Source organism: Bradyrhizobium sp. BR13661 (assembly GCF_029892425.1).
GTDB lineage: Bacteria > Pseudomonadota > Alphaproteobacteria > Rhizobiales > Xanthobacteraceae > Bradyrhizobium.
The window spans coordinates 1-55,931 of sequence record NZ_JARXWB010000019.1; the positions used below are offsets into that span (position 1 = coordinate 1).

Below are 55,931 nucleotides of genomic sequence, written 5' to 3' on the forward strand. Positions count from 1 at the left end.
GTCATTGACGATCGGACCCGACGACATCGGCCGACTGCAATGATTGGCGGCAACGGCCGCTCCCGACCTGTGCGTTTGCACACAACCAAGACCCACAGCCGACATTGTAGGCACCCGGACGAACATCTAATGGTGTTCGTGATAGCTCCCGCGCAGGGCGACTATCTCTGAGTTCCACGGGTGGAAACATATGCGATGCTAGTCGGCGAATACGTCAGCCCCGATGGTCAGCTGAAATTTCTTGTGACCTGCCCGGACGGCGATTGGACGCTGGGCTTCGACGGATGTCCCGCCCACACGCATGGGAGCATCCTTGCTGATCTGTCTGGTCTCGACGAGGTCACCGCAGTCGAACGCTATCTCGCTGACCTCATCGGTAATGTCAGCGTTATTGCGCTCAGGCGGTTTTCTGGTGTTCTGAGCGATGCTTGGATAACCGATGATCCGGCCGAAGAAGTGGTGAGCTGGCAGAAGTACGGCGCTCCGGACGAGACGGTTGAATTTCGGCGATGGGATGGGAGCGTCGTACGGCCCTGAGTTACGGCGTCCTACATAGATGACCGACCGTGCTCCGTCGCCTGTTGGCCCCTCAGCGGGCAAGCCGGGCGCGATCGTGTAACATCTGCTTTCGGTCCAACACCGGACTTCAAAGTCGACCCATTCATTCGTTTGATACGTCGGGCAAAACACCGGCATGATGCCATCATCGAAACGAGTTTGGTTCGCCCGCCCGGTGCATCCGCGGCGGGCTTTCATATGTCCGTAGTTTACGGGCTCTCACCTAATAGGGGCTGAGCACGCTATCGAGAAATTGCTCCTTTTCGCCGGGTGCGTAACCCTGACAAGCACCGAAATATGGTTCTGGCCTGTTACAGGGGTTGGCCGACCGATCATATTGCCGCGGCGCATGGGCAAAACCCGAAGTCCGGCCCGACGGGTACACGTGATAATGGGGACGAGCCGCTCCGTGGCGGTGGTGCCCATGATGTTCACTTGCCGCGTTCGCAACCCCGCTCAGGGTTATCAAAACGCTCAAGGCCAAGATCGAACGCATCGCCGTCTTCCTCCGAAGTGTTCGCTCATTTGATCAATCATTAGCACGAGGCAGCGTTCCAAAGACTTCCTTTTGCCCTGAGGCAGGTTCGGCCGATTGGGTTGAACCTGTGCCGCTTCCAGCGACACCAAGACATGCAGAGATATTGTCTTGGTCGCCGTTGCCCTTCGCCAGATGTCGCATGTAAATCCCGCTCTTGATCTGCTTTACCGGTTTGCCACGATCGGCTTCAGCATCTACCTGGCCCGCAAGGCCTGGTATGGCTATGTCGAGCGGAAGATCCTCTTCGTCAGTGACGACTGGCTCGACTGGTCGCGATGGTCGCGGCAGGAGTTTTACCGGGACACCATGCCGATCCGCTACTGGATGCAGATGGTCGGCACGGTGTTCGGCTCGCTGCTGTGCCTCGTCGGTGCCATCATCGGCTGGCAGCCGAACTGAACATCCGTCGCCGCGGCCTGCACTGGCGACGAAACAGCTTTGAAACAATCCTGAAACCAGATCTGTGTGAACGCCGTCACGCTTCGCCTCGACCAACGAAGCGAAAAGGAGACAACCATGATGCAGGTCATTCAGGTCGGTTCGAAGGAAGAAGTCGCGTTGCTGCTGATGTTGTTCGGCACGCACACCCAGCCCGTCAGGAAGCCCAAGCCGAAATCGCGACAGCGCTGAAGACGAACCCATGTCGGGACTGGCCGATAGCCTGAGCTTTCTGCGTTTGCTGATCGCGCGCGGAGATCCAAAGGGAATTCCGCTCGCGATGGGCGCCATCGACGATTATCTCGCGATGGCGCCGGTCAGCGCGCGCCATCGCGGCCTGCGCGTGCTGCAGCAGGACGCGCTCGATCTGCATGTCACCTCGGTCGGCGTGCAGCGCTCCTTCGCCGAGACGGTGGACGCCTATATCGAGCGGAAGCTGAAGGAAGAGTAGAGGCTCTGGCTCTGGTTCGTCCCGGAAGCTGGCATCGCTCTTGCTGCACGAGGTCTTAATCCCGGCCCGGCCCGTCGGGCCGTTTCAGATTGAGGCGATCACATGCAGTCCATGTCCCGTTTCGACACCACCGCGTCCCTGCAGCTCCACGCGCTGATCTCCGACCTCTCCTGGCGGATCCAGATGCTCGACGGCGATATCGCCGAGGAGGAGTGCAGTTCCGGCAATGCCGACCCTCGCAGTCCCACCTATTCCATGCTGGCCCAGGCCTTGCGCGCGCGCCGCGATAATCTGCGGACCTCGATCGCCGTGCTGGAAGCGCAGATCGAGCGGACAGCGGAGATGTCGCGCGCGGCGTAGACGAGCGGCCCGCAGGGTTCCAGGCGCACGGACTTGGCATATGTCAGGTTTGCTGCCGGATTGACCGGGGGGCATTTCGCGCCGTCCTTTAGGAACAAGTGTGCACTTTGACACTTAGGAACCCGCTGGCCAGGGAGGTTTCTGATCATGACCGAGACGAGGGAAGCCGAGCATCACGTGCCTGGCCGCGCGCCGCCGGGACCATCCTGCCCTGCCTGCAAGACGCCGTCGCGCTACATCAACTCGATGCTCGACGTGCGGCGCGAGCGGTCTGTCCTGATCTACCGGTGCGACGCCTGCCGCAAGGACATTTGGCAATGATGTCGAGGAGACGATGTCATGATGGATTACCAGACGCAGATCGAGAAGCTGCGCAAGGATGCCGCCGAATGCGCGCTGATCCGCGATCTCGCAACGGATAGCGCCAAGCGCGAGCTGTTCGAACGGCTCGCGAGCCATCTGACCGTTCTTGCGGACCAGGTCGAGCTGGCGATGCGGGACCGCACGTCCGGCGCCGGAGCCAGGGTCGCTTCCGAAAACGACGCTCCGTCATCGACCTGACGTGTCCGGTTGCGGCGGCTGTGGTCTCATCTCTGCTTTGAGGAACGCAGGGCGGCGCTCTGCATTCCCCAGACAGAGGAGGCTGGCCATGCCGCGCTATTATTTCGATCTGCTGGAAGGCGATCTGCTCGCCGTCGATGAAGAAGGGCAGGAACTCTCGAGCCTGCGCGAGGTGCAGGCGAGGCTGCAAGGTCACTCGCCGACATGGCGCGGGATGCGGTGGACGGCTTTCCGCCTGCGACGGGGCGTCAGGACATGGCGATCGAGGTTCGCGATGCATCTGGGCCCGTCATGCAGGTCAGGTTCACGTTCGAGGTCGAAAGCCTCAGGCACTAGCATGATCCGGACCCGAAGGGCCGCGTGAGCGCAAAGTGTGAAGCGGTTTTCCGAAAAGATCATGCTCAAACAAAGAGCGAAAGCGCGATGACGATTCAACCTGATCTCATCGCGCTTGAGCCGCAGGAGTTCACGCCTCCGGCGGCCAGGGGCCCTTCAGCTTGCCGATCTTGCGGCCAAGCTGCCACACCTCAACGTCACCGCGGCGCGTAAACCGCTGCGCAACGGCGAGGGCGGACGTGTCGGACGGGGCCTCGAACGCCTCGGCGCCGCGGAAGACACCGTTCTCACCGACCAGATAGGCGCGATACTGCCCGCTCATGTTGGCGCCCTCAGGCCCGGCGAATACAGCCAGGCCTCGATCTGGATCGCCGTCTCGTCCTGCCGCGCGCGGCGCAGCAGAATCTCGCGGCGCTGTCCCGGCGCGAGCGCGCGCGCTTCTTCGCGCAATCGCGCCGCTTGGTCGGCGAGCCTCTCGTGAAGTGATTTGGTCTGCTTGAAACGACGGCGCTTCAACATGGCGCTGCTCCCTTGTTCGAGGTGGGCGGGAGCGCGACGGGCGTTCTCATCACCGATATGTGCCACGGGCCTTGCGGTGTTGATTAACTGTACGACTCGTACTGCGGAGAGTCTCCAACATTTGAGGGGTCGGCGCGCCATCCCGCACACGTCTTTGCGATATGCTATTTGCGCCTTTTCAGCCGCTTACTCATCTTGCTTGCTGGCAAGCCGGCCCGTTCCGCCGTTAGGAACCACGCCTGGGGCCCCGGCTTGATGGCGTGGCCGGTCTCCCGCCGATTGACCGGCCTGGAATGGCGGCTCCGGCGCCAAAGCCCCCCCCGTCAGCGCCGGGGCCGTTTCGGTTTATCCTGAAAATGAGCTTGATGCGTCGGGCAAAACAGGGGCATAATGGCATCATCGGAATTTCTGGTTCAGCCCGCGCGGGAAACGTCCATCGCGGGATTTTTGCTTTCGAACAAGCGAGAACGCCCCGGGATTCCCGGAAAGGGCGACCGAAACCGGATAAAAAGTGTCAGGGCGCGCCGATCCTCCCGACACTCCTGCGTCCTTACACTCCTGTGTCGAAAGGTCCGTATCGGCCAAATTTAAGTGATTGATATTATGTCATTAAATGGCGCGAGAGATGGGGCTCGAACCCGCGACCTCCGGCGTGACAGACCACGGGGCCCCAATCGCATCAACGGTGGCTGACACTTCTGTCTCTCGCGGCGGCCGCGAATTCGATACAAAGTGTCAGGCCGTTTCATAATTGCTCTTTTCGGAACGTTTACCGGAATGTTGCAGGCTCTTCACTTGTCCTGCTAGGGTTCCACGCCTACCTGTCGCCACTTGCTCGCCTGCTCAATCAGAGGTTCTTGTTCGGATGCCCGACTGGCTGATCCATCTGGTGCGTCTGACTGTATTTTCGACAGAGGTGATCGCGCCGTCAGAAAAATTCTGGATGCTCGCCACCGGCGAGCATGAGGCCGAAAACCGTACGTCGGTTGGCGGGGGCAAGCAGTATTCCGGGCACGATTTTGGCGGCTTGGTCCAGGTGGGCATTGTCGGCAACCGGCTCGATCTACTGTTGTTTGTCGATCCAGAGGTGGCTCAGCCGGGTATCGCGCCGACGGTCGGGCCCGCCAACGTGCTTTTGCCTGAATTCGAGCGGTTGGCCAGACAACTGCTCTCCGGACTTGAATTCCCCGTCAATCGAATTGCCTTCGGTGGTCAATTCTTTCTCGTGGCCAATTCTCGGCAGGAAAGCTATGAGCAGATTGTCGGCCTTGCAAAGTCAATCAGTATCGATCCCAATAGGGCTCGCGAGATGATCTTCCGGATCAACTGGCCGCTCGACAGCCAGGTCGTGGCCGATCTGACGTTGAACCGGCTGACGACGCTTAGTTCGCTGATATTTGGACAGGTGATGCTTCAGCACCTTGTCCGGCAGGTGAGTGTTGTTCCGGCATCCAATGACATGGTCCACGTGACTAGCCTGGAGACCGATCACAATACGCCGGCCGAGCACACTGGTCCTTTTGAAAAAGAACAGCTGATTCCTATATTTGAAGAGCTGTTCCGATTGAATTCGGAAAATTTGATTTCAGGCGAAGTTCGATGAGAAGCGCAGTTCTGGCACGGGATGATATCGATGCTCGCACCACGCCGGTGCGTGCGATCGAGGCAGCTACGGATGGGCTCTTCAATTCGATGAACGGTAACGGTGTCACCGTTCGCTGCGTTGATGTCGAGGTGACGTCTTTCCAGCCAGTATATCGGTCGGATTTTGATACCTCTGCAACATTCATAGACCTGAATGTAGCTACCACGGTGCGCCGTCGGCACGTATCCGGGATGACGGCGATCTATCGATCGGATTTTGAAACCTCCGCGATATTCAACCTCCGCCCCGCGCAGCAATCCGGGATGACGGCTATTATTGGAGGAGGGAGTAATTTTCTGACGCCGACCTATGGAGTTTTCTCCACATCGTGGGGAGGCAACTCGTCCTCATTTGCCTACATGGGCACCGGAAATGGTTGCATGCAGAGTCCGCTCCCACCGTCGGGCAATCTCGAAGATCTTCCAGTCTTGATCTTTAATTCCCCCGATCTGACGGCAACTATCGAGCAAATCCGCGAGACGCTTGAGAGTGGCAAGGTCGACGCCGAAGATCTCGCCGCGGCGACGCGCGCTGTCGACGAGGCTATTATATTCCTTCGTCGGAATAGGCTTCCTGGCAGGCCGCGCGTCATGATGTCTGATGATGGCGTTCTCACGCTGCAATGGCGAAGCGAGACTATGGGAGCAGCGCTGATTTTTACCGGCGATGGTACCGTGTCAGTCGCGCTTAAGAACGCCGAGACAAGCTACTCAAAAAGCCTCGAAGGCATTGCGCTGGATGCATGGGTGCCAGCGGCATTCGTCTCCATCGTTGAGGATATCGTCGGATAGCTTCCATGTCGGAGTGCGACGAGGAGCAAAAGACGCAGCACCATCGCGGCCCTGGCAACGGCTTTGGGCCCGTGCAAGATGAAGAGATTATCTATTTTGCGGTCTTTGAGCAGACGCCCGTCGACGGAGGGAAGCTGGCGCTTGATTCTTTCGACAGCAAATCCATGAAGCGCGACGGACAGTCTGTCTCTCGTGCGTCGTTTACAACGCGGGCGGTGTTCGACCAGGATGTTGTGAAGGCAGGGGCCAACCCGAAAGGGGAGATCAAAGGCGTTTCTTCGGCTCTGGTCCAAAAAGTTCGCTCACTGCAATCCCCCATCAAGCTGAATGCTTCCGAGGTGTCGGTACGTTCATTTTGCGTGTTGGACCACGTCCTGCCAGGTGACTATGATTCTCACGCAACAATTTGTTTCGGAGAGCGGACCACCTCGCACGGCGCTGTCGTGCTTAGTCAAGGGCAAATCAAGTCAATTCGCCAAGCGGCTCGTCTCGAACTCGCCGATGCCTTCGGGCCCATTCGGCCGATCGATGATGTCGAGTTTGCCGAGGATAATATTTAATCGCACGTTCCGGAATTCTGAAACAACGCGAGCTGCAAACTACTCAAATAATCCCGACGTCTTCCTTGTCGCTCCCGCGGGCCACGATCGCGAGCGTGTCGTCTGGCAACGGTCGTTGCAGCGCCTTCGCTTCGTCCCACGGCGCCCGCAGCCACACGTCCCGCTCCTCATCCGTAGTCAGGATCACCGGCATCGCCTTCGGATGAATCGGCTCGACCACCGCATTCGGCCTGGTTGTGAGAAATCCATAAACCTGATGCGGCCCCGGCACCGGCTTTGACTTCGTGCCGCGATCACCGTTGAAGGTGGTCCAGATGCCGGCGAATGCAAACAGCGGTCGCGACTCCGCAAGCGCAAACCATACGATGTCTTTCTTCTTCGTCTCCGGGTTCGGCTCCGGCGCGTACTCGGCAAAGCTGTTGGCCGGCACGAGACACCGATGCTCCGGCCCGAGCCATTGCCGCCAGTGCTTGAAGGAAGGCATGCGGATGTTGGTCACTGGCGTGCCGCCCTTCTCCGGCGGCGGCGGCATGCCCCAGCGCATCATCGCGATCTCGCGCTCGCCGTCGTCGCCATTGCGAATGACGGGGGCGGGGTAGTCCGGAAACACGCCGGGCATCGGCGGCAGATTGCCCTCATAGCGCCTGATAACGCGGAAGAGATCCGCGATCGCAGCCTGGTTGGTCGTGATCGAGTAGAGATTGCACATCAGTACGCCTGACCTTCTGCTGACGACCCTGTCTCATCCGGGACCAACGCTTATGCGGCGGAATGGATAGAGGGCCAAGCCGGACTTGACTCTATGTTCTCTTTTTGTTCTTTTCGACCAAATCGCAGGTTTGGTCAATGCCGACACTCGAATACATCCGCTCGGAGATCGAGCACATGCGCACGCAGATAAGCCGTCAGCGCAAAGAAATCCTCCAACTCCAGCGGGCGGGGTTAGGCACAGCCTCGGCTGAAGCTCTGCTTTCCCGCATGCAGGCGAAGGTGGACGAACTCGTTTCGAAGCGAGACGAGATGAAGAAGGCAGAACCGCGAGGGGCTAAGAAGCGCGTGCTGGGAGGACGGAAATGGTAGCTGAGCGGCCAAGGTATTTTTCCGACATGGAGAGCCCGCCGGAGTTTCTGAGAGCACTCGACCAAGCCCGGCGCCTTTCAACGCGAGAAGGTTGGTGCCGAGCGCACATCGAGGCCATCCAGGTCTCGATCGATCAATACGCGGAAGCGGCATTTGGTAACCGGGAATTCTTCCTCAACAAGCCGCACAGCATCGGGCCTAGCCGGAGCAAGAGTGACGTTCCGTGAAGCGTCACACCACCGGAACAGATTCGGTTTTTCCTCAGAAAGAAGTTGACCCGTCGGGCAAAACACTGGCAGAGTGGCATCATCGAAAAGTTTGGTTCAGCCCGCGCGGAGTGATCGGTGACGGGCATTTTGTTATGGTGAAATTTGATGGGTTTCGCTTCGCTCAACCGATCCTACGAGCTGACGACTACTTGTCGAGCGTGAGAAAAACAATTAAAGGTAGATAATTATGTGAAGTACATTGGTCTCGGCGCCTAGCCAATATTTGGAGGCGGCAATGTTTCACCTTGAGCCTATATCTACGACTAACATCATTAGCTTAGTCCAGCTTTGTGCCGTTATCGCAGGCTTCTATTTCTCTTGGAAATCGCTCGAAGCCTCGAGGACGAGTATCGGATTGGCGACAAACAGCCTGGCTGTGGCGGGTAACAATCTTGAGCTAGCCACCAAGAGCCTCGGCGTGGCGGGCGACAATCTTGGGCTCGCAACGCGGAACGCGCAGGTACAGCTTTATAACAATCTGCTTACGCAGGGTCGTGACCTGCAACTCAGGTTTATGGGAGAGTTCATGAAGGGCGACGATGCCCAGACTGACAGAACGAAGTTCTTCATGGGCATTGTTATCGCGTATTACGCAAGCTGTTTCGAGTTGAGGAATATCCTCGACCTGCCTCCGAACGCAAAAAAGTTGTTGGAGAATGACGTCAAGGAATCGATGCGTCAGGCGCCTTTTAAGGAGCGATTTGAAGAATTGAGGGATTTGCATAGCAAGGAATTTGGACAGTTCGTTGATGGACTGAGAGGCGTTCAATGACCTTCTTTGCAAACGCGGGCGTTAAGTGGCCCAAAGTGCAAACGGAACTCCGGAAAGCGGGTACGAGTGCCATGTCCGGAGGTGCAGAACTCTGGCGGCTCTTCTCCGAGATAGAGGCCTGGGAGTCGGATCATCGTGCTGGCTCTGGAGAAGATGGGGAAACTAAGAGGAAATGCGTAAACGCGCTGCGAGAAGCGGCAGACAGATACGAGGAGAGCCTGAGATATATCGACCGCGAATTGACTGGCCCGTTAAGTTCGAGTGAGATTGACTTGGTCGCGCCGCCCTTTCCTTATTTCATTAATCAATTGGACCCCGATCCACTTCGTAGGACGAACTTCGAGGTGAGTGAGATCTATGTCCAACTCATTGGAAGACTTAGAGAGCTTGCGTCGGAGATCAATGCTCTTGACCTTGGTCGCGATCGGCGTGATCTCGCTTCTGAGGTGTTTGGAGCCATGCGCGCATGGGAGTTGATCTCGTGGCTTGCGCGACTGATCGCTGTACTAAATCTACGCAAAGAATCGGCGCGTTGACCCGGGCCGACATGGCGTTTGACACGTCGGGCAAAACACTGGCAAAATGGCATCATCGAAAGAGTTCAGTTCAGCCCGCGCGGAGCAATCCGCCGCGGGCTTTCCTTTTCCGGAGATGCAATTGTCTATCTGAGGAAGATTCTAGAATGACCAGGATTAGGAGACGGGCGCCTGTATATCAGCACGTCGCTCAGCCAATCACCAATGAAGACTACATGGCTCCAACGTTGGCGGACATCCAGGCGTTGGCGCGGAGCAGGACCGAGACGGCAATCCATGTGCTATCTTCTATCATGATAAGAGAGACCGCAAACCCGTTTGCGCGTGTGGCCGCTGCAAAGGAACTGCTCGATCGGGGTTGGGGAAAGCCGGCCCAACCGTTGGCTAACGACCAAGGCCCACTGCAATTGCTGACGCGGATCGAACGCGTGATCGTGCATCCGGATAATCCGTCGCCACTCGTCAATCGAATTGAGACGTCATTATCCCGAGAGGAACAGCGATGAGCGAGAGAACGCGAGGGATCCCTGTGGGGCCTACGAGCATTGCGCCGGCAAGCCAAACGTCTCAGTCAACCGGTTGGCCCAAGTGGATGCAAGACGCGTTTGCATATGAGCCGGGGGCGAAGAGCGTGGAGAAGGTCGGTCGAGTTGATCAGCCGACGCACGGCGCTTCCAAGGACGTTCGGATACTCACGCGAGTATCTCCGCGTCCCTGACTTCAGCAGCCGGTGTTCGTTTGACACGTCGGGCAAAACACCGGCATAATGGCATCATCGAAACGAGTATGTCGGGCCCGCGCGGAAACATCCGCTGCGGGCTTTTTCGTTTCGATTTCAGGAATCGGACGGCGTCCCGCGCATCGCGGCCTCGCCCTCGTTGAAACGCGTTCATGGAGCGCCGATCAGCGCGCCGCCGTCCGAACCAGCTTTATTGGCCGTGCACGCGCGAACGTGCCGGCCCGCGGCGCGAGCCTTTGCTTGCGCCGCCGCGGTCCCCGGAGGGGATAAGGTTCGCGCCGAAACGATCGCGTGTCATGCCGCGATCTGCCGCACTGTTATTTCTTTGGAGAAACGATGACGGTCTATCTGATATCGCTCGCGCTCGCGGGCCTGGTCGCAATTGTGGTGTGGGAGATTTTTGCATGAGTGATGGTTTTATCAAGATCGATATGTCGGACTTCGACCCGCCCGTTCCGAAGAGGACGTCGAAGGCGCGCACGTTGACCGAGATACGGTCGGTCGCGCGCGGCCATACCAGGACCGCCATCAATGTTCTCGTCGGCGTCATGCGCAGCAGCGAGGCGACGCCGGCCGCGCGCGTCTCGGCCGCCAATGCGATCCTCGATCGCGGCTGGGGCAGGGCGGCGCAACAGGCCGAGAACGGTGAAGACGAGGCGCTGGAATTGATCCACCGGATCGAACGCATCGTCGTGCATCCCGGAAAGTCCAGCGGCGGGGGATCCTAGCGTCCTCGCTGGAGAAGAGGCGCTTGCCATGTCGACCTTGAAAATTCCAACCGCAAAAATCTTCGAGCCGCTGCTGAAACCCGCCCGCTACAAGGGCGTTTACGGCGGACGCGGCTCGGGCAAATCGCATTTCTTCGGCGAGCTGCTGGTCGAGAGCTGCCAGGCCGAGCGCGGCACGCTCGCGGTCTGCATCCGCGAGGCGCAGCGGACGCTGGCGCAATCGTCGAAGCGGCTGATCGAAGGCAAGATCGCGAGCCTCAAGCTCGGGCACGGTTTTAAAATCTTCAGTGACAAGATCGAGACGCCCGGCGACGGGCTGATCATCTTTCGCGGACTTCAGGATCACACGGCCGACTCGATCAAATCACTGGAGGGATTCCGCATCGCCTGGATCGACGAAGCGCAGTCACTGAGCGCGCGCAGCCTCGCGCTGCTGCGGCCGACCATTCGCGCCAAGGACTCCGAGCTGTGGGCGAGCTGGAATCCGCGCCGCAAGAGCGATGCGATCGACGATTTTCTGCGCACGCGCCAGCCTGATGGCGCGCTGGTGGTGAAAGCCAACTGGCGCGACAATCCCTGGTTTCCCGATGTGCTCGAGGAGGAGCGGCTGCTCGACCAGAAGCTCTATCCGGAGCGCTACGACCACATCTGGGAAGGCGACTATGCGCGCGCCTTCGAGGGCGCCTATTTTGCTTCGCTGCTGTCGGAGGCGCGAGCTGCGGGGCGGATCGGGAAGGTGGCCGCCGATCCCTTGCTACGCTTGCGCGTCTTCATCGACATCGGCGGCGCCGGCGCTGCGGCGGATGCTTTCACCATGTGGGTGGTTCAGTGGGTGGGACACGAAATGAGGGCGGACTTTCAGCACCTGCGGCGCTGGCGAAAGAGCGTGGAGCAGGCGCAGAGCTACACCTTCAAGGCTGTGATTACGGTGATCGCCACCGGCCTGATGGGTGCTGTCTGGCTTGGCGTGAAGGTCGTGCTGGGCAAGTGAGTCTTTCCCGGCGGTGACATCGCCGAGAGGTCGATCGAGGTCATCGCATCGTTCCTAGGGGCATGCCATGTACAGAATTCGTATGGTCGACGCGTCAGATGATGAGATCGCCGATACCTTGGCCGATCTGCATCGGCTGACCTTCTGCGATGCTGCGGCCATGCCGCCGTTCGAGAAGGGAACGTGGTGGCTCGCTTACCGCGGCGACGATGCCGTTGCATTCGCGGGCGTCGTGCCGTCCACCCATTCGCGGAATTGCGGCTACTTCTCCAGGGTCGGCGTCTTGCAGCGCCATTGGGGCCACGGGCTTCAGCTCAGATTGATGCGGGCTGCCGAAGCGCAGGGACGTCGTGTCGGATGGACCGGCATCGTCTCCGATACGACGGATAATCTTGCCTCAGCGAATAACTTTATCAAGGCTGGCTATCAGCTCTTCAAGCCCGAGGTCCCCTGGGCCTGGTCGCACACGCTCTACTGGCGAAGGTCGCTTCGCTGAACAGGGTTTCCCGTGAAGCGGAACGTCCATTTGAGGCTTCACCCCTGCCGGGCTCATTTTACGTATTGAAGCGTTGCCGCTGAAGCACTTGCGAAGCAGGCCGAGCCGGGCTTTAAGTTCGCCTGCTGGAAATTCGGCGAGCACAAGCCGATGCAAGGGGAGCCCCAGGGATGTCCACCAAGCCTCAATTGCCGGAGCGTTCGTCGCGGGCGGCAGGAGGGCCAACCGCACTCGATGGGTTATTGGTCGTCGATTTCACCCGCGTGGTCGCGGGTCCGGCCTGTACACAGACGCTGGCTGATTTCGGTGCGCGCGTCATCAAGATCGAAAATCCCGATGGTGGCGACGACACGCGCGGGTACGAGCATGCCGAAATCGGCGGCGAAAGTGCGGCCTATCTGAGCTTGAACCGCAACAAGATCGGCATCGCGCTCGATCTTGCAGTTCCGGAGGCGCGCGAAATTGCGCTGGATCTGATCCGCAAGGCGGATGTGGTCGTCGAGAATTTTTCCAGCGGCGTGATGAAGAAATTTGGTCTGGACTATGAGGCCGTCGCTCCGCTCAACCCGCGGCTGGTCTATTGCTCGATCTCCGCCTACGGACGTACCGGACCGTTCGCCTCGCGTCCTGGCTTCGACCCGATCACGCAAGCCGAGAGTGGCTTCATGTCACTCAACGGGTTTGCCGACGGCCCCGCGGTTCGTACTGGCCCGCCGATCGTCGACATGGCGACGGGGATGTCGGCCTGCAATGCGATCCTTCTCGCGCTATTGGCGCGGGATCGGCTCGGCCGTGGCCAGCATGTCGAGGTCGCCCTGTTCGACGTCGCCATGGGAATGACCGGCTTCTATGGCATGGCCTATTTGATCAGCGGCCAGAATCCCGGGCGATTTGGCAACTCGCCGAGCGGGTCGCCCACCGTAGGTGTTTACGAGGCATCCGATGGCCCGCTTTACATGGCTTGCGCGAATGACCGACTGTATCGACGGCTGGTCGTCCAGGTGCTGAATCGTCCGGATCTCATCAACGCGCCCCAGTTCGCGACGCGAAAGGCGCGGTCCGAGAACAAGGAACTCCTGCGTGCGGCCATTGCGGAGGTGTTCGCGAGCGACACGCTCGAGAATTGGATGGCGAAGATGAAGTTGGCCAACATCCCGGTCGGCTATCTCCGGACGGTCGAGGAGGGGTTCAATGCACCCGAAGCGCGGGATCGGGCGCGCCTGAGCCGGATCCCGCATCGCACGGCGGAGTGGGTACCGAACATCGAGCCGCCGATCAGCATGAGCCTAACGGCGGCCATCGACCCGGTGGCGGCACCATTGCTGGGCGAGCATACGGAAGGCGTCCTGCGCGAGACGCTCGGTTACGATGAAAGCCGGATTGCGGCCTTGGCCGATAAAGGGGCGTTCGGGCTGCGCAAGGCCGCGACCTCGGACTGAGGGCGGCGGCAGCTTGATTTGGCAGGGTTCCCGCCGCATAAATATGTGAGAGCGAGGGACAGGAATGGCGCCTGGTCAAGAGCCGAGTATGGGGCAGTCGGCAGGCTCCGGCGAACGAGCCTATGCGACGATGATTGCCAAGGCCCGGTCGCTTGTGCCGCAACTACGGGAGCGCGCGGCGCGCACTGAGGAGCTCCGGCACCTGCCGCCGGAGACGGAGCGTGATCTGCACGATGCCGGCCTGTTCCGCATGCTTCAGCCGAAGCGCGTTGGCGGCGCCGAGCTCGACTATGTGGCCCTGATCGATTGTGCCGAGTTGATCAGCCGGGCCGACGCATCGGTGGCCTGGAATCTTGCTAATCTGGCAAGCCATCACTGGATGCTCGGCATGTTCGCGCAGCGCGCACAGGATCTGGTCTGGGGCACGGACCCGGATGTGCTGATCGCGTCATCGTTTATCTTTCCCGCCGGCCGCGCCAGCAGGGTTGAGGGCGGTTACCGGTTACGCGGCAGTTGGCCATTCTCGTCGGGCGTCGGCTCCTGCGCCTGGAACATGCTCGCAAGCGTCGTCTCATCGGACGATGAAGCCGACGGCATCGAGTATCGCATCTTTCTGCTGCCCAGGGCCGACTACAAGATCCTCGATACCTGGAACGTCGCGGGACTACGCGGCACAGGGTCATCGGACGTCGAAGTCAGGGACGCCTTTGTCCCCGAGCACTTGACGGTCGCCGTGGGTGACCTTGCAGGGGGCGCAACGCCAGGCAGCAAGGTGAATCCCAATCCTCTCTATGCGCTGCCGGTGTTCTCGTTGTTTCCTTACGTTCTCTCCGGCGTCGCGCTGGGGAATGCGCAGGCCTGCCTGGATGATTATACGGAAGTCGCGCGTCACCGTATCTCGACCTACAACCGCGCCAAGCTGAGCGACTTCCAGAGCACGCAGATCAAAATCGCGGAAGCCTCCGCCAAGATCGATGCTGCGCGCCTCGTCATGCGCGCGGCCTGTACCGAGGCGATGCAGGATGCGCGACGCAACTACTCGCCCGACATGACGACCAAGACCAGATATCGGCGCGATGGTGCCTTCTCGGTCAATTTGTGCACTGACGCCGTTTCGATGCTGTTTGCGGCGAGCGGGGCGCGCGGATTGTTCACGACGGGCGTGCTACAGCGGCAGTTCCGCGATGCGCATGCGATCAATTCCCACCTCGCGTTTAATTTTGATGCGGCCGGAACGAACTATGGACGCGTGGCACTCGGACTGCCGTCCGAGAATCTCACCTTGTGAGGCCGGCCGATGAATGATCAGCCAAAGCAGCCGGCCGCCCCGGATCCCGCCAACGAGCTCGCGAGCGACAGCTCGTCGATCGATCCCCGTGACTTCCGCAATGCGCTCGGCACCTATGGAACGGGCGTCACGATCATCACGGCCACGGCCGCCGATGGCAAGCCGTACGGCATCACCTGCAACTCGTTCGCGTCGGTCTCCTTGAATCCCCCCCTGGTTCTCTGGAGCCTCGGCGTCTATTCATCGAGCCTGACCGTGTTTCAGAGCGCCAGTCATTTCACCGTCCACGTGCTGGGTACCTCGCAGCAGGCTCTCGCGAATAAATTTGCGAAATCGTCCGAGGACAAGTTTACCGGTGTCGACTGGACACCGGGCCTTGGCAACGCGCCGGTACTTGCCGAAAGCGTGGCGAATTTTCAGTGCCGATCCGTCAACCGCTATTATGGCGGTGATCACGTGATCTTTCTCGGTGCGGTCGAGGCCTATGCCTACAACGCAAAAGAGCCGTTGCTGTTTGCGCGAGGGACGTATGGCCAGTTTCTGGCTGACGACGAGCGCAAGAAGTCGTGAGGCGATTCAATGCTGTGCGGCGGAGAGCTTGTAGATCTCCAAGGCGTCCGCGTCAGCACCGCGCGCAGCCTTGGCAAGCCTGAAGATCTGCCCGGCGAGGGTCGCCATCGGCACTGGCGTTGACGTCGCCTGTGCTACATCGGCGATCGTATCGAGATCCTTCAGCATCGTCGCAATATGGCCGAGCGGCGGCGAGTGGATGCCCTGGACCATGCGCGGGACGAAGAGCTGAAGCGGGATCGAATCCGCAAAGCCACCGGCGAGCGCTTCGGGGAGCCGGCTCGCGTCAATCCCCGCATTCGAGGCAAGGCGCGTTGCTTCCGCAAGCACGGCCATTGCGCATCCGACGATCACCTGGTTGCACAGCTTTGTGGTTTGGCCAGCCCCGGTCGGACCCATGTGGGTGAACCTGCGTGCCATCGCGAGGACGTAGGGCCGCGTCCTTTCGATATCCCCCGCTTCTCCGCCCGCCATGATGGCAAGCGTGCCTTCCTCGGCACCCTTGGTGCCACCGGACACCGGTGCGTCAATCCAGCCGGCACCGTTCGCGCCTCTCAATCGCGCTGCAAGCTCGCGTGCGGCGTCCGGATGGATCGACGAGAAATCGACCACGAGCTTGCCCGTGCCGGGGGCTGCCGCGAGACCCTCGGGTCCGAAGATGACTTCTTCGACGGCGGCAGCATCCGTCACGCACATAAAGACGATGTCGCAGTTCGCCAGCAAGTCGCGTGGCGTTTCCGCGCGCTTGGCGCCGGCTTCGACGAGCGGAGCGACTTTGCCCTCCGAGCGATTCCAGACACTGACTTGATAGCCGGCCATGAGCAGGCGCCGGGTCATCGGCGTTCCCATCAGTCCAAGGCCCAGATAGCCGAGTCTCTCGACGCCTTGTGGGTTTGCCTTGGTCGCATCAGCCATAGGTTGTTTCCTTCTCCCGTAGCGCGACGGCGCGCGAGCTCTGCAGCACCATACATGACGCGGTCCGCGACTAAAGTGGGCCGGCATGCATGGCTTGCCTGATTGTTTGAACCATGAAACATTTGGGACGGTCGGGTGGAGTGGCGTCGGTCGGCGCCGTAGCAACGGAGTGGGCACGATGCGGGAAGGTTCGAGGTGGATGCTGGCAATGGGGGCCATGGCGGCCATGATCGCGTGCGCTGGCCCCTTACGGGCGCAGCAGACGATCCGAGTGGGCTGGACCATCCCGGCGGAGGAATCCAAATACTGGATGATGCGCAGGCCGGCCGAATTTCCCGATATCGGCAAGATCTACAACATCGAATGGACCCAGTTTCAGGGCACTGCGCCTATGACGCAGGCACTGGCCGCCGGCGCACTCGATTGTGCGACGCAGGCGCCGCTCTCGCTGGCCAACGGCGTGGTCGGCGGCAATCTCAAGGCCTACATTGTGGCCCAGCATGTGTTCGAGAAGCCCGGCGGCTTCTCGGTCTACTGGGCGGTGATGGATGACTCGCCGATCAAGGCGATTGCGGATCTCAAAGGCAAGACGGTCGGCATTTCCGTGATCGGCGGCGGCACGCAAGGCCCGTTCAACCTGCTGCTGAAGCAGAATGGTGTCGATCCGGCAAAGGACATCAAGCTGGTCGAGGTCGGCTTTGCCGTTTCCGAAGATGCGCTACGCCAGGGCCGGGTCGACGCGGTGAACATGAACCAGCCGTTTGCCGCACGCGCGGAGGCGAAGGGCGGCACTCGCAAGCTGTTCTCGTTGTCGCAGGCCATGCCGAACATCGTGCACATCCTTGAGGCCTGCCGCGCCGATTTCGTCGACAAGAACCCGGAGTTGGTCAAGGCCTATGTCCGCGACATCACATCGGGCATGAAGAAGGTGCTGGCGAACCGCGAGGAGACGTTGAAGGTCGTCAATGAAGTCCTGAAGGCGCCGATTCCGGTGCTCGAGACCTACCTGCTTAAGGACAACGATTTCGGTCGCGATCCCGGCGCGGCGCCGAATTTCCCTGCGATCCAGAAGATGCTGGACATCTATGCGGAGACGGGAATGCTGCCAAAGCTGGATGTCGCGCAGTTCAAGCACCCGACGATCGTCGCGCCGCTGCAATAGGCAGTCGATCGTCTGTGAGATCAACGAGGTCGCAATGTCCCGCCACGTGCGGGACATTGCATGAAGATGATGCAAGCATGAAGAAGTTGCGATCACGGATAACGACTGATGGGCTCGACCGGGCTCCGCATCGCGCATTCATGCGTGCGATGGGGCTGGACGACGCGGCTATCGCCAGGCCGATGGTGGGCATTGTCAGCATGAAGGGCGAGCAGACGCCCTGCAATATGACCCACGACTTCCAGGTGGCCGCGGCGAAGACCGGGATCGAGGGAGCCGGCGGCACGCCGAGGGAATTCTCGACGATCTCGGTGTCCGACGGAATCAGCATGAACCACGAGGGGATGAAGTTCTCGCTGTTTTCGCGCGAACTGATCGCTGATTCCATCGAGGCTGTCGTGCACGGCCTCGCTTACGATGCGCTAATTGGATACGGCGGATGCGACAAGACGCTTCCGGGCGTGATGATGGGCATGGTTCGTTGCAACGTACCTTCCATCTTCATTTACGGGGGCAGCTCGCTGCCGGGGCGCGTGGACGGGAGGACGTTGACCGTCCTTGACTCCTACGAGGCTGTTGGCAGCTTCATGACCGGCGAGATCGATGCCCCGACGCTTGAGCGGATCGAGCGCGCCTGCTTACCGACCATCGGTGCCTGCGCCGGTCAGTTTACCGCGAACACCATGGGGATGGTGTCGGAGGCGATGGGCCTGACCATTCCCAACGTGTCGATGGTGCCTGGGGTCTATGCCGAGCGCGCCCAGATCTCGCGGCGCGCGGGACGGCTGATTATGGAGATGCTGGAGCGTGGTGGGCCGCTGCCGCGCGAGATCGTGACACGAAAATCGCTGGAGAACGGAGCCGCGATCGTCGCTGCAACGGGAGGCTCGACCAATGCCGCATTGCATTTGCCGGCGATCGCGAACGAGGCCGGTATTGCGTTCACGATCGATGACGTCGGTGAGGTCTTTGCCAGGACGCCGCTGATCGGAAATCTGCGGCCGGGCGGCAAGTACACGGCCAAGGATGTCTACGATATCGGTGGTGCCGCCGTTGTGATCCGCGAGCTGATTGAGAGCGGGCATATCGATGGCAGTTGCCTAACCATCACGGGCCGCACGCTTGCGGAAGAATATGGTGCGGCCAATGCGCCCGATGGCGAGGTCGTTTACGCCGCTCGCGCACCGATCATGCCCGATGGCGGCGTTGCGGTGCTGAAGGGAAACCTCTGCCCCGATGGCGCCGTCATCAAGGTTGCAGGCTTGAAGAGTCAGTTTTTCGAGGGCGTTGCGCGCGTTTTCGAGGATGAAGAGGCTTGCGTCGCGGCCGTTCGTAACCGCAGCTACAAGGCTGGCGAGGTTTTGGTGATCCGCAATGAAGGGCCGGTCGGAGGTCCCGGCATGCGCGAGATGCTTGGCGTCACTGCGTTGATCTACGGCCAGGGCATGGGCGAGAAGGTCGCCCTGATCACAGACGGACGGTTCTCCGGTGCCACGCGCGGCATGTGCATCGGCTATGTCTCGCCCGAGGCGTTTGTCGGCGGTCCGCTGGCGCTCGTGCACGATGGCGACAAAATCAGGATTGATGCCGCTGGCCGCCGGATGGATCTGCTGGTCGACGAACAGGAACTTGCGACGCGGCAACGTAACTGGAAGCAACGTCCGCCGCGCCATCGCGCGGGCGCACTCGCAAAATATGCGCGTCTGGTCGGTCAGGCGCCGGGCGGAGCGATCACGCATGAGGGACCGGCGGAGTGGCCGTGGTTCGACTGAGCGCGCACAAGGGGCGCCCTGTTTGGCAAGTTTCTTGCTAAGCTCGTGCCGCTGTTGGAGGACATTCAGCAGTACTGTTGCGTGACGTCGTCCGCGCATGAGTGAAGCGAGAGACGGGATGAAGGTAGTGCCTTCGAGATCGAGCGAATGGGTGAGACCGGTGACGTCACAAAAGCCGGCTTCTGCAATCATCGAGATCGACCGCGTCTCGCAGGTCTTCCAGACCTCGGCGCGCAAGGACCATTTGGCGTTGTCGGATATCTCCGTGACGATCGAGGATGGGGCGTTCGTCTCCATCCTCGGCCCGTCCGGCTGCGGCAAGTCGACGCTGCTCTACATCGTCGGTGGCTTTGTCAGTCCCACCAGCGGCGCTGCAAGGATGAAGGGAAAGGCTATCACGGGCCCGGGGCCGGATCGTGGGCCGGTGTTCCAGGAGTTCGCACTGTTCCCGTGGAAGACCGTGCTGGGCAATGTGATGTATGGTCCGCGCCAGCAGGGCGTGCGAGCCACCGAAGCCGAAGCGCAGAGTCGCGCTCTGATCGAGATGGTCGGCCTCAAGGGCTATGAGAATTTTTACCCGAAGGAGCTGTCGGGAGGCATGAAGCAGCGCGTCGCTCTGGCCCGGACGCTCGCCTACCATCCTGAAGTTCTGTTGATGGACGAGCCGTTCGGTGCGCTCGATGCTCACACCCGCACGCGGCTCCAGAACGATCTCCTCAATATCTGGGAACGTGACCGAAAGACTGTGCTGTTCGTCACCCACTCGGTCGATGAAGCCGTCTTCCTTTCGGATAAGGTCGTGATGATGTCGAAGTCGCCGGGCCGTATTCGGGAGGTCATTGACATCGATCTGCCGCGACCACGCCGCCGCAATGAGCTGTTGCTCGACCCGCGCTACCAGAAACACGTCGTCGATATCGAACGTATGTTCGATGAGAGCGACGCAGCCGGCTCTTCCTCATGATGTCGCCTGCTGCCTTGGCAAAGCGTGCGGCACCGGTTCTGGCTTGCATCGGATTGATGGCGGTGTGGCAGGTTGCGGCACTGGTGCTGAAGAACGACAGCTTTCCGACAGCGCTTGAGGCAATTCGCGCGATCCCGGACATCCTGGGCGACAAGGAATCCCTGATCAACATCATGGCCTCGCTTCGTCGCATGGCGATCGGGTTTGGCATAGCCGTGCTTTTCTCGATCCCTTTGGGTTTGTTGATGGGGCGGAGCCGGGCGGTCGAAGCGTTCTTCAATCCGCTTCTGATGATCATCTATCCAGTGCCGAAGGCCGCGCTCATGCCAATCATCATGCTTTGGCTCGGCGTCGGCGAAGCGACAAAAATTCTGGTGATCTTCCTCGGGGTCAGCCTGCCGGTGATCTATCACAGTTTTGAAGGTGCCAAGGCGGTCGAAGAGAAGATGCTGTGGTCGAGTGCGGCCATGGGGCTGTCGCCGTTGCAGCGCCTGGTCCGGATCGTTCTGCCGGCCGCGCTCCCGGAGATCCTGACCGGGTGTCGGACCGGCCTGGTGCTCGCGCTCATCACGATGATCACCAGCGAGATGATCGCTCGACAGTCTGGGGCGGGGAACATTTTGTTCAACGCGCTCGACATGGGGCAATACGACACCGTCTTCGCGATGATCATCATCGTGGGCGCCATGGGAATTATTCTTGATGCGATCTTCGAGCGCGTCCGCGCCCGGCTCGTGCGCTGGTCCGAGCCTCAGTTCGACATGCCGATGAGTTTCTCATGACATCGCGTCTTTCCCCAACGAACGTCGTCCTAGGGCTCGCGCCGATTGTGCTGGTGATCGCGGTCTGGCAGGGCCTCGTATCGTCGGGCCTTGCGCCCGCGGCGTTACTACCGCCGCCGGGAGTGGTTTTCAGCCGCCTGATCCAGCAACTCGTGACGTGGACATTTGAGCAGGAGATCGCGGCGACTCTCGTCCGGTTGTTTGCCGGCTTTGCGATTGCGGTCGTGCTTGGTGTCGCTATCGGGATCGCGGCTGCTGCCAGCCCCGTGGTCAATGCCGTGGTTCGGCCGATCGTGCGGGTGCTGGCGCCATTGCCGAAAGTCGCGCTGTATCCGGCGCTGTTACTTCTGCTCGGTTTCGGCCACGGATCGAAGATCACGCTGGTGGCGGCGGACGCACTTTTCCCGATTTTGCTGTCCACCTATTACGGCGCATCGACCGTCGAGCAGAAGCTGATCTGGTCGGCCATGGCGGCGGGGACGCCGCGATATGAAATCCTGTTCAAGGTCGTCTTGCCGGCGGCGATGCCGTCGATCCTGACCGGGTGCCGGATCGGCCTTGTCATTTCCTGCATCGTGGTGTTTCTGGCTGAGATGATCACGTCGACGGATGGATTGGGGCACGCGCTCGTGACCGCGGCCCGCACCTTCCAGGCCGTTGACATGTTCGTGCCGCTGATCACGATCTCGCTGCTGGGGTTGATCCTGAATGCCCTGCTGGGCGCCTTGCGATCTTACCTCTTACGGGGCTTTCCCGAAGCGTGACTGAAGAAGAAACCATAAGACCGGGAGTCGACCATGCTGGCGGATCGCATCGAGGCAAAATGGATTGACGCGTTTTGCGAGATCTTTGAGCGTTGCGCCGTCAAGGCCGGCGATACCGCGGCGATTCTCTCGGAGACGCAGTCGCGCGCGTTGAATGTTCATTTGGCGGAATTGGCGCTGCTGCGCATGGGCGCAAGGCCGTTCCACGTCGTCATGCCGACGCCACGTAACCGCAACGTCGTGCCGGTTCGCTCGACAGGGGCCAGCGAAGCCATCCAGAAGCTCGGTCCGGTCATCACCGCGCTTCAACAAGCGGGATTCGTGGTGGACTGCACCATCGAGGGCTTGATGCATGCGGTAGAGACGCCGGAGATCCTGAAGGCCGGTGCTCGCATTCTGGTCATCTCCAACGAGCACCCCGAGGCACTGGAGCGGATGGTGCCGGATCCGGCACTCGAGAAGCGTGTTCGCGCGGCAGCAAAGATGTTGCGTGGGACCAAGCGGATGCGGGTCACCTCGAACGCCGGTACGGCACTGGATGTGGACATGGTCGGCGCTTCAACGGTCGGCGTCTGGGGCTGGACCGACAAGCCCGGCACGCTGGCGCATTGGCCGGGCGGCATCGTCGTCAGCTTCCCCAAGAGCGGAACGATCAACGGCTCGCTGGTGATGGCGCCTGGCGACATCAATCTCACGTTCAAGCGCTACCTGACGTCACCGGTGAAGATGACGTTGAAGGACGATTACGTCGTCGAGCTGGAGGGCGACGGCACGGATGCCGCGATGATGCGCGCCTATCTCGCCGCCTGGGGCGACCGCGAAGCCTATGCAGTCTCGCATGTCGGATTCGGCATGAATCCGGCCGCCCGCTACGAAGCGCTCTCGATGTATGACCAGCGCGACACCAACGGTACTGAGATCCGGGCCGTCTCCGGCAATTTCCTGTTTTCAACAGGTGCCAACGAATTTGCCGGCCGCTACACGGCCGGCCATTTCGACCTGCCGATGATGGGCACGACCATCGAGCTTGACGGAGTCGCGGTCGTTCGGGACGGCGTGCTCCAGGACGTCTTCGGTTAAGCGCGGTCAACGACCGGCGGACGAGCCAGGTTGAAGTGCCGGAGCAGGTCGACCATGGCCTGCAATCGCTTTACGCGATAGGCGTCGACATCCATCCCTGAATAGTCGAGGAAGCCAGCGCCGGTGCGCAGGCCGATCCGGCCTTCGTGCATATTGCGTGAGATGACGTCTGGTGCCCGATAGCGGTCGCTGCCGAGCGCGCCCTCCAGATACTGGCTGGCGTAGTATAGAATGTCTCCGCCGCCCCAATCGATGAATTCAAGCAATCCGAGTACAGCATAGCGAAAGCCGAACCCGTAGCGGATCGCCTTGTCGATCTCCTCGGCGCTGGCGACGCCTTCCTCGACCATGCGCGCGGCCTCGTTCATTGCGAGCGCCTGGATGCGTGGAACGATGAAGCCTGGCGTGGCAGCACAAATCACCGGTACCTTGCCGATGGCTTCGAGCAGCGCCTTGACCTCGTCGATGATGACAGGATCGGTGGCTTTGCCGGGCGAGACTTCCACGAGTGGAATCAGATAGGCTGGATTGAGCCAGTGCACGTTGAGGAAGCGACGCGGGTTGACGATTGCGCCGGCGAGATCGTCGACGAGGATGGTCGACGTCGTCGATGCGATGATCGTGTCTGGGTTGACCTGTTTTGAAGCCACCCCCAGCACCTCGCGCTTGAGCTCGACGACCTCAGGAACGCCCTCGAACACCATTCCGGCTTCGGCCAGCGCCGCGGCACTCTTGCTCGCTGGCACCACCGAGATTCGCGCGACGAGCGGATCGACATCTGCTTCGGTCAGAAGCCCCAGCTTAGACAGGCTGGCAAAGGTCTTCCTGACTTCGCCGAGCGCGTCGGCTTCGAGCTTGGTAAAATCGCCCTCCGAGCGGGTCTTGATGTCGATCATCGTGACCATGTGCCCCGCATAAGCGAACGCGACGGCGATGCCTCGGCCCATGCGACCCGCGCCGAGACAGGCGATATTGGCGCGGCTGGTCATTGATTAGAATCCCTCACGAAGCAGCGTCTGCAACTCGGTCTTGTGAAGCTTACCAAGGCCGAGCGTTTCCAACGTTCGGCCGCCTTGGGCAAAGTCCTCGCCGCAGATGGCGCCGCCTATGGCCAGAAAGGCCTTGGCAAGTGGTGTGGCGACCCCCGCCACACCGGCCACGGATACCAGCAGCGATAGCCCCAATCGCAAATCCTCGCGCATGTAGCGGTGCTCGGTTAGCACGATCCTCTCACGCCAGTCTCCGGAATCGGTCAGTCGGTCATGCGAGCCGCGGCCATACATCCACATCTCACCTTCCTTGGCGTAATGATGGGCGAGTGGAAAATGCGGTGCGCCATATCCTAGCGCCTCGCGTACGGCGATCCGTTCGGTATCAAGCGCGTCAGTCACGCGTCGGATCGCGGCCTGCGTACCCTCCTTATGAATATCCCACCGCTCGAAATGCTCGATCGGGCCCGCGTTCATGACAATCAAGGGCGGATGGATGATGCAGCCCGCATTCATCAGCGCGCCGGACAGTGCATCCCCGCAGGGCTCGATCACATCAGGGAATGCGCGTCCAATCACCTCAAGCGCATGTGGTGCCTGATCGAGGGGGAATACGCCGACCGGCAGCCGTTTGGCGCGGATCGTAATCGCAACTTCGAAGGGCCCGTGCTTGCGGGTAAGCCACGGCAGCGTCCCCGTTTCGGCAAAGCTCGCCTTGGCGCGATTGCCAGCATTCCGCGCCGCCTGCGCGAAGATCATTGAGCCAAATGTCGCGGGCGGGAGAAACACGACTTGGCCGTCGCGCAGGTGCGGTGCAAGCTGGCGAGCGATGTCCTGCTGTGCGAAAGCGGGGGCAGGGCAGAGGATCAACTCGACTCCCTTGACCGCTTCGGCGACGTCAGCGGTCACCAGCGCCAACTTCACATCGTGGCGACCATTGTGATCCTTAACGAGAATGCGGGAGCCGGCGGTGCGGTGTGCTTCGACTTGCTCTGCGTCGCGACGCCAGAGTCGGACCTCATGCCCCGACAGCGCAAAATCGCCTGCGGCCGCGAAAGAGCCGTTTCCTCCCCCAAGTACCGCAATCTTCAAGATGCTTCTCCTTGCGCGCGCGACTGCGCATCACGTTGCTTCAGCAGGAAGTGCTGGACCTTGCCCAGCGCCGTGCGCGGCATGTCCGCGACGAAGATGATGTCGCGTGGAACCTTGTAGCGGGCGAGCTGGGCCTGAACGTGCGCCTTCAGCTCGTCCGCTTCGATCCGACAGCTCGATCGCCGGATGACATAGGCAATCGGCACCTCGTCCCAGCGCGGATCCGGCCGGCCGATGACAGCGCATTCGCTGACGTCGGGATGCTCGAGCAGGACGCGCTCGACTTCCGCGGGGTAAACGTTTTCGCCGCCGGAGATGATCATGTTCTTCTTGCGATCGCGGACCCAGAAATAGCCATCGGAGTCGCACAGGCCGATATCGCCGGTGCGATACCAGCCGTCATGCAGCGCCTCGCGCGTCGCATCTGCGTTGCCCCAATATTCGAAGAACACATTGGGCCCGCGCACCGCGATCTCGCCCGGTGTGCCCGCCGGTACCTCGTTGCCAGCTTGATCGATCACTTTTGCTTCGCAGCACAGGCCGGCGAGCCCGGTCGATCCCATCCGCGACAGGTCGCCGCCAAGGCGGGTATAGACCGCGATGGGGCAGGTTTCCGTCGAGCCGTAGACCTGGAGCACGGGCACGCCACGGGCGACAAAGCGATCTATCAGATGCGGCGGCACGATCGTCGAGCCGGTCGCGACGGCCTTTAGCGACGAGAGATCGGTCGTGGCCCAGGCGGGGTGCTCACTGACGGCCTGGATGATCGCGGGCACCATGACCGTCAGGGTCGGGCGCTCCCGTTCGATGGCCGCAAGCGTCGCATCCGGGGTGAAGCGGGCGTGGATCGTGACGGTGGCACCAAGCTGAAGCGCCGCAGTCGTCTGAATGTTGAGCCCGCCGACATGGAAGAACGGCAGTACCGTGAGCACGTGATCGTCTGACGTCATGTTGTGCATGTGCTGACTCATGACGCCGTTCCAGAAAAGAGCTTCCTGGCGCAGTACCGCGCCTTTCGGGCGTCCGGTTGTCCCAGACGTGTAGACGATGAGCAGCGGGCAGGAGAGATCGGTATGGGGATTCTGGCTGCTGCCGTCGCCGTATGCCAACAAGCTTTCGAATGTCGTGCCGCAGGGCGGTGTGAAGTCGAGGCCGACAACAGACGTCCCCGGCGTGAGCTCAGCAAGAACTTCATCAAAAGCCTGATCGAGCACCAGCACCTTGGCGCCGGCATCGGTGAGGATGAAGAGCTGCTCGGCGACTGCCAGACGCCAGTTCAGCGGCACCAGCATCGCGCCAAGGCGCGCACAGGCATAAAGCAGGACCAGATAGTCCGGACGATTCAGGCTCAGGATAGCGACGCGATCGCCGCGGCCGACATTGAATCCCTGTTTCAAAGCCGTGGCAGTTCGCTTGATACGCGCGGCGAATGCGGCGTAGCTCAGCCGGTTGCCTTCAAAGGCGATGGCTGTCTTGTCTGGCGCGAACGCCGCGTTGCGATCGATCAGACTGCAGAGGTCCACTGTCAGTCGTCCATTTCGCCGGCCTCGTACAGCGCTTCGCGGCCGATCCGGTCGAGGCACAACTCGGCCGTCCAGGGCAACATCAGCGACCCGCAGCGACTGTCGCGATAGATGCGCTCCAGCGGCAGCGATCGCAGCATGGCCTGACCGCCGCAGGTGCGGATCGCGAGCGCCGCGAGCTCATTGGCACCTTCCATCACCGAATATTGTGCGGCATAGGCGCGCAGCACCTGCTCCTTGCTCGGATTGGCGCATGCTTCGGTGACGGCCTGAAACCAAATCCCCTTGATTTGCTCCAGCTTGATCTGCATCTGCGCGACCGCGATCTGCTTGGTCGGATACATCCGCCGCTTGACCGGCGGCATGCCCGGAACCTCGCCACGCAGATAACGCACCGTGAAATCGTAGGCAGCTTGCGCGAGGCCCATATAGGTGGGTGACAAGGTCAGGAACATGTGCGGCCAGCGCATTGCGGCCTGGAAGTAGACGCCGCGAGGCATCAGGGCCGAATCATCCGGGACGAACACGTCCTTGAACAGCAGCGTCCGCGAGATCGTGCCGCGCATGCCGAGCGGATCCCAGTCGCCGACGACCGAGACACCTTGCGACTTAGCGGGAATGGCGAGGTAAAGTGTGTTGCGGCGCGAGGCCTTCTCGCCTTCCTTGATCTCGGTGCAGAGCACGCCGTAATAGTCGGCGTGACCGGAGAGCGATGCAAAGATCTTCTTGCCGTTGACGATCCAGCCGCCTTCGACAGGCTTTGCTTCCGTGCCGAAGGCAACGCCGCCCGCAGCTGCTGCACCCCCCTCGGAGAAAGGTTGCGAGTAGATCGCGCCGTCCTCGACGATACGCTTGTAGTGGACCGCGCGTCGCTTTTCGTGCTCCGCGCGGGTCGCCGCGTCCATGTTGAGATCGTCAGCCAAGGGCCCCGACCACAGCGTCGAGCAGACATGCATGTTCCAGGTCAGAGCGGTCGCGCCGCAATAGCGGCCGATCTCGGCAGCCGCCAGAGCATAGGTCTGGTAGTTCGCGCCCAAGCCGCCATGCTTCTTGGGTACAGCGATGCCCAGCAATCCGACACGATGTAGGTCGCGATAGTTCTCGGTCGGAAATATTGCCTCGCGATCGTACTTGGCTGCGCGGCCCGCGAACACGCTCTGTCCGATTTCCCGCGCCTGCGCGATGATGCCGGCCTGCTCATCGGTCAGGCGAAACGCCACGGGATCGAAGATTGGCGCATCCAGCGCGACATTGCCGGTCGCAGTGATCGTCTCGCTGACTTGCATGGTCATTGCGTAGTCACCCGTGTTTTGCAACGAAGGGATCGACGAAGTTGGCGAGCGCCTTGTCGAAGGCACCGGGACGTTCAAGGTTGGCGAGATGACCGACACCGGGGAGTTCGACATATTCGGCCGCGGGAATGTAGGTCGCGGTCTTTGCCATCATCGGCGCCGGCGCATTGTTATCCCTGGAACCGGACAACAGCAGCGTCGGCACCGCGATATCCTTGAGCGTTTTGCGCTGATCGAAGCCGATCAATGCCAGCATCATGGCGCGATAGCTCGCTTCAGGCACGCTTGCCATGCACTCACGCGCGAGCTCCATGCCCTTCGGATCCGGATCGTCGCCGACGAGCTCCTTCACGAGGGAAGGTGCCAGCGACTTCATCGTCTCGCCGCGATCGAGCGGGCCCAGCCGCGCAGAGATAAACGACTTCTGCCAATCGCCATCAGCCTTGCCGAATGCCGGGCTGGTCTGCGCAAGCACGACCGCGCGCGCCAGTTTCGGCGATTGCACCAGCCACTTCTGGACGATCATACCGCCAATGGAGTGGCCGACCAGAATGGGGTTCGCCGCACCGAGTTGATCGGTGAACTGCAGGAGTGCATCAGCCAGGGCAGCGATACTGACGTTGGGTAAGGGCGCTGATCCTCCATAGCCCGGCATATCCCATGCAATGGCGCGAAAACGATTGCCGAATGTAGCGAGCTGCTGCCGCCAGGCTCTTGCCGCGCCACCGATGCCATGCAGGAAGATCAGGGGTATTGCGTCCGGGTCGCCCGCGGTTTCATAGGCGAAGCGACCGTCCCCTGTTATCATTGAAGCAGGTTGCGACACGCGACATCCTTTAGCTTGGCCCGGCGATGCTAACAGGCCTGTGGGGGATGGGAAGAGATAATTTTATACTTAAAGCAATTTTCGGGCCGGTCCCCTTCGCGACGGCGTTCTCGACCTCGATCGGCGCTTTCGTTGCAAAAGCTTGAAGGTTAAAATATATCGGAAGAACGATCAGCAGATCTAAAGGAGCCAGCGCATGTCCGCACTGTCGCATTCGCCGCACGCGCTGGTGACCGGTGGGGGGCGCGGCATCGGCCGCGCGATCGCGGCGGCTCTCGTCAGTGGCGGTGCCACAGTGACGGTGCTCGGCCGGAACGCCGCTGTTCTCGACGAAGCGGTCAACTCAGGTGCCGCGCATTTTGCGGCTGTCGCCGACGTTTCGGACGAAGCCGCTCTCAAGACCGCCATTGCAGCGGCGCATGCACGAAAGCCGATCGACATCCTGATCGCCAACGCCGGCAGCGCCGAATCCGCGCCTTTTGCGAAGTCGGACAGTGCTCTCTTTGCGCGTATGATGGACGTCAATTTCATGGGCGTGGTGCACGCCGTTCGCGCAGTGCTGCCGGGGATGAAGGATCGGCCCTATGGCCGCATTGTTGCAGTTGCATCGACAGCCGGACTCAAGGGCTATGCCTACGTGAGCGCGTACGCGGCCGCAAAGCACGCTGTGGTCGGTCTCGTGCGTTCGCTCGCACTGGAGATGGCCGCCAGCAATGTGACCGTGAATGCGATATGCCCCGGCTTCACCGACACCGATCTGGTGGCGGGTAGTATCGACAACATCATGAAGAAGACCGGGCGAACCCGTGAGCAGGCGATCGCCGAGCTCGCGAAGCACAATCCGCAAGGGCGCCTCATCACGCCGCAGGAAGTGGCGAATGCTGTGCTGTGGCTATGCAGCAAGGATGCTGGTGCGATCACGGGGCAGGCGATCGCGGTTGCCGGTGGCGAAATCTGACGTGGATGGCGAAAGCGCGGAATAAGGAAGCTAAGGAGATCGCATGAGTAGACCAGCCAATCCCGTCACCTTGCCGCTCGCGGACTATTCGCCGCAACATTTCCTCCTGGCCGTGGTCGACGGTGTTGCTACCGTGACGCTCAACCGTCCGGAACGGAAGAATCCGCTGACGTTCGAGAGCTACCGCGAGCTGACTGATTTCTTCCGCGCCTGCGCGTTTGACGATGCGGTCAAAGCTATCGTCGTCACCGGCGCCGGCGGTAATTTTTCGTCCGGCGGCGACGTGTTCGAGATCATCGGGCCGCTCGTGAAGATGGACACCAAGGGTCTGACGGCGTTCACGCGGATGACCGGCGATCTCGTCAAGGCGATGCGGGCCTGTCCGCAGCCGATCGTGGCGGCGGTCGAGGGCATTTGTGCCGGCGCCGGCGCGATCATTGCCATGGCATCTGACATGCGGCTCGCGGCAAGCGGCGCCAAGGTGGCGTTCCTGTTCAACAAGGTCGGTCTTGGCGGCTGTGACATGGGCGCCTGCGCGATCCTGCCGCGGATCATCGGCCAGTCCCGCGCATCCGAGTTGCTTTACACTGGCCGGTTCATGACAGCGGAGGAGGGCGAGCGCTGGGGCTTCTTCAGCCGGATCGTTACGCCGGAGCAGGTGCTGCCCCAGGCGCAATTGCTGGCCAAGCAGGTCGCAGAGGGGCCGACTTTCGGCAACACCATGACCAAGCGGATGCTGGCCATGGAATGGGCGATGTCGGTGGAAGAGGCGATCGAAGCGGAGGCCGTTGCCCAGGCACTGTGTATGACCACGGCGGATTTTGAGCGCGCCTTCCACGCCTTCGCCAATAAGGTCAAGCCGGTCTTCAGGGGCGACTGAGCGGCGGCTCTCGGCTGCCACTGCGCAAACGAGGACTTGCCAGAAATTATTTTAGGCTTAAAATAGTTTTCATGGCCGGGTGAATTGGCGAGGCTCCCATGAAAGTCGCGATCATCGGTGGTGGACCCGCGGGTCTCTACGCAGCAATCCTGCTCAAGAAGCAGCAACCGCGCGCCGACATCAGCGTGTATGAGCGCAACCGCGCCGATGATACGTTTGGATTCGGCGTGGTGTTCTCGGACGCTACGCTCGACAACTTTGAAAAGCACGACCTGCCGAGCTATCGCCGCATCACCCAGGAATTCGCCTATTGGGACGACATCGCCGTGCATTTTCGCGGCACGGTGCACCGGGTCGGCGGCAACGGCTTTTGCGGTTGCTCGCGGCAAAAACTGCTGCTGATCCTGCAGGAGCGGGCGCGCGAGCTTGACGTCAGCCTGCATTTCGAAGTCGATATCGACGACGAATCTCGTTTCGCCGATGCAGATCTCATTTTGCTCGCAGATGGCGTCAATAGCCGCTTCAGAGAGAAGCACGTCGATCACTTCCAGCCCGAAGTTGACCTCCGCACCAACAAGTTTGCCTGGATGGGCTCAACCAAGCCCCTCGACGCCTTCACCTTCGTCTTCCAGGAGACCGAGTGGGGGCCGTTCATCGCCCACGCCTATCAGTACGAGGCCGGGCACTCGACCTGGATTTTCGAGACCGATCCGGAGACGTTCGAGCGTGCGGGGCTGACGGGGCTGGATGAGACCCAGTCCGCCGCGCGGATGGCTGAGATATTTGGCGGATTCCTCGGCGGGCACAAGCTGCTGACCAACCGTTCGATGTGGCGCAACTTCCCGATGATTCGCAGCAAGCGCTGGGTCAAGGACAATATGGTCCTGCTCGGCGACGCCAAGGCGAGCGCGCATTTTTCGATTGGCTCGGGCACCAAGCTTGCGATGGAAGATGCGATTGCGCTGGCCGAAGCCATGGCGAAGGCGCCCGACATCAGGACCGCGCTGGATCTTTATGAGCACGGCCGACGCGAGGAGGTCGAGAAGACGCAGCACGCAGCCGACGTCTCTCTGGTCTGGTTCGAGCATGTCGATCGCTTCTGGGATTTTGATCCGGTGCAGTTCGCCTTTGGCGTGATGACGCGCTCGAAAGCAATCACCTACGATAATCTAAAACTTCGCGCGCCCGATTTCGTCGCCGAGGTCGAGAGGTCATTCGCCAACCAAGTGCGCAGCAACGGCTTCGACGTCAGCACCGACAAGCCGATGGTGCCGCTGTTCCAGCCGTTTCGTCTGCGTGAGATGGAGGTCGCCAACCGCGCCGTCATGTCGCCGATGTGCATGTACTCGGCGAAAGAGGGCGTCCCTGGTGACTTCCACCTCGTCCATTACGGTTCGCGCGCGATCGGCGGCGCCGGCTTGATCTTCACGGAGATGACCTGTGTCAGTCGCGACGCGCGCATCACGCCCGGCTGCGCCGGTCTGTGGAATGACGAGCAAGAAGCGTCCTGGCGTCGCATCGTCGATTTCGTGCACGGCAACTCGGCTGCAAAAATCTGCCTGCAACTCGGGCATGCCGGCCGCAAGGGCGCGACCAAGCTGATGTGGGATGGCATCGACCGCCCGCTCGACGAAGGCGGCTGGGACGTGGTCTCGGCATCGCCGCTGCCTTATTTCCCGGATAGCCGGATACCGCGCGAGCTCGACCGCGCCGGGATGAACGCGGTGAGGGATTCCTTCGTCGCGGCAGCAGAGCGCGGCGAGCGCTGTGGCTTCGACATGCTCGAGCTGCATTGCGCACACGGTTACCTCCTTGCGAGCTTCATTTCACCACTGACGAACACCCGCACGGACGAGTATGGCGGCTCGCTTGAGAACCGGATGCGGTTTCCGCTCGAGGTTTTTGAGGCACTGCGGGCGGCATGGCCGAAGCACAAGCCGATGTCGGTGCGTATTTCCGCCACCGACTGGGCCGATGGCGGCATCACCGGTGACGATGCGGTAGCGATCGCACGCGCGTTCGCCGAGGCTGGCGTCGATCTGGTCGATGTCTCGACGGGGCAGACTGTGCGCGACGGTCAGCCGGTCTATGGTCGCATGTTCCAGACGCCGTTCTCGGACCAGGTCCGCAACGAGGCCCGGGTGGCCACCATGTGCGTCGGTAACATCACGACGGCGGACCAGGCCAACACCATTCTGGCCGCTGGCCGGGCCGATCTCGTCGCGCTGGGGCGCCCGCATCTGGTCGATCCCTTCTTCACCATGAAGGCGGCGGCCTGGTATGGGGCGAATGACGCGTTCTGCCCGCCGCAATATTTGCCCGGCAAAGACCAGATTTTCCGCAATAGCGTGCGCGATCGGCAGGATCTCGAGGAGCTGAGAATTAAGGCTAAGCCCAAGACCCGGGCCGAGCTCAAGGCGGAGGCTACAAAGCCGCTTGCGGCCGAGTGACCGACCGTGCGACGTTAACCCATTGCCTGTGTATTGAGTGGAGTTGAGGGCGATGAAGGCGATTATCGTCGGCGGCGGTATCGGTGGTCTCACCACGGCTTTGATGCTGCGGGCCCGCGGCATTGGCTGCGAGATCTTCGAGCAGTCCGATACGATCCGCGAACTCGGCGTCGGCATCAACACGCTGCCGCATGCCATGCGTGAGCTCGCCAGCCTCGGCCTGCTGCAAAAGCTCGACGACGTCGCGATCCGCACCGACCAGCTCTACTACCTCAACCGGCATGGCCAGGAGGTCTGGCGCGAGGCCCGTGGCGTGGACGCTGGCTATGATGTGCCACAATTCTCGATCCACCGCGGCCGCCTCCAGGGCGTGATCCATCGCGCCGTCGAGGAGCGGCTTGGGACGGAAGCGATTCACACCGGTTGTAGGCTCGGCGCGTTTACCCAGGACGAGGGCGGTGTCACGGCCTATTTCTTCGATCGTGCCGGCTCGCACATCCACACCGCGCGCGGCGACATCCTGATCGGCGCCGACGGCATCCATTCGCGGGTTCGCGACACGCTGTTCCCGAATGAAGGGCCGCCGTGCTGGAACGGTCTGATGCTGTGGCGCGGTGCGCGCGATTGGCCGCTGTTCCTCACCGGCAAATCGATGATTGTTGCCGGTGGTCTCAACGCCAAGGTCGTAGTCTATCCGATCGCTGAGGGTTCGAGCCCGGCGAGCCGCCTCACCAATTGGGCAGTGCTGGTGAAGGTCGGCGAAGGCAATGCTCCGCCGCCGCGGAAAGAGGACTGGTCACGGCCGGGCCGGCGCGAGGAGCTAATGCCGCATGTCGCACGTTTCTCGGTGCCATACATCGATGTGAAGAGCCTGATCTCCGCAACGCCCGAATTCTACGAATATCCGACCTGCGATCGCGATCCCTTGCCCTATTGGTCGTCGGGACGCGTCACCCTGCTCGGCGATGCCGCGCATCCGATGTATCCGGTCGGTTCCAACGGCGCATCGCAGGCGATCCTGGACGCGCGCTGCCTTGCCGACGCGCTGGTGCGGGCCGAGCATCCGCGTCAGGCGCTGATGGAATACGAGAAGAAGCGCCTGCCGATGACCGCGGACATCGTCCGCTCCAACCGCCGTGGCGGCCCCGAGGGCGTCATTGATGCCGTCGAGCAACTCGCGCCCGACGGCTTCGACAATGTCGACAACGTGCTGAGCTATTCCCAGCGCGAGGCGATCGTGCGTGGCTATGCCACCAAGGCCGGCTTCGCCGCGGTCCCGGGACTCGCGGCGGTTCGGGCCTGACGCGAGCCGCTAGCCGGCGCCTGGGGGCGGCGGCAGGAAGTGAATGTTGAACTCGGCGGCCATCGCCACGACGTCCTCCGGTTTCTGTTCCTTCATGTTGTGAAGGCCCCAGAACAGGTCGAACAGTTTTTTGGTCGGCGACACCCAGAACAGCACTTTTGCGGTCTGATCCGACTTGTTGAAGATGCCGTGCGGCACGCCCATGCCAAGCCGGATCAGATCGCCGGGCGTTGCCTGCGCGTCCGAATTGCCGAGCACGAAGTCGAGCTTGCCCTCCAGCATGTAGAGATACTCGTCCTGATCCGGATGAATATGCGGCGGCACGAACGTGCCCGGCGGCAGCGTGGCGTGCCAGGAGAAGCTGTTTTCGCTATTGCTCTTCGGCACATAGGTCTGGCCGAGGATGTTCCAGGAGATGCCCTGGATCCCCTCATTGGCCCGTGTGATGCCGGTGATTTCGCTCTTCATTGCAGTCCTCCCTAACGCGACGCGCGGCCTTAGTTCGCCGCCTTGCAGTCCTTGGCATAGCGGTCGCCGTAATTCTCGAAAACCTTTTGAACGATCTCGGTCTGGAACTTGCCGTCCGGACGCTTGGCGACCTTGGTCAGATAAAAATCCTGGATCGGATAGCCGTTGGTGTTGAATTTGAACGAACCGCGCAGCGAGGTAAAATCTGCCTTCTTCAAGGCAGCCCCGACGGCATCCTTGTTGGAAAGGTCGCCCTTCACACCCTTGATTGTGCTGTCGATCAGCATCGCAGCGTCATACGCCTGCATGGCATAGGTGCCGGGCACGCTGTTATAGGCGGCCTCATAGGCGGCGACGAATTTCTTGTTCTGGGGATTGTCGAGATTGGGCGCCCAGTTGGCACCGCCGAACATGCCGACGGCCGCGTCCTGTTGCGCCGGCAGGGTCGATTCATCCACCGTGAAAGCCGAAAGCACCGGAATGCCGTCGGTGAGGCCGGCCTGCTTGTACTGCTTGACGAGGTTGACGCCGAGGCCGCCCGGCATGAACGTGAAGAGAGCATCGGGCTTCTGCGAAGAGATCTTGGACAGCTCCGGCTGGAAGTCCAGCGTGTTGAGCGGCATGTAGGATTCTTCAACAATCTCGCCCTTGTAGTCGAGCTTGAAGCCGGCGACCGAATCCTTGCCGGCCTGATAGTTCGGCACCATCAGATACATCCGCTTGTAGCCGCGATCCTGCGCGACCTTGCCGAGGATCTCGTGCACCTGATCGTTCTGATAGGACGTCACATAGAAGAACGGATTGCAGTCCTTGCCGGCAAAGGTCGACGGACCGGCATTCGGACTGATCAGGAAGGTCTTTGATTCCGTGACCGGCCGGTGGATCGCTTGGAGGATGTTGGAGAAGATCGGGCCGACCACGAAGTCGACCTTGTCGCGCTCAAGCAGGCCCTTGACCTTGGTCACCGCTGCATCAGGCTTCAATTCGTCGTCGACTACGACGACCTCGACGTCGCGCCCGCCCATCTTGTTGCCGAGATCCCTCACCGCGAGCGCAAAGCCGTCGCGGACCTGTTGGCCAAGCGCGGCGGCGGGGCCCGACAGGGTCACGATCACCCCTAGCTTGATCTTCTCCTGGGCGAGGGCAGGGCTCATCGCGGTGCCAAGCAGCAAGGCGGCCGCAGCCAAAGTCATTTGCGTCTTCATGATCGATCCCCCGAGACATCAGGGCTTGCGTTGCAAGCCGCGTACTTCGATCCAAGCTTATGCCGATGATGGCTGCCGCGGCAAGCAAGCTCGAGGCCTCACCATCTCGCGGCCAGCACCGCATGCAAGCGGCGCGCCAATTATTTGAAGCCTAAAGAAATCCGCATGTGGTCGATTGTTGCAGCTTTGGGCTTGCGGCCAGCGCCGATTTATTTGAAGCTCAAAATGTTGGGGAATCCGAACCGGCGCAGGTGCCGGACGCGAGTGATTGCATCGAGATGCTCGATTCCGAGACCAAGGCCACGGAAACTCCGGAGGACCACGCCGACGAGCTGCGGCTGTGGTTGCGCCTGCTCACCTGCACGACCCTGATCGAGGGTGAGGTCCGCGGCCGGTTGCGGGAGCGCTTCGACGTCACGCTGCCCCGTTTCGATCTGATGGCACAGCTCGACAAGGCGCCCGATGGCATGACGCTGTCGGATGTTTCCAAGCGCATGATGGTGTCCAACGGCAATGTCACCGGCCTCGTCGAGCGCCTCGTGGAATCCGGTCATCTCGACCGTCGCACCTCGGAAACCGACCGCCGCGTCCAGGTGATCCGCCTCACAAAGCTCGGTCGCGCCGAATTTCGTCGGATGGCCTCGGAACACGAGACCTGGATCGCAGACCTCTTCGCCGATTTGACGCCGAAAGATGTGCGCGAACTGATGCGGCTTCTCGCCAAGACCAAGGCGTCGGCGCAGAAATCGGCCGCGCGCCGCCGGCCCTAAGTCCGCGGGGCGGCCAGCCCCCGAATCCCTTCTGCCGCAGGAAAATGCATGGGATGCCCAAAATCCGCTATTGCGCCAAATTGTTTTAAGCCTAAAATGTTTTCCAGTGAGTGCTGCCGGGTGCTTTCCATGCGCAAAGGAGCGTGCGATGGCCAACGCCGCCAAGGTTCAAGTGACGGGCTCGTGTGACGGCAACGCCGTGACCGCCCATGTTGACACGTTTGCGCGGCAACATTTGCCGCCGCCTGATCTCTGGCCGGAGTTCATCTTCACGCGGCCGGAGTTGCTCTATCCTCCGAGGTTGAACTGCGTCAGCTATTTCCTGGATCGCTGGGTCGAGCAGGGGCACGGTGATGCGCCTTGCGTCATCAGTCCCACAGTCAGCTACACCTATCGCGGCCTGCAGGCGCTCGTGAATCGCATCGCCAATGTGCTGGTCGGCAAGCTTGGTCTCGTCACCGGCGGACGCGTGCTGCTGCGTTCCGCCAACAGCCCGATGATGGTTGCGGCCTATCTCGCTGTGATCAAGGCCGGCGGCATTTGCGTGGCGACGATGCCGCTGTTGCGCGCCAAGGAGTTGTCCTACCCGATCCAAAAAGCGGAGATCACGCTCGCGCTGTGCGACGGAAAACTCTCCGACGAGATGGAAAAGGTGAAACTGGCTGCGCCAGGTCTCAAGCATGTGGTCTATTGGGGCAGCGGCGCGCCCGACTCGCTTGAGGCGCTGATTGCTGATGCGAGCCCTGAGTTCGAGGCGGTCGATACGGCTTCGGACGACATCTGCCTGATCGCCTTCACGTCGGGCACGACAGGCGATCCCAAGGGCACCATGCATTTCCACCGGGACATGCTGGCTGTGTGTGACGGTTATGCGCGCAACATCTTGCGGGCCGAGCAGAAGGATCGTTTCGTCGGCTCGGCGCCGCTTGCCTTCACTTTTGGCTTTGGCGGCGTGCTATTCCCCATGCACATCGGTGCCTCTTTCGTCGTGCTGGAGAAGACGACGCCCGATGACATCCTGACGGCAATTGAACAATACAAGGCCACGGTCTGCTTTACGGCACCGACCGCGTATCGCGCGATGATCGGCAAGCTTCCGGGCCGCGACATCTCCTCGCTGCGTAAGTGCGTCTCCGCCGGCGAGACGCTACCCAAGCCGACATTTGACGCCTGGCTCAAGGCCACGGGCATCAAGCTGATGGACGGTATTGGTTCGACCGAGCTGCTGCACATCTTCATCAGTGCGACCGAGGACGAAATCCGCCCCGGCGCGACCGGCAAGCCCGTACCGGGTTATGAAGCCAAGATCGTTGACGACGACGGCAACGATGTGCCGGCTGGCACGATGGGGAAGCTCGCGGTGCGTGGGCCGACCGGCTGTCGCTATCTCGCCGACGAGCGGCAGCGGAAATACGTCCAGAACGGCTGGAACATCACCGGCGACACCTACCTGATGGATAGCGACGGCTACTTCTGGTACCAGTCGCGATCCGACGACATGATCGTGTCATCCGGGTACAATATCGCGGGTACCGATGTTGAAGCAGCGCTGCTCACGCATCCGTCGGTCGCCGAGTGCGGCGTCGTCGGCGCGCCGGACGAGGCACGCGGGATGATCGTGAAGGCCTTCGTCATTGCCGCGCCCGGTGTGACGCCGGATGCCAAGCTCGCAGCCGAGCTGCAGGAGCACGTCAAACGCGAGATCGCGCCGTACAAATATCCGCGCGCGATCGAGTTCGTGACGCAGCTGCCGAAGACCGAGACCGGAAAATTGAAACGTTTCGCCTTGCGGCAATTGGCGCAGGCGGCGGCGACGTCCTCGGGCGTCGCTGCAGAATGAGATGAGGATCAAGAATTGTCCGTGACGACGCCGAAAGGCCCCCAGCTTGCGGTGCTGCCGACCGACGATAACGAGACCCGCGCGAAGGCGCAGGTGCTCCAGCCCTCCGGCTGGCCGATGCCGAAGGGCTATGCCAACGGCATTGCCGCCGAGGGACGCATTGTTGTGACTGGTGGCGTGATCGGCTGGGATGCCGAGGAGCGCCTTGCGGACGGCTTTGTCGCACAGGTTCGCCAAACCCTGAGCAACATCGCCGAAATTCTTGGAGAGGCCGGTGCGCGGCCCGAGCATCTGGTGCGCCTAACTTGGTATGTCGTCGATATGGAAGAATACCTGACGAACCTGAAGGAACTCGGCAAGATCTACCGTGCTGTCTTTGGCGCGCATTATCCAGCGATGGCGCTGGTTCAGGTGGTGCGTCTCGTCGAGAAAGCGGCGCGCGTCGAGATCGAGGCCACCGCGATCATTCCACGCTGAATCGTCCTCAGCTCGCCTTGGAGAGATTTTCGTCCTCAGGCGAGTTCAGATACACGCCCGACAAGGTGTCGACCCAGCACAGATGATCGTGCACTTTCTTGACGCCTTCGACGTTCTCGGCGGCAACGATCGCCGCCTGCCGCGCCCGCTCCTCGGTGATGACCCCACTGAGGTGAACGATGCCATCGCGAACGATGACGTTCAGCCCGAACGGGCACCAATCATTCTTCTCCATGGCGTCGATGATGCGACCGCGGATGTGATCGTCGTCTGCGGTAGGATCCGGCACTTCGCGCGCGAGACCAGCCACCGCCTGTAGCAGGTTCGCCCGCGACACGATGCCGACGACCTGATCGCCGCGAACGACCGGCAGGCGCTTCACGTTGTTCCGCTCCATCAAGTCAACGATCTCGGCGAGTGCCGTATCTTCGGTGATGGTAATGGGCGAGGAGGTCATCACCTCCGAAACCTTGCGGCCGTGCTCGTGGACGAACTCGCCGGCCGATTTGCCCGCACCGAGAATGAATCGCAGCCAGCGGCCGCGCCTGCGTCCGGTGCCGATTTCGCTGCGGCGGATGAAGTCACCCTCCGAGACCACGCCGACCAACTTGCCGCTGTCGTCGACCACGGTGAGGCCGCTGACGTGACGCTTCAGCATGATATTTGCGGCTTCGACGATGCTGGTGTCGGGGGTAACCGAGATGACCGACCGGGTCATGATCTGGTGGGCGCGCATGGACTACTCCGCTGGCTTGTCGAATTTCGTTGGGGAATCTCTAAATCAAGCTTCGCTGTGCGGTTTGACGTAGGTCAAGCGGATGAGGTTGGCTCTTCTTGGTGAAGCGATCGTGATCGGCCTCGGGAATTGATGCAGCTCAACGTCTTTGAAGCGGCTGGCCCTATCTTGCCGCCGACAGACCAGATGCGAGTGGGAATCCTTCGATGAGCGTCGTTCAAATCCTTCCTCGGACCGAAGAGCCGGTGTTGCCGGCGCTCCGCGTCGAACCCGTCGCGGACGTCGTTCCCGCGGCGACTCGTGACGAACCGATCGCCGAGAAGCCGTCCGCCAAGCCGGTGTCGGAATCTTACCCCTTCGACCGCTCGTTCCACGCGATGTTGGCGCGGTTCACAAGTGGAATCTCGCCGGCGGCCTTGTTGCTGGCCTGGCTCGATTGGAGCATCCACCTTGCCGCCGCGCCACAGCGTCGAACGGAGATCGCAAGCGATATCCTTCGCGATACTGGCCGCTTTCTGGAGGCTGCTGCGCACGCGATGTCTCCGGGCCAAAAGCCCTGGTCCGTGATCCGGCCGGTGGGACGAGACCGTCGTTTCAGGGAACCGCAATGGGAGGCCGCACCGTTCAATGTTCTTGCGCAGGCGTTTCTGCTCGGCGAGCACTGGTGGCACGATGCGACGACAGGGGTGCGTGGCGTCTCGCGGGCGAACGAGGCCATTGTCGAATTTTCGGTACGCCAGATGCTGGACATGCTGGCGCCCTCGAATTTCGCGCTGACCAACCCGGAAGTGCTGGAGAAAACCTTTCAGAGCGGTGGCGAGAACTTCTTCTTCGGCTGGCAGAATTGGTGTGGCGACTTGATGCGGATGCTCTCGGTCGCAGAGTCCGCCGGCAATAATCAATTTGTCGTCGGCCAGACGGTTGCGGTGTCGCCCGGCAAGGTCGTCTACCGCAACGACCTGATAGAGCTGATCCAGTATTATCCGACGACTGCGAAAGTGCGGCCCGAGCCGATCCTGATCGTGCCGGCCTGGATCATGAAATACTATATCCTTGATCTGTCGCCTGATAATTCGCTGGTCAAATATCTCACCGACCAGGGCTTCACCGTATTCGCGATCTCGTGGCGCAATCCGGACGCCAGGGATCGGGACGTCGCCTTCGACGACTACCGCAAGCTCGGCGTCATGGCCGCGCTGGATGCCATCACCCGAATTGTGCCGAGCCAGAAGGTCCATGCGCTCGGCTATTGTCTGGGCGGCACATTGCTGTCGATCGCTGCTGCCACGATGGCGCGCGACGGCGACGGCCGTCTCGGTACCATCACTCTGCTCGCCGCGCAGACCGACTTCACCGAGGCCGGCGAACTGACGCTCTTCATCAATGAAAGCCAGGTTGCCTTCCTCGAAGACATGATGTGGCAGCGAGGCTATCTCGATACGGCAAAGATGGCTGGTGCGTTCGCGCTGCTGCGCTCGAACGATCTGATCTGGTCGCGGCTCTCGCACGATTATCTGATGGGCGAGGCTGCACCGTCGAGCGATCTGATGGCCTGGAACGCAGATGCGACGCGATTGCCCTATCGGATGCATTCGGAGTATTTGCGCAAGCTGTTCCTCGACAACGATCTCGCCGAGGGACGTTACATTGTCGAGGGCAGGAGCATTTCGCTGTCCGACATTCATACACCCATGTTCGTGGTCGGCACGCTCGCCGACCACGTGGCGCCGTGGCGATCCGTGCACAAGCTTCACTACCAGGTCGATGCCGACCTGACCTTCCTGTTGACCAGCGGCGGTCACAATGCCGGCGTCGTCGCGCCGCCCGACGAGCCCGGACACAGCTATCAGGTGATGACCAAGCCCGAGGATGCGCCCCATGTCGGCCCGGATGAATGGCTGAAGCTGGCGCCGCGCTCAGAGGGTTCGTGGTGGCCAGAATGGACCCGCTGGCTCGCCGCGAAATCCGGAGAGGTCGGTCATCCGCCGCAGATCGGATCTGGAGACGTCGATACCCTGCCAGATGCACCCGGCGATTACGTCCGCACCTAGTCCTCCGGCTCCGCGTCCGGTGTCAAATCAGAGGAGCAGAATGGCTTGGCTTTGTCGAGCTTGCGATAGGCAGTCCACGCGGTTCGCAGCAGCTTTTTCTCCCGCTTGCGGTCGAGAAAGCGAATGTCAGCCTCGGGAACGGTTTTGTACAAGGACGCTGCCAGGGCTTGCCCTCGCGCATCGTCGTTCAACTGTCCAAGGGACTTCTGGGCCCTGCGCAATTGCTTGAGGATCGCCTTCAGCTTGGTCAGCGACTTGTCGGAGAATAGGTCTTCCAGCGACTCGATCGAATAGGTCAGTCGCTTGTTGAGAATCCGCAGCTTGTGCCGCTTTTCGACGCCAAGCTTGCGCAGCTTTTTGGCTTTCCTGAGCAGAGTCCTTTCCCATCCGGTCAGCTGGGCCGTCGCGTGGTCGGCGAGCGGGCAGCGGCGCAGCCTGATGGCCACTTTGCTGCGGCGCGTCGACCAGGGGCCGCTCTCGATCCAGCTCGAGGTCTGTTCGACCAGCCGGCGATATCGTGCCGACTGCAGCGCGCGAGCCAGCAGGCGATGGCTCTCGGCGCGCTTCTCGTCCCAGTGCTGGAGTTCGGCGATCACCGAGAGCTCGCCGCTGGTCTCTGCCACGATGCGTTCAATGGCGACGTCGAGGTCACGCACCATGCCGAGCTGGTTATTCAGCCACTTCAACTCGGCCCAGACTTTGGGACGCAACACATCGTCGACCATGGGCGAGAAGAAGCGAATCGTGGTCCGCAAATGGGTCAGGGCGATTCGAATCTCGTGCAGCGCATCCGGATCGCCACGGCAGGTGCCGTCATGCTGGGCCAGGACCGCCGCGAGGTGACGGCGTGCGATGATCCGGAAGGCTGTGTCGCAGGCCATGCCGGGGCTGAGACGGCCGGGCAGCGTATTGCGGCTCGCCGCCGGTTTGGGACGGGCGGTCGACGTCGAATTCGTGGTGGGTCGCGCCATCCTAACCCGAGCCAATCAGATTGCCTTATTTGCCCTCAGTGACCGCGTCCCGGCAGCCCTGGAGCGTCTGCGCTTGTGTTCCGGATGCATCGATCATGGTCCAACCGATATGGCCGATATTATAGTGCTCTTGCAACGCGGCAACCTCTTGCGTGGCATCGGATGCATCGCCGCGGCGACCGCCGATTCGGGCCTGCCGGGTCGCCAGATCTGCGACCAGGAATAAGCCGGTGAAGCGCACGTTGCTGTCCCGGGCGAGACTGGCGAAGGCGTCGCGCTCGACATCGCGAGCGAACACGCCGTCGACGATTGCCGAATGGCCTTGGGCCAGCACGCGGTGGGCGCGCTCGGCCAACGTCGCGTAAACGCGCTCCGCAAGCTCCGGCGTATAGGCGGACGGCGGAAGGCGCTCCATATCGACGACCCCCAACATCTGCTTGCGAATGACGTCGCTGCGTAGCACCACGGCGCCCGGTTGTGGTGCGACGCTTGGCGCGAGCGCGCGCGCCAGAACCGTCTTGCCGGTGCCGGACAATCCGCCCACGGCGATCAGACGCGGAGCGGGAGGCGCGATCAGCGTTCGGGCCAGGTCAAAATAACTACGCGCCTCGCCGAGAATGCCGGCCTCGTTGGAATGAGTGGGATTCAGCCGCGCCAACGCCACCTGGGCTCGGATCGCCGCGCGGATCGACATGAACAGCGGCAAGGCCCCAAGCGCGTCGAGATTGTCGATAGGCGTCGCGGCAAGATATCCGTTCAAGACAGCGTTGGCTGCCAGCGTTTGATCGTGGCGTAACAGATCCATCAGGGTGAAGGCGAGGTCATAGAGCACGTCGACAGTCGCCATCTGTGCGTCGAACTCGATGGCGTCGAACAGCACGGGCTGCCGCTCGATCAGAACAATATTTGCAAGATGCAGGTCGCCGTGGCAGCGGCGTACGAAACCTCTTCGGGCGCGCTCTTCGAGCAAGGGGCGGGCGCGAAGGAATGCGGCGCGCGAGGACTGCGCGAGCTGCTCGATCTCTGCAGTTGGAAAATGATTGCCGGTGTGCAAGCCATTGCCGTTGCCGTCGATCAGGGCAGGGATGGAGGACACCCATACCGTGCCATCGGCGGGTATCGCGGCGGCATGCGAAGCCGCGATGGCGTCGGCAATGGCCGACGCAAGATCCGCATCGAACGATGCGGCCTTTGCCAGATGGTCCAGCGTCCGACTCTCGTCGAAACGTGACATGTCGACGGCATATTCGATCGGACGACCACGGCCTTCGATTGCTATTGATCCATCCGGCTCCTCCGTGATGGCCACGATACGATGATAGATTTGGGGTGCATGCGGCCGGTTGATCCGGATTTCCTCTTCGCAGGCGGCCTTCCGCTTCTCGAGTGTCGAATAGTCAAGAAACGGATACTTGACCGCCCGCTTGATCTTCAGCGCGCGCGTTCCGTCAAGGAAAACCGAGGCTGCGTGCGTATCGATTCGCTTCACGCCGGCATGAGTGCTCAATGCCGCAAAGATCCGTTCCTGGGTCGCAGAACTGTCTATCATTCCTGCCAGCATATTACAGATGAAGGCGCCAAACGGTTTCAAACCAGGATAATTCCTAAGCCGGGATCACGACCGGTCCTTGACTTCCGTCAAGGCCTGTCGTGGGCTGGAGAAGCGGAGTTTTCCCGGCTTGAGGAGGATCAAGCGGCTGGAGCAAGGGCGGCCTATTCTGGCCCGTAAGGAGAATCCGATGCCCATCAAGGATGTCTTTCTGCCGCTATTCGGCGAGCCGCGTGATCCCACCCTGGCTGCGATCGGGAAGTGCGTGGCCGTTGCCGCCGATCTCGGCGCCAGGATCACCGGGCTTGCGCTCGAGGACGACGTTTTCGTGCGCCCGAAGCCGGTGTTTCCCGATGATCCGGAGCCCACCGACCTCGGCCTTCGCGAAGCGGGCGACATGCAGCAGCTCCTGAACGCATTCACCAATGCGGCTTCTCGTGTCGGCATTCGCGCGCAGAGCCGTTCAGGCAGGGTACCGGCGGACGAGATCGCATTGACCCTGGCCGAACATGGACGCTTTAGCGATCTCACCCTGATCCCCGTGAAACCGCACGACAGCAAGACCGAGAACATCGTTGAAACGTTCCTGTTCCAATCTGGCCGGCCCCTGCTGCTCTGTCCGGAACAGCATGTTGAAGCGTTGCGGCCGGAGTTCGAGAATATCGTGATTGCGTGGGACCATTCGGCGCGCGCTGCGCGGGCGGTCGGTGACGCATTGCCAATCTTGCAAGCTGCCGCCGTGGTGCGCGTCGTCACGGTGACGGACGACAAGGACGAAGCGATTACGCAGTCCGGTACCAGCCTCGTCCATCATCTCAGGGAGCACGGGATCTATGCGTCCTTCGAAACCGTGGACGCCGGTGGCAGTTCAATCGGCAAGGTGTTGGGAAGCTTCGCGCAGTCCCATGCTGTCGATGCCATCGTCATGGGCGCCTACCATCATTCGCGCCTGAACGAGACCGTCTGGGGCGGTGTGACCAAGACTGTCATCGGCCAGCCACCGTGCTGGGTGATGATGTCTCACTAGGGACGCGTTTCAAACCCGCATCCGGGTTGGCTTCTGTCGGACCTGTTGCCCGAACGGACGAATATAGTCATGTCGACTTACCGCCTGAAAAACGTGCTATCGCCAAGATCTGTCGCGCTAGTCGGCGCAAGCTCTCGCCCGGTCTCTGTCGGGCGCGCGGTCCTGGAGAACATTCGTAAGGCTGGATTCAAGGGGCAGTTTGGCCTGGTGAACCCGCGCCATGCCGAGATCGGCGGCATGGCTGCAGCGAGTAGCCTTGCGCAATTGTCCTTCGTGCCCGAGCTCGTTGTCGTCACCGCGCCAGCGCGTGAGATCCCTGATATCATCGACCAGGCCGGCCGTCGCGGCTCGGCCGGTGCCTTGATTATCTCGGCCGGACTTGGCCATGGCCCGGGATCCTTGCAGGAGGCCGCCATCGCTGCCGCCCGCAATCATGGAATGCGGCTGATTGGTCCCAATTGCCTTGGCATCATGATGCCCGGCGCAAACCTCAATGCGAGCTTCGCCGCACACACGCCTGCGGCAGGAAACCTTGCTTTGATTTCGCAATCGGGCGCGATCGCGGCCGGCATGGTGGATTGGGCCGCGCAGCGCGGCGTCGGCTTTTCGGGCATCGTCACGATTGGCGACCAGATCGATGTCGACATTGCGGATCTGCTCGACCATTTCGCGATGGACCACAACACCCGCGCGATCCTGCTCTATATCGAGGCGATCAAGGACGCACGGAAATTCATGTCGGCGGCGCGCGCGGCTGCGCGCGTCAAGCCCGTCGTGGTGGTGAAGTCCGGCCGCATGGCACAGGGTGCGAAGGCGGCCGCGACGCATACCGGAGCGCTCGCTGGCGCCGACGCTGTCTATGATGCAGCCTTCCGCCGCGCTGGCGTCCTTCGGGTGTCGGATCTGCGCGAGCTGTTCGATTGTGCCGAAACGCTCGGCCGGATCGGATCGCCGGCGGGAAAGCGCCTCGCCATTTTGACCAATGGCGGCGGCATAGGCGTTCTGGCCGTCGACCGGCTGGTCGACCTCGGCGGACTCCCGGCACCCATGACACCGGAGACACGTGCGAAGCTCGATGCTGTGCTGCCGTCGACCTGGTCCGGCGCCAATCCCGTCGATATCGTCGGAGACGCCGATGCGTCGCGTTATGCCGCAGCGCTGGAGGTGTTGCTCGACGATCCCAGCAATGATGCAATCCTCGTGCTGAACGTACAGACCGCGATCGCATCGGCTGCAGCGATCGCGACAACCGTGACGGAGCTCGTCGTCAAATATCGCGAGAAGCACCGCAGTTGGGCCAAGCCCGTGCTCGCCGCCTGGGTCGGAGCCGATCAGGAGATCATTGCGACGCTGTCCGGCGCCGGCATTCCGAACTATCCGACCGAAGACGACGCGGTGCGTGGCTTCATGCATTTGGTCCGGCATCGCGAGGCGGTCGATGAGCTGAGCCAGGTTCCTCCGGCGATGCCCGACACCTTCGTGCCTGACGTCGCCGCGGCGAAGCAGATCATGACGAGGGCCATCGCCGACGGACGCAAATGGCTTGATCCGGTCGAGATCAAACATCTGCTCGGGTGCTATGACATCGCCATGGTGCCGACCTATGCAGCTGCAGATGCCGAGCAGGCGGTCGCGTGCGCGAATGAAATATTTGCGCAAGGCGCCACCGTCGTGCTCAAGATCATGTCGCGCGATATCGTGCATAAATCCGATGTCGGCGGTGTCGTGCTCAATCTGACCACGCCGCCTGCGGTGCGTGCGGCGGCGGCTGATATCCTCGCGCGGGCCAGGAAACTAAGGCCCGAAGCCCGCATCGATGGAGTCATCGTCCAGGCGATGGTCGTGAAACCCAAGGCGCGCGAGTTGATCCTGGGCCTCGCCGATGATCCAACCTTCGGCACCGTCGTCGTGTTCGGTCGCGGCGGGACGGCTGTCGAGATCATCAACGACAAGGCGCTGGCATTGCCGCCGCTGGACTTGCAGCTCGCCCGAGACTTGATCGGACGTACGCGGGTGTCGCGATTATTAGCTGCGTACCGGGACGTACCGGCCGTCAAGCAGGACGCCGTCGCCATGGTGTTGGTCAAGCTGGCGCAGATGGCGACGGACATTCCCGAGATCCGTGAGCTCGATATCAACCCGCTGCTCGCGGACGAAACTGGCGTAACGGCAGTCGATGCGCGCGTCGCGGTAGGGTCGCCACAGCGGAAATTCGCGGGCTCAGGCCCCGCCAACTTCGCTGTTCGTGCTTATCCGTCGCAGTGGGAGCGCCGCCTCACGCTCAAGGACGGTTGGCACATCTCGGTGCGCCCCCTCCGTCCCGAGGACGAGCCGACTATCCACGAATTCCTGCGTCACGTCACGCCAGAGGATCTCCGTCTGCGCTTCTTCGCCCTGATGAAGGAGTTCACTCATGAGTTCGTCGCGCGTCTGACCCAGCTCGACTATGCGCGCGCCATGGCGTTCATTGCGTTCGATGACAGCAATGAAATGGTTGGAGTGGTGCGGATCCACTCGGATTCGGTCTATGAGAGCGGTGAATACGCGATCCTGCTGCGGTCCGACCTCAAGGGCAGGGGGCTCGGCTGGGCCCTGATGCAACTGATCATCGAATACGCGAGGTCGGAAGGACTCAAGACCATCTCAGGCGACGTGCTCAAGGAGAACGTCGTGATGCTCGAGATGTGCAGGCAGCTCGGCTTCGAGGTGAAGCCGGATCCGACCGAACCCGATATCTGCGACGTCCGGCTGAGGCTCTGAGGCGCGCTGGTTATGGCCGTGCTTCGGACGTCGTGTCTGCGGAGGGATCTCTGGCCGTCTTTCGCATATTCTTGACGATGATCGCGATCAGCGGCACCAGGACAGGCACGATCGTGTTGAGCGGATGATGGACTGCGCCGGTCAACTGGGCCTGAAACGCTCGGGCTTCGACCTGAAGAGCTTCGATTGACGTATCGTGGATTTCATTGGCCAGTTCGATGTCGCGCCCCGAGGGCGCGCGTCCCGCGACGATGAACAGAACAACCGCGATGGTGAAATTGATCGCTCCGAGCGCGGCGGCCGCGGCGATCGCGCTCCAGATCTGGACCAGAGCGAAATAGGCGGAGAGCTCCAGCATAAGGAGCCCGAATGCAGCGATCAGTGCCGCGAAGGCGCGCAGGCCAAGTCCGACCAGCAAATGGCGCAGCCGGATATCCGCGATGATTCTGTCCGTGCGCCAAAGGGCGCGCAGATGTTTGACCACATTCTCTGTATTCACCTAGTGCCTCCTCAGCATGAAGCCGACGACCACGCCGAGCGCAAAGGCGGACGCGAGCGAGGCCACCGGGCGCTCCGTGACGAGATCATGGAGCTGCTCCTGTTCTTCGCTCACGGTCTCGCCCAGTTCGGCCAGCGCGGCCTTGATCTGATCGGCGAGAGCCTCGGTGCGGTCCTTCGATGTCTCGAACATCTCCGCGCCAGCGCTGCTCAGCAGACGCGTGACGTCGACCTTTAGTGCTTTCAGCTCGTCGCTCATTCTGGCGGTGTCGAACATTGGCGGTCTCCATTGGATGGCGCGAGCCTATGCGGGCGGTCCTGAGGGCCATTGATTTGCGTCAAGAGGAACGGACGCGAACTCATGTTTGAGGCAGGTCAATCGGGCCACCCGATCCCGGCCTAGAAGAACCGTTGGGGCTGGTCGTCCCATGAGGATATGCGCGTGAATTCGGAACCCCTGCTGCTGGCAACCCCGTCCGGAGATGGGATCAAGTTGCGACCCGAAGGGCCGTGGATTGCAGCCAATGTGTCAGTGCTCGAAACCCTGTGCCGATCGGTGGGCGCAGATGTCGATCGATCGCGACGTGTAACGCTGGACATGTCGGGTATCAGCGCGCTCGACACGCTCGGTGCCTGGATTCTGGAGAAACTGTCGCGCAAGGCTGCGTCATCCGGAAGGCTAGCTGAGGTGGTCGGTGTAGCCGATCATTTCAGCGGCCTGTTGGAGGAGGTGCGGCAGGTCAATCGTCACGCGCCGGCGCCGGCAGCTGCACCTAATCCGGTCCTGCTCAGGTTGACCGATCTCGGCAAGGCTACGGTCAGCGCCCGCGAAGACATCGCGATCTTCCTGCAAATGCTCGGCGCCTTGTTCATGGCGGTGGTCGGTGTCGTGCGCAGGCCCCGCGCGCTACGGTTGACATCACTGGTCTACCAGCTCAACCGAATCGGTTTTCAGGCGATTCCGATCATCGTGCTGATCACGTTCCTGATCGGCGCTATCATCGCCCAGCAGGGGTTCTTCCATTTCCGCAGGTTCGGCGCAGAATCATACACGGTCGATATGGTCGGCATCCTCGTCCTGCGCGAGCTCGGCGTCCTGATCGTCGCCATCATGGTCGCTGGCCGCTCGGGAAGCGCTTACACCGCTGAGCTTGGCTCAATGAAGATGCGCGAGGAGATCGACGCGCTCTCGACCATGGGGCTCGATCCCGTCGACGTCCTGATCTTGCCGCGCGTGGCCGCGCTCGTCATCGCGCTGCCCATCCTCGCTTTCATCGGATCGATGGCCGCTCTCTACGGCGGCGGCCTCGTCGCGCAGTTTTACGGCGACATGGGGCCGGCGATCTACATAGCCCGGCTGCATGAGGCGATCTCCGTCACCCATTTCGAGGTCGGCATCCTCAAGGCGCCGTTCATGGCGCTGGTGATCGGGATCGTTGCCTGCAGCGAGGGATTGCGCGTGAAGGGGAGCGCGGAGTCGCTCGGTCGGCAGACGACGACGTCGGTGGTGAAATCGATCTTCCTGGTGATCGTGCTCGACGGCCTGTTCGCGATCTTTTTCGCTTCGATCGGAATGTGACCATGCCCGAACAGCGAGAAGAGTTCGCGATCCGCGTTCGTGATCTCGTGGTCGGCTTCGGCCACCAAACCGTGCTCGACCATCTGTCGCTCGATGTCCGCCGTGGTGAGATTCTTGGGCTGGTGGGCGCGTCCGGTGGCGGCAAATCGGTGTTGATGCGCACCATCATCGGCCTCATCCCGCGTCGCAGTGGCGCTATCGAAATCATGGGGCAGCCGATCGGTGGAGCGCATGATCGCAGCACGGCCGCGACATGGGGCATCCTGTTCCAGCAGGGCGCGCTGTTCTCGTCGCTCACGGTCCGGCAGAACGTGCAATTTCCGTTTCGCGAAAATCTCGTGCTGTCGCCGGAGCTGATGGACGAAATCGCGATCGCCAAGCTCGAAATGGTCGGGCTGCGGGCGGAGGACGGCGACAAATATCCGTCAGAGCTCTCCGGCGGCATGACCAAGCGCGTCGCGCTTGCACGCGCGCTCGCGCTCGATCCGCCGATCCTGTTCCTGGACGAGCCGACATCCGGCCTTGATCCGATTGCCGCCGGCGATTTCGACGCGCTGATCAGGACGCTGCAAAAGACGCTGGGGCTCACCGTGTTCATGGTCACCCACGATCTCGCTAGCCTCAACACGGTCTGCGACCGCGTCGCCGCGCTCGCCGACGGCAAGATCGTGGCGATTGGCCCGATGCGTGAGCTGCTGCAATCCGAGCATCCCTGGGTGCGGGCCTATTTCCACGGCAAGCGCTCGCAGATGCTGCAACCACAGATGAGATGAAACATGGAAACCCGAGCTCCCTACGTGCTGGTCGGCACCTTCGTGCTCGCTGCGATCCTCGCGGTGTTCGGCTTCGTCTATTGGCTGAACAACACGGGCGGCATCGGGCCGCGCACGAATTACCATGTGCAATTCCAAGGGCCGGTGCCGGGCCTACTGGTCGGTGCCGGCGTGCTGTTCAATGGCATCCGCGTCGGTGAGGTGACGCAGCTTGGTCTCGCGTCTGACAATCCGCGTTTCGTCAACGCGACGATCTCCGTTGCCTCGGCAACACCGGTGCGTACCGATACCAAGGTCGGACTCGAGTTTCAGGGACTGACAGGCGTACCGGTGGTGACGCTGGAGGGCGGCATGATCGTTGCCAAGTCCGGCGAACCGCTGACCTTGATCGCCGAGGCCGGCGCGGGCCAAAGCATGACGCAGGCGGCACGCGAGGCATTGCGGCGGGTCGACACCGTGCTCGAGGACAATTCGGGTCCGCTCAAGGACACCATCGCCAATCTCAAGACATTCTCTGACGGCCTTGCGCGCAACACCGGCAAGATCGACGGCATTCTGGCGGGCCTTGAGAAGATGACCGGCGGTGGTGCGCCCGCGCCAAAAATCACCTACGACCTCCACTCGCCGAAGAATCTCGGGCCCGTCGGCAAGACGCTCTCCGCGTCGCTTGCCATCCCCGAGCCGACCGCAGTCGCGATGCTCCAGACGCAGCGTATGCTGTTCACCCCGGTTGGCGACGTCACGGGCTTTGCCGACTTCCTGTGGGCCGACAGTATTCCAAAGCTGGTGCAGGCGCGGCTGATCGACAGTTTTGAGAACTACGACATCGGACACGCCCCGCTACGGACGACCGACCTGGGGGCGGCGGACTATCAACTCCTGATCGACATCAGGCATTTCCGCATTGCAACTGAGGGCGAGCCGCGCGTCGAGATCGGACTGTCGGCGCGGATCGTCGACAAGAATGGCAAGGTGGTTGGATCACGTCTTATGGAGGCCAGCGAGAAGCTGGACAAGATCAATGCCGCCGCTGCGGTTGAAGCGTTCGACGCGGCCTTTGCGCGCATCGCCAGGGAGCTGATCGGCTGGACGGTGAACGCGGTGTGATGTTCCCGAGGCTACTCGAGCGTTTTGAGATAGGACAGAAGGTCGTGGATCTCGTCCGGCTCGAGCTCGAAAGCGGGCATGTCGGCGTGGCCGGTATAGATGCCCTCGGCGAGTGCTTCCTGAAGAGAGTCTATCGGGTAGCGCTGGTGCAGGGTCCTGAACGGCGGCGCGATCTTGAGCGGGCTTTCGGACCGACGGTCAATCGCATGGCAGCGCGCGCAGTTGGCGCGTGCATAGGCCTTGCCGCGTTGCGCAGCATTCGGTGCGGCGAGCGCAGGAGTAGTCAAGAGCAGCCCAATCAGGCCGTGGCGCAGCGCGGTTTGAAGCATGGAAATTGGCCCCGTCGAACCCTCGACGAAGAATAGGGCGGGATACAGGCGCCAAATTTGATCTGGGTCAATCGGCTTTGGCGGGTTGCAGTAAAATGCACGTGGCGCGGTGGACTCCCTCTGGTGCGGAGATTCGGCGACGCTTGGAGCGGTGGATGAAGGCTTCCGTGGCGATGATTGAACCGAACTGCCATTTTTGTAGCGACTGTGCGGTCCGCGGCTTCGCGGTTTGTGCGTCGCTGGACCCGGCCGAGCTCCGTGAGTTCGAGCATCTCGGGCGACGCGTTCATTTCGGTTCGGGAGAGACGGTGTTTTCCGAGGAGGACATCACGACCTCGTTCTACAACCTCCTCGAAGGCGTGATGCGGCTTTATAAGCTGCTGCCAGACGGCCGCCGGCAGATCGTCGGCTTTGCCTTGCCCGGCGATTTCCTGGGGATGAATACGTCCGGCCGCCACAATTTTTCGGCCGATGCGATTGGCGCGGTGACTGTGTGTCAGTTCGCCAAGGTGCCGTTCGGGCGCTTCATGGAGGAGCGGCCGCACCTGCTACGGCGGATCAACGAACTCGCCGTTCGCGAACTGAGCCAGGCACGCGACCACATGGTTCTGCTGGGTCGCCGGGCGGCGGACGAGAAGTTGGCAAGCTTTCTGCTCGGCTGGCGCCTGCGGCTGCAGTCGCTCAATGGGGTGTCGGATATGGTTCCGCTTCCAATGAGCCGGCAGGACATTGCGGACTATCTCGGCCTGACCATCGAAACGGTCAGCCGCACCTTTACCAAGCTGGAACGGCACGGGGCAATCGAGATCGTCCATGGCGGCATCAGCTTGCGCGATCCAGCACTGGTCGAGGCTTTGGCCGCGGCCTGAGTTCCGGCCTTGCCGGAGTCGCCGCTGATTTTTGATCGGGATCAATGACGACAGGTGCGCCTCGCCAATAAATGCCCGGAACAAAGCTGGGGAGGGCATGATGCCGACTGACGCGCTGCTGGTGACCATGGCCGTCGTGATCGTTTTTGTCGTATTCGCGGCAGCGCTGGCTTGGGCGGACCGACAAACCAGTGTGGGCAGGCCCGATTCGGACGCGAAGCGCTGAGATTCCTGCGATAACCATCGCATTCTGACGTGCGATCAGCCGGCCTATTGCTGCAACTCTGCATGGTTTGAATTGCATCGGCGCACCCTTCGGGTGCGATTCGCGGTGCGACCGGGGCATTTTAACCGCATTTGCATCAAACCGTGTCCGCGCTTTCCGGTTGAAAAGCCAGGCAACACTGACTACGCAGGAACTCCAGTGCCTCGCAGTCTCAGGAGTCCCGGCGTGCCTCAGGACAAGACCGGCGACCCCCGACAGTCGTCGGGCAACAAACTCTCGGTTCTGCGCAAGCACCCGATCTTCGCGGATCTGGATCCGGACGCGCTCGATCAACTGTGCCGCTACGCCAAGCACACCACGGTCAAGCGCGGGGCGACGATCGCCGCCAAGGGCGATCCCGGCAACAATCTGTTCGCAGTGATCACGGGAACAGTCAAAATATCCTCCTCGTCACCTGATGGTCGGAACGCCATTCTCAACCTGATCGGTCCCGGAGAGATCTTCGGCGAGATCGCCGTGCTTGATGGTGCGCCGCGATCGGCGGATGCCACCGCGAACACCAATTGCGAACTCTACATCATCGACCGCCGCGACTTCCTTCCATTCGTGAAGAGTCAGCCGGCCCTGGCGATGAAGTTCATCGAGCTGCTTTGTGCGCGGTTGCGCTGGACCAGCCAGCAGGTCGAGCAGGTGATCTTGCAGAATCTGCCGGGCCGGCTGGCGAGCGCGCTGCTCGGCCTTACCGAGGAGCGCAAGTTCGACTCCGGCAGCGGCACGCTCGCGATTACCCAGCAGGAGATCAGCGAGATGGTGGGCATGACGCGCGAGAGTATCAACAAGCAATTGCGCGCCTGGGCCGGCCGTAACTGGGTGCGGCTCGAGCACGGTGCCATCGTCGTGCTCGACATCGATGCGCTGCGCGAGCTTGCCGAGAGTGGCCTCGACGGCGAGTGAGCCTGGCCGCGCCAAGCCGTGATGATCGCGACCGCGCGCTGGCCGCCGTGGATATTTCGTAAAAGCAGAATATTTTGCCGATTGCCCTTCCCGGGGGGCTGGGGATCAATGCAAGTCCAGCATCGATCGATGCCGCATTTGGCTTGGACTCAGAATGTCGCCCGCCCTAGGGACGACGTTGGAGATATCGTGCCGGTATGCCGCGTTCAAAATGAATGAGGCCATCGTCTCGCCCGAACTCCAAGCCGCAACCAATAGCGGTCGAGCACAAGCCAGAGGAACGTCCATGGATACGATGAGCATCGTTACCGCGCATCCGGCGTTGGCCGATGGCGCGGCCCGATTGCCGGGGAGCCGGCACCTGCCGCACGGGTCTCCCGCAGGAGCGGGCGCGACGAGCACCGCACGGTCCCGGGCAGCGATCGTTAACCAGCCGAATCCACTCGGTCCCGCAGCGCTATCCTACGAAGGTGGTGCAGTTGCAACGCTTGACTTCACACCCGAAGTGGCGCGACGCAAGGTGGTCTGTAGCACCAGCCCAACGACGACATAATCAACTCAGGAGGAAGCCCCAGATGAAGACGATCATCGGTATCATCGCAGCCGCTACGCTGGCTGTCTCGGCGCCGTTCGCGACTGCACGCGATTTCCGCTCGGCCGACGTCCATCCGGTCGACTATCCGACCGTTGAAGCGGTCAAGTTCATGGGCAAGCAGCTCGCGACTGCGAGCGGCGGTAAGCTCGGCGTCAAGGTGTTTCCGAACGGCGCTCTGGGCTCGGAGAAGGACACTATCGAGCAGCTCAAGATCGGCGCGCTCGACATGATGCGGATCAACGCCTCGCCGTTGAACAATTTCGTACCGGAAACCGTCGCCTTGTGCCTGCCGTTCGTCTTCCGCGATACGCAGCATATGCGCACCGTTCTCGACGGGCCGATCGGCGATGAGATCCTTGCGGCCATGGAGCCGGCGGGTTTGATCGGCCTCGCTTACTACGACAGCGGCGCCCGTTCGATCTACACCGTCAAGGCGCCGATCAAGTCGCTCGCGGACGTCAAGGGCCTGAAGATCCGCGTCCAGCAGTCCGACCTCTGGGTCGGCATGATCCAGAGCCTCGGCGCCAATCCGACGCCGATGCCGTATGGCGAGGTCTACACCGCGCTCAAGACCGGCCTGGTCGATGCTGCCGAGAACAACTGGCCCTCCTACGAGTCCTCGCGTCATTTCGAGGCCGCCAAGTTCTACAACGTCACCGAGCACTCGTTGGCGCCGGAAGTCCTCGTGATGTCCAAGAAGGTCTGGGACACGCTGACCAAGGAAGATCAG

General features: G+C 61.5%; 59 protein-coding genes and 1 pseudogene (1 of these 60 running past the window's edge). 43 read left to right on the plus strand and 17 right to left on the minus strand.

The genetic code is table 11. The features are described 5' to 3' along the window. Window positions 1–195: 195 nt before the first annotated feature. The 6 genes from M2427_RS27070 to M2427_RS27095 all read left to right on the plus strand — a co-directional run bounded on the left by M2427_RS27070 (window position 196) and on the right by M2427_RS27095 (window position 2,906). Complete coding sequence (locus tag M2427_RS27070; protein ID WP_280709930.1) at window positions 196–537, plus strand: hypothetical protein; 342 nt, start codon at window positions 196–198, stop codon at window positions 535–537. A 667-nt stretch (window positions 538–1,204) separates the two neighbouring features. Then, window positions 1,205–1,495: a hypothetical protein gene (locus tag M2427_RS27075; protein ID WP_280709931.1), complete on the plus strand. Its 291-nt coding sequence runs from the start codon at window positions 1,205–1,207 to the stop codon at window positions 1,493–1,495. Between the two features lie 241 nt (window positions 1,496–1,736). Beyond that, on the plus strand, window positions 1,737–1,985 hold the full coding sequence (locus M2427_RS27080; protein ID WP_280709932.1) for a hypothetical protein: 249 nt from the start codon (window positions 1,737–1,739) through the stop codon (window positions 1,983–1,985). A 102-nt stretch (window positions 1,986–2,087) separates the two neighbouring features. Next, the gene (locus M2427_RS27085; RefSeq protein ID WP_280709933.1) at window positions 2,088–2,345 is read left to right on the plus strand and encodes a hypothetical protein; all 258 of its coding nucleotides are present in this window, start codon (window positions 2,088–2,090) and stop codon (window positions 2,343–2,345) included. A gap of 147 nt (window positions 2,346–2,492) precedes the next feature. Continuing rightward, a complete protein-coding gene (locus M2427_RS27090) occupies window positions 2,493–2,666 on the plus strand; it encodes a hypothetical protein (RefSeq protein ID WP_280709934.1) in 174 nt (57 codons plus the stop codon). A gap of 18 nt (window positions 2,667–2,684) precedes the next feature. Next, window positions 2,685–2,906, plus strand: a complete 222-nt coding sequence (locus M2427_RS27095) for a hypothetical protein (RefSeq protein WP_280709935.1) — start codon at window positions 2,685–2,687, stop codon at window positions 2,904–2,906. A 466-nt stretch (window positions 2,907–3,372) separates the two neighbouring features. Here the strand turns inward: M2427_RS27095 and M2427_RS27105 are convergent, their stop codons facing one another. Then, window positions 3,373–3,564 carry a hypothetical protein gene (locus M2427_RS27105; protein WP_280709936.1) on the minus strand — a complete coding sequence of 64 codons (192 nt, stop codon included), beginning with the start codon at window positions 3,562–3,564 and terminating at the stop codon, window positions 3,373–3,375. Continuing rightward, window positions 3,561–3,761 (minus strand): hypothetical protein, encoded by a 201-nt coding sequence (locus M2427_RS27110; RefSeq protein ID WP_280709937.1) that lies wholly within the window; start codon window positions 3,759–3,761, stop codon window positions 3,561–3,563. The genes M2427_RS27105 and M2427_RS27110 overlap by 4 nt, the downstream gene beginning before the upstream one ends. Window positions 3,762–4,626: 865 nt before the next feature. On the opposite strand from M2427_RS27110, the gene M2427_RS27115 reads away from it, so the two are divergent. The 3 genes from M2427_RS27115 to M2427_RS27125 are packed head-to-tail and all read left to right on the plus strand — an operon-like array spanning window position 4,627 to window position 6,757. Further along, the gene (locus tag M2427_RS27115) at window positions 4,627–5,364 is read left to right on the plus strand and encodes a hypothetical protein (protein ID WP_280709938.1); all 738 of its coding nucleotides are present in this window, start codon (window positions 4,627–4,629) and stop codon (window positions 5,362–5,364) included. After that, entirely contained in the window at window positions 5,361–6,197 is an 837-nt protein-coding gene (locus tag M2427_RS27120; protein WP_280709939.1) for a hypothetical protein, read from the plus strand. Before M2427_RS27115 ends, M2427_RS27120 begins: the two co-directional genes overlap by 4 nt. 5 nt (window positions 6,198–6,202) lie before the next feature. After that, window positions 6,203–6,757: a hypothetical protein gene (locus M2427_RS27125; protein ID WP_280709940.1), complete on the plus strand. Its 555-nt coding sequence runs from the start codon at window positions 6,203–6,205 to the stop codon at window positions 6,755–6,757. 43 nt (window positions 6,758–6,800) lie between these two features. Here M2427_RS27125 and M2427_RS27130 read toward each other — a convergent pair whose 3' ends face one another. After that, window positions 6,801–7,466, minus strand: a complete 666-nt coding sequence (locus tag M2427_RS27130) for an SOS response-associated peptidase (protein WP_280709941.1) — start codon at window positions 7,464–7,466, stop codon at window positions 6,801–6,803. 137 nt (window positions 7,467–7,603) lie between these two features. Here M2427_RS27130 and M2427_RS27135 point away from each other — a divergent pair, with 137 nt between their 5' ends. The 11 genes and pseudogenes from M2427_RS27135 to M2427_RS27185 all read left to right on the plus strand — a co-directional run bounded on the left by M2427_RS27135 (window position 7,604) and on the right by M2427_RS27185 (window position 15,665). Then, window positions 7,604–7,837, plus strand: a complete 234-nt coding sequence (locus tag M2427_RS27135; RefSeq protein WP_280709942.1) for a hypothetical protein — start codon at window positions 7,604–7,606, stop codon at window positions 7,835–7,837. Further along, the gene (locus M2427_RS27140) at window positions 7,831–8,064 is read left to right on the plus strand and encodes a hypothetical protein (protein WP_280709943.1); all 234 of its coding nucleotides are present in this window, start codon (window positions 7,831–7,833) and stop codon (window positions 8,062–8,064) included. The genes M2427_RS27135 and M2427_RS27140 overlap by 7 nt, the downstream gene beginning before the upstream one ends. Continuing rightward, window positions 8,061–8,291, plus strand: a complete 231-nt coding sequence (locus M2427_RS27145) for a hypothetical protein (protein ID WP_065724908.1) — start codon at window positions 8,061–8,063, stop codon at window positions 8,289–8,291. Before M2427_RS27140 ends, M2427_RS27145 begins: the two co-directional genes overlap by 4 nt. A gap of 170 nt (window positions 8,292–8,461) precedes the next feature. After that, window positions 8,462–8,878: a hypothetical protein gene (locus M2427_RS27150; protein WP_280709944.1), complete on the plus strand. Its 417-nt coding sequence runs from the start codon at window positions 8,462–8,464 to the stop codon at window positions 8,876–8,878. Continuing rightward, entirely contained in the window at window positions 8,875–9,414 is a 540-nt protein-coding gene (locus M2427_RS27155; protein ID WP_280709945.1) for a hypothetical protein, read from the plus strand. The genes M2427_RS27150 and M2427_RS27155 overlap by 4 nt, the downstream gene beginning before the upstream one ends. A 1,170-nt stretch (window positions 9,415–10,584) precedes the next feature. Then, entirely contained in the window at window positions 10,585–10,881 is a 297-nt protein-coding gene (locus M2427_RS27160; RefSeq protein WP_280710063.1) for a hypothetical protein, read from the plus strand. Window positions 10,882–10,909: 28 nt separating this feature from the next. Further along, window positions 10,910–11,524 (plus strand): annotated as a pseudogene (locus tag M2427_RS42125) (phage terminase large subunit); the annotation flags it as partial. Window positions 11,525–11,939: 415 nt separating this feature from the next. After that, the gene (locus tag M2427_RS27170) at window positions 11,940–12,368 is read left to right on the plus strand and encodes a GNAT family N-acetyltransferase (RefSeq protein WP_280709947.1); all 429 of its coding nucleotides are present in this window, start codon (window positions 11,940–11,942) and stop codon (window positions 12,366–12,368) included. Between the two features lie 170 nt (window positions 12,369–12,538). Next, window positions 12,539–13,807 carry a CoA transferase gene (locus tag M2427_RS27175; RefSeq protein WP_280709948.1) on the plus strand — a complete coding sequence of 423 codons (1,269 nt, stop codon included), beginning with the start codon at window positions 12,539–12,541 and terminating at the stop codon, window positions 13,805–13,807. 64 nt (window positions 13,808–13,871) lie between these two features. Next, window positions 13,872–15,095 (plus strand): acyl-CoA dehydrogenase family protein, encoded by a 1,224-nt coding sequence (locus M2427_RS27180; protein WP_348521948.1) that lies wholly within the window; start codon window positions 13,872–13,874, stop codon window positions 15,093–15,095. Window positions 15,096–15,104: 9 nt separating this feature from the next. After that, window positions 15,105–15,665, plus strand: coding sequence for a flavin reductase family protein (locus M2427_RS27185; protein ID WP_280709950.1), 561 nt, complete (start codon window positions 15,105–15,107; stop codon window positions 15,663–15,665). A 6-nt stretch (window positions 15,666–15,671) separates the two neighbouring features. Here the strand turns inward: M2427_RS27185 and M2427_RS27190 are convergent, their stop codons facing one another. Further along, window positions 15,672–16,580 (minus strand): NAD(P)-dependent oxidoreductase, encoded by a 909-nt coding sequence (locus M2427_RS27190; protein ID WP_280709951.1) that lies wholly within the window; start codon window positions 16,578–16,580, stop codon window positions 15,672–15,674. Window positions 16,581–16,758: 178 nt separating this feature from the next. On the opposite strand from M2427_RS27190, the gene M2427_RS27195 reads away from it, so the two are divergent. The 6 genes from M2427_RS27195 to M2427_RS27220 all read left to right on the plus strand — a co-directional run bounded on the left by M2427_RS27195 (window position 16,759) and on the right by M2427_RS27220 (window position 23,104). Continuing rightward, a complete protein-coding gene (locus tag M2427_RS27195; RefSeq protein ID WP_280709952.1) occupies window positions 16,759–17,742 on the plus strand; it encodes an ABC transporter substrate-binding protein in 984 nt (327 codons plus the stop codon). A gap of 77 nt (window positions 17,743–17,819) precedes the next feature. Further along, window positions 17,820–19,514, plus strand: coding sequence for a dihydroxy-acid dehydratase (gene ilvD, locus M2427_RS27200; RefSeq protein WP_280709953.1), 1,695 nt, complete (start codon window positions 17,820–17,822; stop codon window positions 19,512–19,514). A gap of 118 nt (window positions 19,515–19,632) precedes the next feature. Then, window positions 19,633–20,478 (plus strand): ABC transporter ATP-binding protein, encoded by an 846-nt coding sequence (locus M2427_RS27205; RefSeq protein WP_280709954.1) that lies wholly within the window; start codon window positions 19,633–19,635, stop codon window positions 20,476–20,478. Then, entirely contained in the window at window positions 20,475–21,260 is a 786-nt protein-coding gene (locus tag M2427_RS27210) for an ABC transporter permease (protein ID WP_348521949.1), read from the plus strand. Before M2427_RS27205 ends, M2427_RS27210 begins: the two co-directional genes overlap by 4 nt. Then, on the plus strand, window positions 21,257–22,024 hold the full coding sequence (locus tag M2427_RS27215; protein ID WP_280709956.1) for an ABC transporter permease subunit: 768 nt from the start codon (window positions 21,257–21,259) through the stop codon (window positions 22,022–22,024). Before M2427_RS27210 ends, M2427_RS27215 begins: the two co-directional genes overlap by 4 nt. Before the next feature lie 33 nt (window positions 22,025–22,057). Continuing rightward, a complete protein-coding gene (locus tag M2427_RS27220) occupies window positions 22,058–23,104 on the plus strand; it encodes a peptidase M29 (protein WP_280709957.1) in 1,047 nt (348 codons plus the stop codon). Here the strand turns inward: M2427_RS27220 and M2427_RS27225 are convergent. The 5 genes from M2427_RS27225 to M2427_RS27245 are packed head-to-tail and all read right to left on the minus strand — an operon-like array spanning window position 23,101 to window position 28,826. Further along, on the minus strand, window positions 23,101–24,093 hold the full coding sequence (locus M2427_RS27225) for a 3-hydroxybutyryl-CoA dehydrogenase (RefSeq protein ID WP_280709958.1): 993 nt from the start codon (window positions 24,091–24,093) through the stop codon (window positions 23,101–23,103). The genes M2427_RS27220 and M2427_RS27225 overlap by 4 nt on opposite strands. A 3-nt stretch (window positions 24,094–24,096) precedes the next feature. Next, a complete protein-coding gene (locus tag M2427_RS27230) occupies window positions 24,097–25,185 on the minus strand; it encodes an NAD/NADP-dependent octopine/nopaline dehydrogenase family protein (RefSeq protein WP_280709959.1) in 1,089 nt (362 codons plus the stop codon). Further along, entirely contained in the window at window positions 25,182–26,708 is a 1,527-nt protein-coding gene (locus tag M2427_RS27235) for a long-chain fatty acid--CoA ligase (protein WP_280709960.1), read from the minus strand. The genes M2427_RS27230 and M2427_RS27235 overlap by 4 nt, the downstream gene beginning before the upstream one ends. Window positions 26,709–26,710: 2 nt before the next feature. Beyond that, window positions 26,711–28,000, minus strand: a complete 1,290-nt coding sequence (locus M2427_RS27240; protein ID WP_280709961.1) for an acyl-CoA dehydrogenase family protein — start codon at window positions 27,998–28,000, stop codon at window positions 26,711–26,713. Window positions 28,001–28,007: 7 nt separating this feature from the next. After that, complete coding sequence (locus M2427_RS27245; protein WP_280709962.1) at window positions 28,008–28,826, minus strand: alpha/beta hydrolase; 819 nt, start codon at window positions 28,824–28,826, stop codon at window positions 28,008–28,010. A gap of 196 nt (window positions 28,827–29,022) precedes the next feature. Here M2427_RS27245 and M2427_RS27250 point away from each other — a divergent pair, with 196 nt between their 5' ends. The 4 genes from M2427_RS27250 (at window position 29,023) to M2427_RS27265 (ending at window position 34,417) form a co-directional block, all read left to right on the plus strand. After that, window positions 29,023–29,784 carry an SDR family oxidoreductase gene (locus M2427_RS27250; RefSeq protein WP_280709963.1) on the plus strand — a complete coding sequence of 254 codons (762 nt, stop codon included), beginning with the start codon at window positions 29,023–29,025 and terminating at the stop codon, window positions 29,782–29,784. A 43-nt stretch (window positions 29,785–29,827) separates the two neighbouring features. Continuing rightward, the gene (locus M2427_RS27255; protein ID WP_280709964.1) at window positions 29,828–30,664 is read left to right on the plus strand and encodes an enoyl-CoA hydratase family protein; all 837 of its coding nucleotides are present in this window, start codon (window positions 29,828–29,830) and stop codon (window positions 30,662–30,664) included. 98 nt (window positions 30,665–30,762) lie between these two features. Next, complete coding sequence (locus M2427_RS27260; protein WP_280709965.1) at window positions 30,763–33,114, plus strand: bifunctional salicylyl-CoA 5-hydroxylase/oxidoreductase; 2,352 nt, start codon at window positions 30,763–30,765, stop codon at window positions 33,112–33,114. A gap of 52 nt (window positions 33,115–33,166) precedes the next feature. Next, complete coding sequence (locus M2427_RS27265) at window positions 33,167–34,417, plus strand: flavin-dependent oxidoreductase (protein WP_280709966.1); 1,251 nt, start codon at window positions 33,167–33,169, stop codon at window positions 34,415–34,417. Window positions 34,418–34,426: 9 nt separating this feature from the next. Here M2427_RS27265 and M2427_RS27270 read toward each other — a convergent pair whose 3' ends face one another. Together M2427_RS27270 and M2427_RS27275 are read right to left on the minus strand one after the other, a co-directional pair. Beyond that, window positions 34,427–34,885, minus strand: a complete 459-nt coding sequence (locus M2427_RS27270; RefSeq protein ID WP_280709967.1) for a cupin domain-containing protein — start codon at window positions 34,883–34,885, stop codon at window positions 34,427–34,429. Between the two features lie 29 nt (window positions 34,886–34,914). Next, window positions 34,915–36,090 carry an ABC transporter substrate-binding protein gene (locus M2427_RS27275; protein WP_280709968.1) on the minus strand — a complete coding sequence of 392 codons (1,176 nt, stop codon included), beginning with the start codon at window positions 36,088–36,090 and terminating at the stop codon, window positions 34,915–34,917. 278 nt (window positions 36,091–36,368) lie between these two features. Between M2427_RS27275 and M2427_RS27280 the strand changes: the two genes are divergently transcribed. From M2427_RS27280 to M2427_RS27290, 3 genes are all read left to right on the plus strand, one after another. Then, complete coding sequence (locus tag M2427_RS27280) at window positions 36,369–36,860, plus strand: MarR family transcriptional regulator (RefSeq protein WP_280710064.1); 492 nt, start codon at window positions 36,369–36,371, stop codon at window positions 36,858–36,860. A 148-nt stretch (window positions 36,861–37,008) separates the two neighbouring features. Then, entirely contained in the window at window positions 37,009–38,700 is a 1,692-nt protein-coding gene (locus M2427_RS27285) for a benzoate-CoA ligase family protein (RefSeq protein ID WP_280709969.1), read from the plus strand. Window positions 38,701–38,721: 21 nt separating this feature from the next. Continuing rightward, complete coding sequence (locus M2427_RS27290) at window positions 38,722–39,177, plus strand: RidA family protein (protein WP_280709970.1); 456 nt, start codon at window positions 38,722–38,724, stop codon at window positions 39,175–39,177. A 7-nt stretch (window positions 39,178–39,184) separates the two neighbouring features. On the opposite strand, the gene M2427_RS27295 is transcribed toward M2427_RS27290, so the two are convergent. Further along, the gene (locus tag M2427_RS27295) at window positions 39,185–39,913 is read right to left on the minus strand and encodes a CBS domain-containing protein (RefSeq protein ID WP_280709971.1); all 729 of its coding nucleotides are present in this window, start codon (window positions 39,911–39,913) and stop codon (window positions 39,185–39,187) included. A 206-nt stretch (window positions 39,914–40,119) separates the two neighbouring features. On the opposite strand from M2427_RS27295, the gene M2427_RS27300 reads away from it, so the two are divergent. Next, the gene (locus M2427_RS27300; RefSeq protein WP_280709972.1) at window positions 40,120–41,964 is read left to right on the plus strand and encodes an alpha/beta fold hydrolase; all 1,845 of its coding nucleotides are present in this window, start codon (window positions 40,120–40,122) and stop codon (window positions 41,962–41,964) included. Here M2427_RS27300 and M2427_RS27305 read toward each other — a convergent pair. Both M2427_RS27305 and M2427_RS27310 read right to left on the minus strand, forming a co-directional pair. After that, window positions 41,961–42,935: a CHAD domain-containing protein gene (locus tag M2427_RS27305; RefSeq protein WP_280709973.1), complete on the minus strand. Its 975-nt coding sequence runs from the start codon at window positions 42,933–42,935 to the stop codon at window positions 41,961–41,963. The two genes, M2427_RS27300 and M2427_RS27305, sit on opposite strands and share 4 nt — an antisense overlap. 25 nt (window positions 42,936–42,960) lie before the next feature. After that, the gene (locus M2427_RS27310; protein WP_280709974.1) at window positions 42,961–44,484 is read right to left on the minus strand and encodes a bifunctional aminoglycoside phosphotransferase/ATP-binding protein; all 1,524 of its coding nucleotides are present in this window, start codon (window positions 44,482–44,484) and stop codon (window positions 42,961–42,963) included. 190 nt (window positions 44,485–44,674) lie between these two features. On the opposite strand from M2427_RS27310, the gene M2427_RS27315 reads away from it, so the two are divergent. Then, window positions 44,675–45,511 carry a universal stress protein gene (locus M2427_RS27315; RefSeq protein ID WP_280709975.1) on the plus strand — a complete coding sequence of 279 codons (837 nt, stop codon included), beginning with the start codon at window positions 44,675–44,677 and terminating at the stop codon, window positions 45,509–45,511. A gap of 69 nt (window positions 45,512–45,580) precedes the next feature. After that, window positions 45,581–48,271, plus strand: coding sequence for a bifunctional acetate--CoA ligase family protein/GNAT family N-acetyltransferase (locus tag M2427_RS27320; RefSeq protein ID WP_280709976.1), 2,691 nt, complete (start codon window positions 45,581–45,583; stop codon window positions 48,269–48,271). Window positions 48,272–48,281: 10 nt separating this feature from the next. Here the strand turns inward: M2427_RS27320 and M2427_RS27325 are convergent, their stop codons facing one another. Together M2427_RS27325 and M2427_RS27330 are read right to left on the minus strand one after the other, a co-directional pair. Continuing rightward, window positions 48,282–48,770 (minus strand): phage holin family protein, encoded by a 489-nt coding sequence (locus M2427_RS27325; RefSeq protein ID WP_280709977.1) that lies wholly within the window; start codon window positions 48,768–48,770, stop codon window positions 48,282–48,284. Further along, complete coding sequence (locus M2427_RS27330; RefSeq protein ID WP_280709978.1) at window positions 48,771–49,046, minus strand: hypothetical protein; 276 nt, start codon at window positions 49,044–49,046, stop codon at window positions 48,771–48,773. 165 nt (window positions 49,047–49,211) lie between these two features. Here M2427_RS27330 and M2427_RS27335 point away from each other — a divergent pair, with 165 nt between their 5' ends. From M2427_RS27335 to M2427_RS27345, 3 genes are read left to right on the plus strand one after another with little or no spacing between them, the layout of a single operon-like run. Continuing rightward, the gene (locus M2427_RS27335; protein ID WP_280709979.1) at window positions 49,212–50,348 is read left to right on the plus strand and encodes an ABC transporter permease; all 1,137 of its coding nucleotides are present in this window, start codon (window positions 49,212–49,214) and stop codon (window positions 50,346–50,348) included. Between the two features lie 2 nt (window positions 50,349–50,350). Then, the gene (locus tag M2427_RS27340) at window positions 50,351–51,121 is read left to right on the plus strand and encodes an ABC transporter ATP-binding protein (protein ID WP_280709980.1); all 771 of its coding nucleotides are present in this window, start codon (window positions 50,351–50,353) and stop codon (window positions 51,119–51,121) included. A gap of 3 nt (window positions 51,122–51,124) precedes the next feature. Beyond that, window positions 51,125–52,228, plus strand: a complete 1,104-nt coding sequence (locus M2427_RS27345) for an MlaD family protein (RefSeq protein WP_280709981.1) — start codon at window positions 51,125–51,127, stop codon at window positions 52,226–52,228. A gap of 11 nt (window positions 52,229–52,239) precedes the next feature. On the opposite strand, the gene M2427_RS27350 is transcribed toward M2427_RS27345, so the two are convergent. Further along, window positions 52,240–52,557 carry a cytochrome c gene (locus M2427_RS27350; RefSeq protein WP_280709982.1) on the minus strand — a complete coding sequence of 106 codons (318 nt, stop codon included), beginning with the start codon at window positions 52,555–52,557 and terminating at the stop codon, window positions 52,240–52,242. 155 nt (window positions 52,558–52,712) lie between these two features. Between M2427_RS27350 and M2427_RS27355 the strand changes: the two genes are divergently transcribed. The 4 genes from M2427_RS27355 to M2427_RS27370 all read left to right on the plus strand — a co-directional run. Beyond that, window positions 52,713–53,426 (plus strand): helix-turn-helix domain-containing protein, encoded by a 714-nt coding sequence (locus M2427_RS27355; RefSeq protein WP_280710065.1) that lies wholly within the window; start codon window positions 52,713–52,715, stop codon window positions 53,424–53,426. Window positions 53,427–53,523: 97 nt separating this feature from the next. Beyond that, the gene (locus tag M2427_RS27360; protein WP_280709983.1) at window positions 53,524–53,652 is read left to right on the plus strand and encodes a hypothetical protein; all 129 of its coding nucleotides are present in this window, start codon (window positions 53,524–53,526) and stop codon (window positions 53,650–53,652) included. 225 nt (window positions 53,653–53,877) lie between these two features. After that, complete coding sequence (locus M2427_RS27365; protein WP_280709984.1) at window positions 53,878–54,606, plus strand: Crp/Fnr family transcriptional regulator; 729 nt, start codon at window positions 53,878–53,880, stop codon at window positions 54,604–54,606. Between the two features lie 575 nt (window positions 54,607–55,181). Then, window positions 55,182–55,931 carry the 5' portion of a TRAP transporter substrate-binding protein gene (locus M2427_RS27370; RefSeq protein ID WP_280709985.1) on the plus strand. 222 nt of this gene lie beyond the right edge of the window, so the window shows 750 of its 972 coding nt (coding positions 1–750); the start codon lies at window positions 55,182–55,184; the stop codon falls past the right edge of the window.

Coding starts and splice junctions, on each gene's coding strand:
- M2427_RS27350 (WP_280709982.1), bottom strand. CDS start 52,557: ATGCTTCAAACCGCGCTGCGCCACGGCCTGATTGGGCTGCTCTTGACT.
- M2427_RS27250 (WP_280709963.1), top strand. CDS start 29,023: ATGTCCGCACTGTCGCATTCGCCGCACGCGCTGGTGACCGGTGGGGGG.
- M2427_RS27210 (WP_348521949.1), top strand. CDS start 20,475: ATGATGTCGCCTGCTGCCTTGGCAAAGCGTGCGGCACCGGTTCTGGCT.
- M2427_RS27125 (WP_280709940.1), top strand. CDS start 6,203: ATGTCGGAGTGCGACGAGGAGCAAAAGACGCAGCACCATCGCGGCCCT.
- M2427_RS27175 (WP_280709948.1), top strand. CDS start 12,539: ATGTCCACCAAGCCTCAATTGCCGGAGCGTTCGTCGCGGGCGGCAGGA.
- M2427_RS27260 (WP_280709965.1), top strand. CDS start 30,763: ATGAAAGTCGCGATCATCGGTGGTGGACCCGCGGGTCTCTACGCAGCA.
- M2427_RS27205 (WP_280709954.1), top strand. CDS start 19,633: ATGAAGGTAGTGCCTTCGAGATCGAGCGAATGGGTGAGACCGGTGACG.
- M2427_RS27135 (WP_280709942.1), top strand. CDS start 7,604: ATGCCGACACTCGAATACATCCGCTCGGAGATCGAGCACATGCGCACG.
- M2427_RS27300 (WP_280709972.1), top strand. CDS start 40,120: ATGAGCGTCGTTCAAATCCTTCCTCGGACCGAAGAGCCGGTGTTGCCG.
- M2427_RS27155 (WP_280709945.1), top strand. CDS start 8,875: ATGACCTTCTTTGCAAACGCGGGCGTTAAGTGGCCCAAAGTGCAAACG.
- M2427_RS27340 (WP_280709980.1), top strand. CDS start 50,351: ATGCCCGAACAGCGAGAAGAGTTCGCGATCCGCGTTCGTGATCTCGTG.
- M2427_RS27310 (WP_280709974.1), bottom strand. CDS start 44,484: ATGATAGACAGTTCTGCGACCCAGGAACGGATCTTTGCGGCATTGAGC.
- M2427_RS27080 (WP_280709932.1), top strand. CDS start 1,737: ATGTCGGGACTGGCCGATAGCCTGAGCTTTCTGCGTTTGCTGATCGCG.
- M2427_RS27255 (WP_280709964.1), top strand. CDS start 29,828: ATGAGTAGACCAGCCAATCCCGTCACCTTGCCGCTCGCGGACTATTCG.
- M2427_RS27085 (WP_280709933.1), top strand. CDS start 2,088: ATGCAGTCCATGTCCCGTTTCGACACCACCGCGTCCCTGCAGCTCCAC.
- M2427_RS27095 (WP_280709935.1), top strand. CDS start 2,685: ATGATGGATTACCAGACGCAGATCGAGAAGCTGCGCAAGGATGCCGCC.
- M2427_RS27330 (WP_280709978.1), bottom strand. CDS start 49,046: ATGTTCGACACCGCCAGAATGAGCGACGAGCTGAAAGCACTAAAGGTC.
- M2427_RS27240 (WP_280709961.1), bottom strand. CDS start 28,000: ATGACCATGCAAGTCAGCGAGACGATCACTGCGACCGGCAATGTCGCG.
- ilvD (WP_280709953.1), top strand. CDS start 17,820: ATGAAGAAGTTGCGATCACGGATAACGACTGATGGGCTCGACCGGGCT.
- M2427_RS27190 (WP_280709951.1), bottom strand. CDS start 16,580: ATGGCTGATGCGACCAAGGCAAACCCACAAGGCGTCGAGAGACTCGGC.
- M2427_RS27070 (WP_280709930.1), top strand. CDS start 196: ATGCTAGTCGGCGAATACGTCAGCCCCGATGGTCAGCTGAAATTTCTT.
- M2427_RS27180 (WP_348521948.1), top strand. CDS start 13,872: ATGGCGCCTGGTCAAGAGCCGAGTATGGGGCAGTCGGCAGGCTCCGGC.
- M2427_RS27305 (WP_280709973.1), bottom strand. CDS start 42,935: ATGGCGCGACCCACCACGAATTCGACGTCGACCGCCCGTCCCAAACCG.
- M2427_RS27360 (WP_280709983.1), top strand. CDS start 53,524: ATGATGCCGACTGACGCGCTGCTGGTGACCATGGCCGTCGTGATCGTT.
- M2427_RS27265 (WP_280709966.1), top strand. CDS start 33,167: ATGAAGGCGATTATCGTCGGCGGCGGTATCGGTGGTCTCACCACGGCT.
- M2427_RS27215 (WP_280709956.1), top strand. CDS start 21,257: ATGACATCGCGTCTTTCCCCAACGAACGTCGTCCTAGGGCTCGCGCCG.
- M2427_RS27280 (WP_280710064.1), top strand. CDS start 36,369: ATGCTCGATTCCGAGACCAAGGCCACGGAAACTCCGGAGGACCACGCC.
- M2427_RS27225 (WP_280709958.1), bottom strand. CDS start 24,093: ATGACCAGCCGCGCCAATATCGCCTGTCTCGGCGCGGGTCGCATGGGC.
- M2427_RS27120 (WP_280709939.1), top strand. CDS start 5,361: ATGAGAAGCGCAGTTCTGGCACGGGATGATATCGATGCTCGCACCACG.
- M2427_RS27275 (WP_280709968.1), bottom strand. CDS start 36,090: ATGAAGACGCAAATGACTTTGGCTGCGGCCGCCTTGCTGCTTGGCACC.
- M2427_RS27105 (WP_280709936.1), bottom strand. CDS start 3,564: ATGAGCGGGCAGTATCGCGCCTATCTGGTCGGTGAGAACGGTGTCTTC.
- M2427_RS27195 (WP_280709952.1), top strand. CDS start 16,759: ATGCGGGAAGGTTCGAGGTGGATGCTGGCAATGGGGGCCATGGCGGCC.
- M2427_RS27345 (WP_280709981.1), top strand. CDS start 51,125: ATGGAAACCCGAGCTCCCTACGTGCTGGTCGGCACCTTCGTGCTCGCT.
- M2427_RS27140 (WP_280709943.1), top strand. CDS start 7,831: ATGGTAGCTGAGCGGCCAAGGTATTTTTCCGACATGGAGAGCCCGCCG.
- M2427_RS27185 (WP_280709950.1), top strand. CDS start 15,105: ATGAATGATCAGCCAAAGCAGCCGGCCGCCCCGGATCCCGCCAACGAG.
- M2427_RS27170 (WP_280709947.1), top strand. CDS start 11,940: ATGTACAGAATTCGTATGGTCGACGCGTCAGATGATGAGATCGCCGAT.
- M2427_RS27285 (WP_280709969.1), top strand. CDS start 37,009: ATGGCCAACGCCGCCAAGGTTCAAGTGACGGGCTCGTGTGACGGCAAC.
- M2427_RS27270 (WP_280709967.1), bottom strand. CDS start 34,885: ATGAAGAGCGAAATCACCGGCATCACACGGGCCAATGAGGGGATCCAG.
- M2427_RS27110 (WP_280709937.1), bottom strand. CDS start 3,761: ATGTTGAAGCGCCGTCGTTTCAAGCAGACCAAATCACTTCACGAGAGG.
- M2427_RS27220 (WP_280709957.1), top strand. CDS start 22,058: ATGCTGGCGGATCGCATCGAGGCAAAATGGATTGACGCGTTTTGCGAG.
- M2427_RS27315 (WP_280709975.1), top strand. CDS start 44,675: ATGCCCATCAAGGATGTCTTTCTGCCGCTATTCGGCGAGCCGCGTGAT.
- M2427_RS27295 (WP_280709971.1), bottom strand. CDS start 39,913: ATGCGCGCCCACCAGATCATGACCCGGTCGGTCATCTCGGTTACCCCC.
- M2427_RS27115 (WP_280709938.1), top strand. CDS start 4,627: ATGCCCGACTGGCTGATCCATCTGGTGCGTCTGACTGTATTTTCGACA.
- M2427_RS27130 (WP_280709941.1), bottom strand. CDS start 7,466: ATGTGCAATCTCTACTCGATCACGACCAACCAGGCTGCGATCGCGGAT.
- M2427_RS27320 (WP_280709976.1), top strand. CDS start 45,581: ATGTCGACTTACCGCCTGAAAAACGTGCTATCGCCAAGATCTGTCGCG.
- M2427_RS27160 (WP_280710063.1), top strand. CDS start 10,585: ATGTCGGACTTCGACCCGCCCGTTCCGAAGAGGACGTCGAAGGCGCGC.
- M2427_RS27090 (WP_280709934.1), top strand. CDS start 2,493: ATGACCGAGACGAGGGAAGCCGAGCATCACGTGCCTGGCCGCGCGCCG.
- M2427_RS27355 (WP_280710065.1), top strand. CDS start 52,713: ATGAAGGCTTCCGTGGCGATGATTGAACCGAACTGCCATTTTTGTAGC.